This is a genomic window from Pseudomonas sp. ICMP 3272, assembly GCF_001466905.1.
Lineage (GTDB): Bacteria > Pseudomonadota > Gammaproteobacteria > Pseudomonadales > Pseudomonadaceae > Aquipseudomonas > Aquipseudomonas amygdali.
On record NZ_LKEK01000043.1, the window covers coordinates 1 to 56678 of the forward strand.

Sequence of the window (56678 nt, forward strand, 5' to 3'; positions counted from 1 at the left end):
CGCTCCGCGTCGCATGCCGTTCTGGACGCTCTGCGTCCGGTTTTGATTGTGCAGTGAGGGCGGGCAGGAGCTTGAAAATGCGTTGGGGTACTTATTTTGCCGTGCTGGCGTCCGTACTGGGCGTCGGGTTGGCAATGGGCGTCAGCATGCCGCTGGTTTCATTGCGTCTGGCAGGCTGGGGCTACGGCTCGTTTGCCATTGGCATCATGGCGGCGATGCCTGCGGTGGGCGTGCTGGTGGGTGCGGCGCTGGCCAGTCGTCTGGCGGCGCGCTTCGGTACCGCCAACCTGATGCGCCTGTGCCTGTGGGGCGGCGCCGTTTCGGTCGGCGCACTGGCGTTGCTGCCGTATTACGGGGTCTGGCTGGTCTTGCGCCTGGCGCTCGGGGTTATTCTGACCATCGTCTTCGTGTTGGGTGAAAGCTGGATCAACCAACTGGTGATCGAGCGTCTGCGCGGGCGGCTGGTCGCGCTGTATGGTAGCACTTATGCCTTAAGCCAACTGGCTGGCCCGCTGTTACTGGGTGTTATCGGTACTCAGGCCGACTACGGCTTCTGGATTGGCGTGCTGCTACTGGTCGGCTCCCCGTTCCTGCTGCTGGGTCGCACGGGGGCACCATCGACCGAATCCTGCAACGTGACCTTCACTGATCTGGCGGGCTTCTGTCGCGGCATGCCCGCTATCGCCTGGGCGGTGGCGCTATTCGCTGCATTCGAAGCCTTGATCCTCACGCTGCTGCCGCTCTACTGCATACGCCACGGGTTCACCCCGGAAATCGCCCTGATCATGGTCAGTGTGGTGGTGATAGGTGACGCGTTACTGCAGCTGCCGATCGGTATGCTCGCTGATCGCATCTCGCGCCGCGCAATGTTTACCGGATGCGCCGCCTTGTTGCTGGCGTCCAGTCTGCTGGTGCCGTTACTGATCGATACCGTTCTGATCTGGCCGCTCTGGACAGTGTTCGGCGCCAGTGCTGGCGGGCTGTTTACCCTGTCGCTGATCCTGATCGGCGAGCGTTACCGCGATGATTCACTGGTCCGTGCCAATGCGCATGTCGCTCAACTGTGGGGCATCGGGTGCCTGATCGGGCCCCTGATAGCAGGCGCGGGCAGCCAATGGGTCAGCGGTGAGGCCTTGCCGCTGCTGATGGCGGCAGGTGCCTTTGGCCTGCTGATTCTGATCCGGCGACGCGGAGCGTTCGGGGTTGCCCAGGCTGCGCCCGCCTAAAGCATTCTTTCCAGGCCGATGGCACGGCTCATCCACGCGTTGAAACGCCGCCACCAGTCACCGGGTTCGGTATGCAGCGTGTGGATCTGGCCATTGTCTTCGGTCACCCACACCACTTTGCCATCCTCCAGCTTCGCCTGGTAAGTGAGCGAGGGAGCCATACCCTGAAGCGTCAGTTCGCGCAGCTCTTCGGCCAGTTGCGGACTGTCGACCAGCACGCCGACTTCGGTGTTCCACAGCACAGAACGCGGATCGAAATTGAATGAGCCGACAAATACTTTCTGCCGATCGAAGATCATCGCCTTGCTGTGCAGGCTTGATTCCGAACTGGCCAACGAGCTGCTTTTCTTGAACAAATGCGGGCCGCTGCCGCGCATGGTTTCGGTATCGCCAGGCTGGCGGCGCAGTTCGAACAGCTTCACGCCATGCTCCAGCAGCGCCTTGCGGTAAGGCGCATAACCGCCATGCACGGCAGGCACGTCGGTGGCTTCCAGTGAATTGGTCAACAGGCTGACGTTGACGCCGGCATCGGCACGGCCGGTCAGGTACAGCAAACCTTCCTGACCCGGCACAAAGTAAGCCGAAATCAGCATCAGTTCCTTGCGAGTGTTCAGCAGCTCGGGGGCCAGTTGCGTGGTCAGCAGCAGGTGCGGATCCGGATCACCCTGCGCCAGTACCTTGGTCGGCGCGTCCCACAATGCCTGGCTGTGCGCCCAGACCAGCTCGTTGAGCCAGGTCTTCATGCGTGGCTGAGTCTTGTAGGCCATCAATCGCTCATACAGGGCCTTGTGTTGCTGATGCGCCTGCTCCAGCGAATCGTCCAGCCGCTGCCGGGCCTGGGCCAGATCCTCACCGTCGGGCAGGAAGTACATGAACGCATCGATGGGCTTGCTGAGCGTGCTGTTCCAGTATTGATCGAAGCTGTGGCCGAGCTGTTCGGCGACCGGCCCCACGCTGAGCATGTCGATATCGGTGAAGTTCAGGTTCGGTTCGGCGTCGAAGTATTCATCGCCCAGATTGCGCCCGCCAACGATGGCCACACTGCTGTCGGCCAGCCACAGCTTGTTGTGCATGCGCCGGTGCTGACGCGACAGGTTCATCAAGCGCCCAAGGCTGCGCGTGATGCCGGTCTCGCGCCCCAGATTTTGCGGGTTGAACAGGCGAATCTGAATGTTCGGGTGCGCGGCGAGAGTGGCGATGGCCTGATCCAGCCCGTCGCTGGTGGTGTCGTCCAGCAGGATGCGCACCCGCACGCCACGGTCTGCCGCTTTGAGCAGTTCGTCGATCAGAGCGCGCGTGCTCAGGCCGTCATGGACGATGTAATACTGCAGGTCGAGGCTGCTTTTGGCGTTACGGATCAGTTCGGCGCGCGCCTTGAATGCATCACTGCTGTCGGGCAGCAGGCGAAAGCCGGAACGCCCGTCGTGGGGCATCGCCATGGCTTGAATAGAGCGGCCGAAAGCAGAACTCGAGGGCGGCATGGCCTGGCTTGGCTCGCTGGCAATTTGCTGGTGCGCGCAACCGCTGACGCACAGTGCAACCAGCAGGCAAAAGGGCAAGGCCCATGAGTTATTCAAATTGATCTTCCGCGTCTGTACATGGCTCGACTTGGCGTTATGACCCAAAAAACCGGGAAAGATTTGCCTGTGTCAGTCAGTTTGCGCATTCAGTAGTGCAATTGTCTCGCCCACGGTACGCACAGCGTTCTCGATTTCGCGGCTCGGTTTGGACGCGAAGTTCATGCGCATGCAGTTACGGTACTTGCCCGAGGCGGAAAAAATACTGCCCACCGCGATCTGTACACCCTTGCTCAGCAGGGCGCGGTTCAGACGCAACGTGTCGAAGTCTTCGGCCAGTTCCACCCACAGCATGAAACCGCCTTGCGGGCGGCTGGCGCGGGTGCCTTCGGGAAAGTAGCGCATCACCCAGTCGATCATCTGGTCGCGACTGCGCTGGTATTGGGTTCTCATGCGCCGCACATGCGGCTCGTAATGGCCGCCTTCGATGAAGTCGGCGATGGCCAACTGTGGCTGCGGTGCAGTCGAGCCGGTGCCGATGTATTTCATGTGCAGCACCTGCTCCAGATACCGCCCCGGCGCTACCCAGCCAATCCGCAGGCCGGGTGCCAGGGTCTTGGAAAACGAGCTGCACAGCAGGACACGACCGTCTTCATCGAAGGATTTGATGGTGCGCGGGCGAGGGTAGTTGTAAGCAAGATCGCCATACACATCGTCCTCGATGATCGCCACATCGAAACGTTGCGCCAGCGTCAGCAACGCACGTTTGCGGGCTTCGGGCATGACGTAACCCAGCGGGTTGTTGCAATTGGGCGTCAGCTGAATGACCTTGATCGGCCATTGCTCAAGGGCCAGTTCCAACGCCTCGAGGCTGATGCCGGTCAATGGGTCTGTGGGGATTTCCAGGGCTTTCATGCCCACGCCCTTTAGCGTCTGCATGGCACCGAAGAAGCTGGGCGAGTCCACTGCAACGATGTCACCCGGCGAGCAGATGGCCCGGACACTCGCTGACAGCGCTTCATGGCAGCCATTGGTGACGATCAGGTCATTGGCGGTCAGGTTGCAGCCCGAGTCGAGCATCAGTCGGGCGATTTGCTCACGCAGCCTGCGAACGCCGTAGATGTTGTCGTAATACAGCCCCGGCATGTCTTGGTGACGACTCAGCTGACTCAGCGCGCGCATCAACGGTTTCAGGGTAGGGCTGGTGACATCGGGCATGCCGCGCCCCAGTTGCGTGACCGCTTCGAGAGGTGCCACCCGAATCAGGTCCAGCACCTGATCCCATTGAGAGATATCCACAGGCCGCTGGACCGGTCGCCCGACAGCAGGCAGCGCAGGTGCCGCTCGACTGACCGATACGAAATAGCCGGATTTGGGTTTCGGCGCTGCCAGGCCGTTGTCCTCCAGCACCCGATACGCTTGCTGCACGGTGCTCAGGCTGACGCCATGTTCGACACTTAACGCACGCACCGATGGCAGGCGGTCGCCGGGGCGGTAGAAGCCGTTTTCGATCCGCGAGCCGAGCAGTTCGGCGAGGTTGACGTAAAGCGTCATGACGTACTCTCAGGCTGGTGAGCGTGGTATAGCAATACAGATTGGGCAAAAATATAGCATTCAGTGCTGTTTTCGCCTCATCTGTATGGAAAATATAACCTGTTTTTGAATCTGTAATGGTCTGGCCGTTCGTTTCATCATAGACCCACACCCACCCAGGATGAGGGAATCGGAAATGAACGGGTTCAGCGATGTACGCCTTGCGCTTCACAGCCAGGAATTGAATGACTATCGGCCAACTGCGGTCAGAACGGTCCGCTCAAACAAGGTCGATCTGTTGGCGGGCATGGGTCGTTGGGCGCTGTATCGTCACCGCTGGGCCTCTCGCCGCACCTTGCTGGAGCTGACGGACGATCAGTTGCGCGACATCGGGCTGGATTTCCAGCAGGCGCGGGTCGAAGCGATGAAACCGTTCTGGAGGCCCTGAGCCTTTCAGCGCAGCTCTTTGAGCCGGTGCCAGAGCATGCCCAGTGCCAGCAACGGCGAGCGCAAGTGCTTGCCGCCCGGAAAGGTCACGTGTGGCACTTTGGCGAATAACTCGAAGCCATCGCTGTGTTGCCCGGCGATGGCTTCGGCCAGCAAGCGGCCCGCAAGGTGTGTTGCGTTCAGGCCATGGCCGGAGTAGGCCTGAGCATAAAACACGTTGGGGTGCTGCTTGAGCCGGCCAATTTGCGGCAGGCGATTGGCACCGATGCCGATCATTCCGCCCCACTGGTAATCGATGGCCACGCCTTCCAGTTGCGCAAACACATCGAGCATCTTCGGTCGCATGTACGCGGCGATGTCTTGAGGGTCACGCCCCGAGTAATGGCAGGCGCCCCCGAACAGCAAACGGCGATCCGCTGACAGTCGGTAGTAATCCACTGCCACGCGCTGATCACAGACCGCCATGTCCTGAGGCAACACTTCCCGGGCCTGAGCCTCGCTCAAGGGCTCGGTCGCGATGATGTAACTGCCAGCGGGCAATACCTTGCCGCTTATTTCCGGATTCAGGTCGTTGAGGTAAGCGTTGCAGCCCAGTACCAGCGTTTTCGCCAGCACCGTCCCCTGGGCCGTATGCACCTTGACCTGCGGGCCGTAGTCGATTCTCGTCACCGCAGAATGTTCGAACAGCCGAACGCCCAGTGACTGCGCTACGGCAGCTTCTCCCAAAGCCAGATTCAACGGGTGCAGATGCCCGGACCCCATGTCGATCAAACCGCCGACATAACGGTCGGAGCCCACGACACTGCGCATCTGATCGGCTTGCAGCAACTTAAGCTCATGGCGGTAGCCCAGGCTGCGCAATTCATCGGCATCTTCGGCCAGGCTGTGCAAGTCGCGCGGCTTGTTGGCCAGGTCGCAATAACCCCATTTCAGGTCGCAATCGATAGCATGCCGTTCGATGCGCTGACGCACGATCTCGACCGCCTCAATGCCCAGCAGCTTGAGCTGGCGCACACCTTCGCTGCCGATAACATTGGCGAACTGCTCGACGCCGTGACCGACCCCGCGAATCAGCTGGCCGCCATTGCGTCCGCTGGCGCCCCAGCCAATTCGGCGTGCCTCAAGCAGCGCGACACTCAGCCCGCGCTCGGCCAGCTCGATGGCAGTGTTGAGGCCGGAGAATCCGCCGCCCACCACGCACACATCAACCTTCACCTCGCCTTGCAGCGCAGGGTGATCCGGTTGCGGATGGCTGCTGGCGGCGTAGTAGGAGGCAACATGCTGGTCGTCGTGAAGAGTCGGGTGCTGAACGCGGGCGTTCATGAGCGGGTCCTGTTGGTGGCGGTTTGCGTGTGGGGAGGATAAGCCGCTGTCATGAGCCTGCCAACTGGGGCAAACTCAGCGCATTGTGTAGGAATGGTTGATTCAATGAGCTGCAACCGTCAGAAAATAAGTGATCTGCGCCGCCAGATTCCCTCGTTCGAGTGTGTGCCAGGCTGCCACGACTGCTGCGGCCCGGTTACCACGTCGCCCGAAGAAATGTCGCGTCTGCCGCGCAAGACTGCCGCCGAACAGGACGCCGCGCTCAATGAGCTCAATTGCGTGCACCTTGGCCCACAGGGCTGCACCGTGTATGACGAACGCCCGTTGATCTGCCGTCTGTTCGGCACCACCGAAAGCCTGCCATGCCCGAATGGCCGTCGCCCGGTCGAACTGATTCACCCGCGGGTTGAGAAGCAGATACACGAATATATGGCTTCCACCCGACAAGTGCTGGTCTAGCGCAATCAGTCGGCAATCGGCAGGTTCAGGCTCTCTTTCACTTCTTCCATCACGATATAGCTCTTGGACTCGCGCACGTGCGGCAGTTTGAGCAGGATATCGCCCAGCAGTTTGCGGTAGGACGCCATCTCGGAAATGCGCGCCTTGACCAGATAGTCGAAGTCGCCTGATACCAAGTGGCACTCCAGCACATGCGGAAGCTTCAACACGGCACGGCGGAACTCCTCGAAGGTATCGCCGGACTTGTAGTCCAGACTGATTTCCACAAACACCAGCAGGCTGGCCTTCAGGCTTTGCGGGTTCAGACGGGCGTTGTAGCCCATGATGATCCCTTCGCGTTCCAGCCTGCGAACCCGCTCGGTACAGGGAGTGGTCGAGAGGCCGACGCGCTCGCCCAGTTCAGTAAACGAGATACGCCCATCTGCCTGGAGGATGCGCAGGATATTGCGGTCGATCTTGTCCAGTTCACGATTTGACTGGTGTTGAGTGCGCATGGGTTATTTCCCCTCTACCAAAGCGTTTATCACCGGGAATAAACGCCAAATATAGATGTTTATACAGTGAGAAGCACTGCCCATTGCTCAATATACTGCGCACATTCTTGCTTAAAACTTCAAAACGTCAGCGGATATCCGCGATGAGGTCATCTACATGCGCGTTCTGGTCCTTGGAAGTGGTGTAATTGGTACAACCAGTGCTTATTATCTGGCGCGTGCCGGTTTTCAAGTGACCGTGGTAGATCGCCAGCCAGCCGCCGCCATGGAGACCAGCTTTGCCAATGCCGGGCAGGTCTCGCCAGGCTATGCCTCGCCATGGGCCGCGCCGGGTGTTCCGCTGAAGGCGATCAAATGGTTGCTGCAGCGCCACGCACCATTGGCGATCAAGGCCACGGCAGATATCGATCAATACCTGTGGATGGCGCAGATGCTGCGCAACTGCACCGCCAGCCGCTATGCCGTGAACAAAGAGCGCATGGTGCGCCTGTCCGAGTACAGCCGCGATTGCCTTGATGAGCTGCGCCTGGAAACCGGCATTGCCTACGAAGGGCGCAGCCTGGGCACTACCCAGTTGTTCCGCACTCAGGCGCAACTGGACAACGCCGCCAAGGATATTGCCGTGCTCGAGCAGTCCGGTGTTCCGTACGAACTGCTGGATCGCGACGGCATCGCCCGTGTCGAGCCCGCGCTGGCCGGTGTGACCGGTATTCTCAGCGGTGCACTGCGCTTGCCCAATGACCAGACCGGCGATTGCCAGTTGTTCACCACGCGCCTTGCAGAAATGGCCGTCGAGCTGGGTGTCGAGTTCCGCTACGGACAGAACATCGAGCGCCTCGACCACGCTGGCGACCGCATCAATGGTGTGTGGATCGACGGCAAGCTGGAAACAGCCGACCGCTACGTGCTGGCGCTGGGCAGCTATTCTCCGCAACTGCTCAAACCGCTGGGTATCAAGGCTCCGGTTTACCCGCTGAAGGGCTATTCGCTGACGGTGCCGATCACTGACCCGGCCATGGCTCCGACCTCGACCATTCTCGATGAAACCTACAAGGTCGCCATCACCCGCTTCGACAACCGGATCCGGGTCGGCGGCATGGCGGAAATAGCCGGTTTTGACCTGTCGCTCAACCCACGTCGACGCGAAACACTGGAGATGATCGTCGGTGACCTCTATCCTCAGGGTGGCGACCTGACCCAGGCCAGTTTCTGGACCGGGTTGCGTCCGACCACTCCCGATGGCACACCGATTGTGGGTGCAACACCGTTCCGTAACCTGTTCCTCAATACCGGCCATGGCACATTGGGCTGGACGATGGCGTGTGGTTCCGGTCGTTTGCTGGCAGACCTCATTGCCCGCAAGACACCCCGTATCAGTGCCGAAGGCCTCGATATCTCTCGTTACGGCAACACTCAGGAGAATGCACAGCATGTCAATCCAGCGCCAGCTCACCAATGAGCGCATGAGTCAGGTCGTTGTCCACAACGGCACCGTCTATCTGTCGGGCCAGGTCGGCGATGACATGACTGCAGGTGTCGAGCAACAGACCCGCGAGGTCCTGAACAGTATCGAGCGCCTGCTCGACCTGGCCGGCACTGACAAGACTCGCATTCTGTCGGTCACGATCTATCTGAAAGACATCGATGCTCATTTTGCCGGCATGAACAGCGTCTGGGACAAATGGCTGCCCAAGGGTTTCGCGCCTGCGCGTGCAACCGTCGAGGCCAAGCTGTGCGAGCCGGAAATCCTTGTCGAGCTGTCGGTTGTCGCCGCGCTGCCTTGAGTCTGCTGCCTTCATACTGTTGTGCCCGACGCATCTCTGCGTCGGGCTTTTCTGACCCTTTTCACCCTTCAGGCAAGAAACGTCATCATGCGTCCAGCCCGCGCCTTTATTGATCTTCAGGCACTGCGTCACAACTACCAACTGGCTCGTGAAAACAGCGGCGGCAAAGCGCTCGCGGTGATCAAGGCCGATGCCTATGGTCACGGTGCGGTACGTGTTGCCCAGGCACTGGAAGCCCAGGCCGACGGTTTCGCAGTGGCCTGCATCGAAGAAGCGCTCGAGCTACGCGCGGCAGGCATCCGCGCACCTGTTCTGCTGCTTGAAGGTTTTTTCGAAGCCGATGAACTGGCGCTGATTGTCGAGCACAACTTCTGGACGGTCGTGCATTCGACCTGGCAACTGGAGGCCATCGAGCAGGCGCAGCTCGCCAAACCTTTAACGGTCTGGCTCAAGATTGACACCGGCATGCACCGCGTCGGTCTGTACCCGCATGAATATCAGGCCGCCTATCAGCGCCTGCTGGTAACCGGCAAAGTAGCCAGAATCGTCCTGATGAGCCACTTCGCCCGCGCCGATGAACTGAACAGTGGATGCAGTGATGAACAGTTCGCTGTATTCGAGAGCTTTCGCAAAGGCCTGGTTGCAGAAACCAGCCTGAAAAACTCCCCGGCCGTTCTGGGCTGGCCGCATATTCCAAGCGACTGGTCGCGCCCCGGCATCATGCTCTACGGTGCCACGCCGTTTGGTCAGGCGCACCCGCTGGCGGACCGCCTGCAACCGGTCATGACCCTGGAATCGAAGATCATCAGCGTGCGTGAACTGCCTGCCGGTGAAGCTGTGGGCTATGGCGCGACGTTTGTCTGTGACCAGCCATTGCGTATTGGTGTGGTGGCGATGGGGTACGCCGACGGCTACCCGCGTCATGCGCCGACCGGCACGCCTGTGCAGATCGACGGTCAGCCCTCCCGGCTGCTCGGGCGAGTGTCCATGGACATGCTTTGCGTAGACTTGACCGGCGTACCGCAGGCCGGGCTTGGCAGCCGGGTCGAGTTATGGGGCAAGCACGTGCTCGCCAGTGAAGTGGCCACGCGGGCAGAAACGATTCCCTACGAAATCTTCTGCAATCTGCGTCGCGTTCCTCGTATCTATTCCGAAGACTGATCGAGCCCCTGTCCGTCAGGCCGCTGTATGTCTGGTGTCTGTCGAAGTGTTGTAAATATTGAACGCTGTTGCCATGATGGCGTTCATCTCGACTAGACCTGACAAAACCTGGGGGAATATCGCATTGGACGTGGGTGAACGACTGCAATCGATCCGCAAGCTCAAGGGCCTGTCCCAGCGTGAACTCGCCAAGCGCGCAGGCGTGACCAACAGCACCATCTCCATGATCGAGAAAAACAGCGTAAGCCCTTCGATCAGCTCGCTGCGCAAGGTGCTCGGCGGCATTCCCATGTCCATGGTCGAGTTTTTCTCGGAAGAAACCGTTCCGGAAAACGCAGCGCAGGTGGTGTACAAGGCCAGCGAGTTGATTGATATCTCGGACGGTGCCGTGACCATGAAGCTGGTCGGCAAGTCGCACCAGGGCCGTGCCATCGCCTTTCTTACCGAAACCTACCCGCCGGGTGCCGATACCGGTGAAGAAATGCTCGTCCACGACGGTGAAGAAACCGGAATTCTCGTCGAGGGGCGACTGGAGCTGGTGGTGGGTCTCGACACCTACGTGCTGGAGGCCGGTGACAGCTATTATTTTGAAAGCACCCGGCCGCATCGCTTCCGCAACCCGTTCGACGTACCGGCACGATTGATCAGTGCGGCAACGCCAGCCAATTTCTGACCCGCCCTCTTTGCAGTGAGTAACGCGTGAAGCTGACCCGGAAGATTCTGAGCACCGCAGGCGTTCTGACGTTGTGGGCGTTCAATGTGCAAGCCGCCGATACCGCCCGAGCCCCTGACGACATCATCGCCGCCCATTGCGTTGCCTGTCACAGCGTCGGCCTGCTCAATGCGCCGAAAACCGGTGATACGGCCGCGTGGGAAGAGCGTGCCAGACAAAAAGGCGGCCTTGACGGCCTGCTGGCCAGCACCATCAAAGGCCTGGGAATCATGCCGCCGAAAGGCACCTGCGGCGATTGCACAAACGACGAACTCAAGAGCGCCATCCAGAGCATGTCGGGTCTGAAGTAAGCGCTGTCTCGTTACCACGCTGGAGCGTGGGAACGAGAGTTGCGTGGCGAGCATGCAGCAATTTCACATTGCCACCGGTCCAAGCTGCACCAATAACAATTCAGGAGAGCTGGGATGCCGTATTCCTGTTCCATCGAGCACGCTGTCGATCACGTTCTGGCGCAGTTGCCCGAGCATATTCACCTCGGCATGCCGCTCGGGCTGGGCAAGCCCAATCGGTTCGTCAACGCGCTGTACCAGCGCATCAGCCAGTTGCCCGAGCGACGACTGACGATCTACACCGCGCTGACACTCGGGCGGCCAACGCCGGGAGAGGGTTTGCAGGCGCGGTTTCTGGAACCGTTTCTGGAGCGGGTCTTTGGTGACTATCCGGAACTGGATTTTCTGGCCGCGTTGCGCCGCGACAAACTTCCACACAACATTCGCGTGCAGCAATTCTTCATGCAGCCGGGCAGCCTGTTGAACAGCGAGTCAGCCCAGCAAGACTACGTCAGCAGCAATTACAGTCATGCCGCCCGCGATATCAATGCCAACGGCCTGAATCTGGTCGCGCAACTGGTGGCCCGTGACGATCAGCACCCGGGCAAGCTGAGCCTGAGTTGCAACCCGGACGTGACCCTCGACCTGCTGCCCATGATCGCCAAACGCCGCGCCGCCGGAGAAACCATCCTCATGCTGGGCCAGGTCCACGCCGACCTGCCTTACATGCCGGGCGACTCGGAGCTGGATGTCGACGCCTTTGATCTGCTGATTGACGAAGATGAGCGCAGCACGCTGTTTTCCACCCCGAACATGCCGGTGGGTTATCAAGACCATTTGATCGGCCTGCATGCCAGCACACTGGTGCGTGACGGCGGCACGCTACAGATCGGTATCGGCTCGATGGGCGATGCGCTGACCGGCGCACTGCTGGCCAGGCAAGCCGACAACGAAACCTGGCGCAGCCTGCTGGCCGAGTTGAACATGAGTAACTGGCAGACCCTGATCGACCGCGAAGGCGGCGTTCAGCCGTTCGCCAGCGGCCTTTACGGTTGCAGCGAAATGTTCGTCAACGGTCTGCTGGTACTGGCCGATGCCGGCATCGTGCGCCGCAAGGTGTATGCCGACGCAGAGCTGCAGCGGCTGGCCAATCTGGGCACGCTGGATGAAGACGCCCATCCCGATGGCGTGGTGGTGCACGGAGGCTTTTTCCTTGGCCCGAGCAGTTTCTACGAGCGCTTGCGCGAGCTGCCCGCCGAGCGACTGGCGCAGTTCAACATGACTGCCATCAGCTATATCAACGAGCTTTACGGTCAGGAAGAACTCAAACGCCTGCAACGCCGCGATGCGCGCTTCATCAACAGTGCGTTCACCGTCACCCTGATGGGCGCAGCCGTGGCCGATCAGCTGGAAGATGGCCGAGTGCTCAGCGGTGTGGGTGGCCAATACAACTTCGTGGCGCAGGCTCATGCCCTGGAGGGCGCTCGTTCGATCCTGATGCTGCGTAGCTGGCGTGAGTCCGGTGGCGAGGTCAGCTCCAATATCGTCTGGCAGTACGGCCACACCACGATCCCCCGGCACCTGCGCGATATTGTCGTGACCGAATACGGCATTGCCGATCTGCGCGGTCAGACCGACGCCACGGTGATCGAGCGCATCCTCAACATCACTGACTCGCGGTTTCAACCCGGCTTGATCGAGCAGGCGCAAAAGGCCGGGAAGCTGCCCAGGGACTTCCGCCTTGATCCACGCTTCACAGAGAACACCCCGGAACGCCTCAAGGACACGGCATCGCGCTATCCGTCGCTGTTTACTGAATACCCGCTGGGGTGCGATTTTACGGGCGAAGAGCGCGACCTGATGCGTGCGTTGAACTGGCTGAAGAGCAAGCTCAAGCTCACCGAAATCCTCGAGTTGGGCAAGGCCACTCTGGACGCTCCCGACCCCGAAGCCTTCCCGGAGCACTTGCAACGAATGCAACTCGACCAGCCTCAGGGCTTGCGCGAAGAGTTGTATCAGCGGCTGCTGCTGGCCGGGCTGCACAACACCAGCGGGACCAGCGGACTGACGAGCTAAGGCGCGGAGACTGATCGTTAACGGTCGCTAAATCGCAGCCTTGCGGCTATTGCGCCCCACCGGGCCGGAGCGTTCTTCGATGGCGTGTTGCAGCGGTTTGCGCAGGCCCATCAGGAACGCCAGCTCCGCGATCACGAACAGCGGGCCGATGATCAGGCCGGTCACGTCATCGATAAACGCCGGTTTGCGCCCTTCGTAGTAATGGCCGATGAACTGGATTATCCAGCCGATCACAAAGAGCCCGACGCCCGCGCTCAGCCAGACCATGGTTGCCTGTTGCGCAAGGTTGGCCCCGGCCCAGATGCACAGTGCCAGCAGCACTGCCATGACCACGCCCAGTGCGCGATCCAGCCGCAGATAGAAAATCGTCGAACCCAGAGCCAGCAGGGCCGCGGGCGAAACCCACAAGCCGCTTATAGCCCAGCCCGGACGCGACAGAAGTACCGCCACGCCGAGTACAATCAGCGGAATGCCCACGAAGTGCGTCACGATATTGCGTGAATCACGGTGATACGCAGCGTATTGGCTGAGATGATCGACAAGGGTTTTCATTATTATTCCTGCCTGAGACGATGATCGGCTTGAGCCAGGATTGTTGTACAACACGCATGCCTGAAATAAAAGGGAGCAAAAATGACAAATGGAGTGTCGTGGCGGTCACGACTGCTATCCGATTACTGGTTTTATCATTTACCTGCCGGTTTGCAGGATAGCCTGCTGGACGCTGCTCGCCAGCAGCGCAGGACGCCTGGCAGGACGCTGTTCGAGAAAGGCGATCTGCCCTGCGGTCTTTATGTGTTGCTGGAGGGCTGTGTGCGTATCGGCGCTGCCTATGAGCAGCGGCTTTCGGGTGTGGAGCCGATGCGTGCGCCTATGTGGTTTGGCGAAGTCTCGCTGTTCGACGGGTTGCCGCGCCGTTTCGAGGTCTGCTCACTGGAGCAAAGTATCTTTCTGCATGTCCCTCAGCAATTTCTGCTCGAATTGCTCGACAGGCACCCGGAATATTGGCGCTGGTTTGCCGCGTTACTCAGCCAGAAAATCGGTTTGCCGCTGCAGAACCCCGAGAAAATGCGCCGACTGCCTCCCAGAGCGAGGGTCGCATGGCGTCTGTTGATGCTCAGTGAGGGTTATGGCCCGTTGAGCCATGCACGCCGCCTGATTGTGCTGGAGGACATTCAGGCCGTGGAGTGCCTCGCGCTATCCCCGCCGGCCTTGCTGGAAGTGCTTCAGGATCTGCATGAACGCAAGATCGTGCGCCTGGGAGAAGGGCAGCTGGAAGTGTTCGATGTGGACAAGCTGCGCAGGGTTGCGAACTTTTCCAAAGCCAGGACCGTTTGCTGATCAGGCTGTCAGCCAGAAACATCCGGTAACGGCTCCGCTGCCTCTTCGATTGAGATAGCAAATGGGATTCACTACCATTTCGCCTCATTTGCGAACGCGAGATACCCCGATGCAGGCAAGCAAGCGTCTTCTGGCTGCTCTGACACTGACTTTACTGGGCAGTACCGCTCAGGCTGCCGATGAAGTGGTGGTGTATTCGTCCCGGATCGACGAGTTGATCAAGCCGGTGTTCGATGCATATACGGCCAAGACCGGGGTGAAGATAAAGTTCATCACCGACAAGGAAGCGCCATTGATGCAGCGCATCAAGGCCGAGGGCGAGAATGCCACTGCCGACCTGTTGCTGACGGTCGATGCCGGTAACCTCTGGCAAGCCGAACAGATGGGCATTCTGCAGCCATTCACCTCACCGGTGATAGAAGCCAACATTCCGCCGCAATACCGCTCATCCACTCACGGCTGGACCGGCCTGAGCCTTCGCGCACGAACCATCGCCTACTCCACTGACCGGGTGAAACCTGTCGAGCTGACCACGTATGAAGCGCTGGCCGACAAGAACTGGGAAGGGCGCCTGTGCCTGCGCACCGCGAAGAAGGTCTACAACCAGTCGCTGACCGCTACATTGATCGAAACCCATGGCGCCGAAGCGTCCGAGAAAATCCTCAAGGGCTGGGTGAACAACCTGTCCACCGATGTTTTTTCCGACGACATCGCAGTGCTTGAGGCGATCAACGCCGGGCAGTGCGACGTGGGCATCGTCAATTCCTACTATTACGGTCGCCTGCACAAGGAAAAACCTGACCTGGCGGTGAAGCTGTTCTGGCCGAATCAGGCGGACCGGGGTGTACACGTAAACCTGTCGGGTATCGGCCTGACCAAGTACGCACCGCACCCTGAGGCTGCCAAGGCGCTGGTCGAGTGGATGACCGGTCCGGATGCGCAGAAGATCTTCTCCAGCGTCAATCAGGAGTTCCCGGCCAACCCGAAAGTGGCACCCTCGGAAGAAGTGGCGAGCTGGGGCCAGTTCAAGGCCGACACCATTCCGGTCGAAGTGGCAGGCAAGCGTCAGGCAGAAGCGATCCGCATGATGGATCGCGCGGGCTGGAATTGATTTAATACCCAGTGCCTTATCGTTATACATAAGACTCGTGGGAGCGAGCTTGCTCGCGAAGAGGCCGGCACAGCCCCGTAAATGAGGTGTTTGGACTGTTGCTTTCGTGAGCAAGCTCACTCCCACAAAGGTGTATGTCCGGCCTGGTACTACGGTTCATCCCCCCCATTTTCCGGGTGTGTAACGGTGGGCGCTCCAGCGCCGTAGACCAATGACGCAGAGACCTGTCACTCACTCATCCATCCCGATTTCGAGAACACCGTGGCCCATCCTGTCCAACGTCGCTGGTACCCACTGGTCTTCGCCATCGCTGCGCTGGTGTTATTGCCGCTGAGCGTGCTGCTGCTGTCGTGGGAGACCATTGACCAACAGATATGGTCACACCTGCTGGAAACCCAGATGTCCCGTCTGCTGGGCAACACGTTGATTCTGGTGATGGGTGTCGGTGTGGGTGTAACGCTGCTGGGGGTGAGTCTGGCGTGGCTGACCAGCCTGTGTGAATTCCCTGGTCGGCGCTGGCTGGACTGGGCGCTGATGCTGCCTTTCGCTATCCCCGCCTATGTGCTGGCGTTTGTATTTGTCGGGCTGCTGGATTTTTCCGGCCCGGTGCAAACGCTTATGCGTGAATGGTTCGGTTCCGGTCTGCGCCTGCCTCGGGTGCGCTCCACCGGTGGGGTGATCATCGTGCTGGTGCTGGTCTTCTATCCCTACGTCTACCTGCTGGCGCGCACGGCGTTTCTGGCGCAGGGCAAGGGGCTGATGGAAGCTGCGCGAGTGTTGGGCAACACGCCCTTGCAGGCGTTCTGGCGTGTGGCGCTGCCAATGGCGCGTCCAGCCATCGGTGCAGGCGTGGCATTGGCGCTGATGGAAACCCTGGCCGATTTCGGCGCGGTATCGGTGTTCAACTTCGACACGTTCACCACCGCCATCTACAAGACCTGGTACGGCTTCTTCAGCCTGTCCAGCGCTGCGCAACTGGCCAGCCTGCTGCTGTTGGCAGTGCTGGTGCTGCTGTATGGCGAACGTCGCGCCCGCGGTGCAAGCCGACCGACCAATGAACGGCCGCGCGGCGCTGCGCTTTATCCGCTTAGCGGTATCAAGGCCTGGGGAGCCAGCTTTTGGTGCGGGCTGGTGTTTCTCTGTGCCTTCGTCGTGCCGGTGCTGCAATTGATCGTCTGGGTCTGGCAGCGCGGCCGGTTCGACCTCGACGAGCGCTATACCGGCCTGATTCTGCACACGCTTTATCTGGGCGGTATGGCGGCGTTGATCACTGTCAGCGTGGCGCTGATTCTGGCCTTCGCGCGGCGTATGGCACCCAGGCCTGCGATCCGCTCCGGCGTCAGCCTCGCCAACCTGGGTTACGCGCTGCCGGGTTCGGTACTGGCCGTTTCAATCATGCTGGCGTTCAGTTATCTGGACCGTGAGCTGGTCGTTCCGCTTTCCGGCTGGCTGGGCGGTGCAGGCAAACCGTTGTTGCTGGGCAGCCTTTCGGCGCTGCTGCTGGCTTACCTTGTACGTTTCATCGCGGTCGCCTTTGGCCCGCTGGAGCACAGCCTGTCGCGTATCCGTCCCTCATTGCCTGAAGCCGCACGCAGTCTGGGGGTCAGCGGACCAAAGTTGTTTCTCAACGTGTATCTGCCGCTTTTGGTTCCGGGAGCCTTGAGCGCTGCGTTGCTGGTGTTCGTCGATGTACTCAAAGAGATGCCTGCGACCCTGCTGATGCGCCCGTTTGGCTGGGATACGCTGGCGGTACGCGTGTTTGAAATGACCAGCGAGGGGGAGTGGGCACGAGCGGCATTGCCAGCTTTGTCGCTGGTGCTTGTAGGATTATTACCTGTCATCGGGTTGATTCGTCGCTCTGCCCGTCAGATTGGCTAGGTGCGGGTCCTTCACCTTGCGGCTACAATGCGCCGCAATTGGTGCGGTCTGACAGAAAATTCGGCCAGCTGTAAGTGCTGCAAACTCCGGTTTATTGGGGGCTTGCCGATCTTTTCTGCCCGCACCTTCGCCACGCCCGGAAGGAGAAACCCATGGGACAGCGTACCCCCCTGTTCGACCTGCACCTCGCCCTTGGCGCGAAGATGGTCGATTTTGGTGGCTGGGACATGCCGTTGCATTACGGATCGCAGGTCGAGGAACACCATCAGGTGCGTCGCGACTGTGGGGTCTTCGATGTCTCTCACATGAACGTGATTGATGTGGTTGGCCGTCAAGCCAGAACCTGGCTGCGTTACCTGCTGGCCAACGATGTGGACAAGTTGAAGACCCCGGGCCGAGCCTTGTACAGCGCCATGCTGGACGAAAAAGGCGGGGTTATCGATGACATGATCGTCTACCTCACCCCCGAAGGTTATCGGCTGGTTGTCAACGCCGCGACCGGGGTCAAGGATCTTGCCTGGATGCAGTCGCAGCTGAGCGACTTCGATGTACAACTGATCGCGCGCAGCGAAATGGCGATGCTCGCGATTCAGGGGCCAAAGGCCAGAACCCGTATCGCCGAGCTGGTTTCAAGCGCCCGCGCCGAACTGATCCACCAGCTCAAGCCGTTTGAAGGTCTTGATGATGGCGACTGGTTCATCGCGCGCACCGGTTATACCGGTGAAGACGGCCTGGAAATCATGCTGCCTGCCGAAGAGGCCCAGCGTTTTTTCAATGAACTGGTCGGCGCGGGTATCTCCCCGATCGGTCTGGGCGCTCGCGATACGTTGCGTCTGGAGGCAGGCATGAACCTGTATGGTCAGGACATCGGCGAGCATGTTTCACCGCTGGCGTCGAATATGGCCTGGAGCATTGCCTGGGAGCCTGCCGACCGTGATTTTATCGGTCGCAAGGCGTTGGAGAGCGAACGGGCTGAAGGAACCGCCTTCAAACTCGTGGGATTGGTGCTCGAAGAGCGCGGCGTTTTACGGGCGCATCAGGTGGTACGTGTCGCAGAAATTGGCGAAGGAGAGATCACCAGTGGTAGTTTCTCTCCTACGCTGAGCAAATCCATTGCTCTGGCGCGCGTTCCGATGGCAACCGCTGACCGGGCCGAGGTGGAAATCCGCGGCAAGTGGTATCCGGTGCGGGTGGTGCAGCCAGCGTTTGTGCGCCACGGCAAGACCCTGATTTAACCTATGGCGGGTTTTCCGCTGACCCGATGTTGAGGATGACTAAATGAGCAATATTCCCGCCGAGCTGCGTTTCGCCGAAAGTCATGAATGGGCACGTCTTGAAGCAGATGGCACCGTGACCGTCGGCATCTCGGACCATGCACAGGAAGCACTGGGCGATGTGGTCTTCGTCGAGCTGCCGGAAATCGGCAAAGTGTTCGCTGCCTGTGACACCGCCGGTGTCGTCGAGTCGGTAAAGGCTGCTTCGGATATCTACTCGCCGGTTGCTGGCGAGGTGGTCGAGGTCAATGAAGCACTGGGCGATTCGCCCGAGTCGCTCAACAGTGATCCGTACGACGCCTGGATCTTCAAGCTCAAGCCAAGCGACGCCAGCGGCGAGCTGGCCAAGCTGCTGGATGCAGCCGGGTACAAGAGCGCTATCGGCGAATAACCGATTGCCGCTCACAAAAATGCCGCTCATGGAGCGGCATTTTTTATGCGCGAAGCTAATCGGCAAGACTTACTGGTTTTCAGCGACCAGATTCTTATCCAGGATCGCGTTGGCCAGTTCCATGTCGGTGGCTTTCAGGCCTGGATTGTCTTTGCGCACCTGCTCGATGGCCGCTTCCAGAAACGGACCGCGAATGCCACCGTCGCTGGCGACGAAGCTGCCTGCGTCGTCTTGGGCGGCAACGATCAGCTTGTGATCCTTGAAGGTCAGGTAAGTCGAGCCGGTGGTTGCACCGGAAGACAGCACATTACGCCAGAAGGTGTCAGCCATCGCTGAACCCATTGGGATGGAAAGCAAGGCTACGGTGGCGACAGCAAACTTGAGACGCATGATGAGTTACTCCAACTGTGGTTGTTCTGAGGGGTTGGATAGCCAAAGCCACGAACTAGTTCAATCAAGGTGTACCAAGTAGTTCACTTTAGCTGGTTCACCACGATGCACAGCCATCTGGAACAACGCTTTCAACCCTGATCAGCGTTGCTCGCTCTGCGGTGTCACTCGCAGCACTTCCTCAAGTGTAGTCAGCCCTGCCGAGACTTTCTGGGCACCGGACAGACGCAAACTGCGCGTCCCTTCCTTGAAGGCCTGACGACGCATGGCAGTCAGGTCCAGGTCCGCAGAAATCAACGCCTTGATGTTGTCGGACATGACCATGATCTCGTAAACCCCGGCGCGGCCCCGATAGCCGGTATCGCGACATTCCACACAACCGACCGCCTGATGCGCGCCGGGCGGTACGGGGGCCTGCCACGGGCGGGTCAGGGTTTGCCAGTCGGTTTCATTCAGGTTGATCGGAGCCTTGCAGTGCGGACACAGGGTCCGCACCAGACGCTGGGCCATGACGCCAAGGATGGTCGCCTTGAGCAGGTAATGCGGCACACCCAGCTCGAGCATGCGACTGATGGCGCTGGGTGCATCGTTGGTGTGCAGCGTCGACAGCACCAAATGCCCGGTGAGTGCCGCCTGAATGGCCATTTCAGCCGTCTCCAGGTCGCGAATTTCGCCGATCATGATGATATCCGGGTCTTGTCGCATCAAGGCGCGCACGCCAGCGGCAAAGTTCAGATCAATGTTGTGCTGCACCTGCATCTGGTTGAAGGCCGGCTCGACCATCTCGATGGGGTCTTCGATGGTGCACAGGTTGACCTCGGAGGTCGCCAGTTTCTTGAGGGTGGTGTACAGCGTGGTGGTCTTGCCCGAACCGGTCGGGCCAGTGACCAGGATGATGCCGTTGGGCTGACGGGTCATTTCCTGCCAGCGACGCAGATCATCACTGGAAAAGCCCAACTGGTCGAAGTCCTTGAGCAGCACCTCGGGGTCGAAGATCCGCATGACCATCTTTTCGCCGAACGCCGTCGGCAGGGTCGATAGGCGCAGCTCCACTTCGCGATTCTCGGGTGTGGTGGTTTTGACCCGTCCGTCCTGCGGTTTACGTTTTTCAGCGACGTTCATCCGGCCAAGGCTTTTCAGGCGGCTGACAATCGCCATGATCACCTGCGCCGGAAACTGGTAAACGTTATGCAGCACCCCGTCGATGCGAAACCGCACGGTGCCCTGTTCGCGGCGCGGCTCGATATGAATATCGCTGGCGCGCTGCTGAAATGCGTACTGGAACAGCCAGTCGACGATATTGACGATGTGCGCGTCGTTGGCGTCCGGCTCCTGATCACTGGCACCAAGCTTGAGCAACTGTTCGAAGTTGCCCATGTTGCTCATTTTCTGATCGGACGCGCTGGCACCGCTGACCGACTTGGCCAGCCTGAAAAACTCCATCGCCATGCGTTGAATGTCTGTCGGGTTGGCGACCACACGCTTGATCTGCAGCTTGAGCACATGCGCAAGATCGCCTTCCCAGGAGCGCACGTAGGGTTGGGCGCTGGCGATGGTCACCGACTCGCGGTCAACCGCCACGGCCAGAATCTTGTGGCGCTGGGCAAAGGCGTAGGACATCAATGGCGTGACGGCTGCCACATTGATTTTCAGCGGGTCGATGCGCATGTAGGGCTGGCCACAGGCTTTGGCCAGCCAAGCGGTCAGGGTTTCCAGGTCGAGCTTCTTGCCAGGCCGCTTCAAGTCGTCAAACTGCAGCGAAGCGAGAAATTCGAGAGGATGCAGCTGGATGTTCACCGCACTGCGACGCTGGGTGAGTGCCGTTTCTGCGTCGTCCTGGCCGAGATAGCCTTCGGCAACCAGATCTCGCAGCACATCATTCAGATCAAGCCAGCGATCCTGTGAAGAGGGGGCCAGGGCTGCCATGTGCGCTCCTTGAGGCAATTCGTCATTGGGCGATGAACAAGAGTAGACGCCAAGCGTGACAGCGTTACTCGTTCTATGCGACCGGGAATTACCGGAGCGGCTAAATTGATTCAGCCGGTCGCCAGCGCCACATGTGTTTGTGGGCTGTTCTGCACGTCGACCTGTTCGACCTCCACCGAGCAGACATCGATCAGGTTGCGCATTTTTTCGCCGATCACCTGCGCTCTGTGCCAGCTCAGGCTGGCAACTTGCAGGCCGATGAGCAGCGTCTGCTCTTGTCGCGCCACACTGAGCTGGTCGGGAATCAGGTACTGCATTGCAAACAGGTTCAACACCTGACAAAGCAGCGCCGGCTCGGCTGCGGCAACAATTTGGTAGCGCGCACAGCATGCCGCCTTACTGGATGACCAGTTGTCGGGACGCTGCAAAGGGGCGGTAACGGCTTCAAGGTCAGGCATGTGGATACTCCAGAACAGTGGGAGAATCTTTACATGCCAAAAAAGAAATTTCTGGTCCATCATCATCTGGATTAGGCTTGATTGGACTTGTTAATGCGTAAAGAGCCAATGCGGAAAATTAATTATGCAAACCGAGCTGGACGTTTACGACCGCAAGATTCTGGCGCTGCTACAAGAGGACGCGTCGCTCTCCAGCGCGCAGATTGCCGAGCAGGTCGGCCTCTCGCAATCGCCTTGTTGGCGGCGCATTCAGCGGCTCAAGGATGAGGGGGTCATTCGTCGTCAGGTTGCGTTGCTGGATCGCAAGAAAATCGGCCTGAACACACAGATTTTCGCCGAGGTAAAACTTAACGCCCACGGGCGCTCCAACTTCACCGAGTTCACCGACTCGATTCGTGGCTTCCCGGAGGTGTTGGAGTGCTATGTACTGATGGGGGCGGTGGATTTTCTGCTGCGCATCGTGACGCCGGATATCGAGGCATACGAGCGGTTCTTCTTCGAAAAGCTGTCGCTGGTGCCCGGCATTCAGGAAGTGAACTCGACAGTGGCGCTGTCCGAGATCAAATCCACCACCAGCCTGCCGCTGCTGCGCCAGGGTGGCTGAACGTGCGCTTTTGACCATCCCGCATGCTCAAGATCGGACGCAGAGCGTCCAGAACGGCGTCCCCACGCGGAGCGTGGGAACGATAGTTAACCTACGCATCAAGATGACTATCGTGCCAATGCTCCGCGTTGGCATGCAGTTCGTGACGCTCTGCGTCACAAGTTTGCGCCGCACCGAATACTCAAGATCGGACGCAGAGCGTCCAGAACGGCGTCCCCACGCGGAGCGTGGGAACGATAGTTAACCTACGCATCAAGATGACTATCGTGCCAATGCTCCGCGTTGGCATGCAGTTCGTGACGCTCTGCGTCACAAGTTTGCGCCGCACCGAATACTCAAGATCGGACGCAGAGCGTCCAGAACGGCGTCCCCACGCGGAGCGTGGGAACGATAGTTAACCTACGCATCAAGATGACTATCGTGCCAATGCTCCGCGTTGGCATGCAGTTCGTGACGCTCTGCGTCACAAGTTTGCGCCGCACCGAATACTCAAGATCGGACGCAGAGCGTCCAGAACGGCGTCCCCACGCGGAGCGTGGGAACGATAGTTAACCTACGCATCAAGATGACTATCGTGCCAATGCTCCGCGTTGGCATGCAGTTCGTGACGCTCTGCGTCACAAGTTTGCGCCGCACCGAATACTCAAGATCGGACGCAGAGCGTCCAGAACGGCGTCCCCACGCGGAGCGTGGGAACGATAGTTAACCTACGCATCAAGATGACTATCGTGCCAATGCTCCGCGTTGGCATGCAGTTCGTGACGCTCTGCGTCACAAGTTTGCGCCGCACCGAATAATCAAGATCGGACGCAGAGCGTCCAGAACGGCGTCTCCACGCGGAGCGTGGGAACGATAGTTAACCTACGCATCAAGATGACTATCGTGCCAATGCTCCGCGTTGGCATGCAGTTCGTGACGCTCTGCGTCACAAGTTTGCGCCGCACCGAATACTCAAGATCGGACGCAGAGCGTCCAGAACGGCGTCCCCACGCGGAGCGTGGGAACGATAGTTAACTGACGTATCAAGATGACTATCGTGCCAATGCTCCGCGTTGGCATGCAGTTCGTGACGCTCTGCGTCACAAGTTTGCGCCGCACCGAATACTCAAGATCGGACGCAGAGCGTCCAGAACGGCGTCTCCACGCGGAGCGTGGGAACGATAGTTAACCTACGCATCAAGATGACTATCGTGCCAATGCTCCGCGTTGGCATGCAGTTCGTGACGCTCTGCGTCACAAGTTTGCGCCGCGCCGCACACTCAAGATCGGACGCGGAGCGTCCAGAACGGCGTCCCCACGCGGAGCGTGGGGACGATAGTTAACCTAAGGATCAAGATGACTATCGTGCCAATGCTCCGCGTTGGCATGCAGTCCGTGACGCTCTGCGTCACAAGTTTGCGCCGCACCGAATACTCAAGACCGGACGCAGAGCGTCCAGAACGGCGTCCCCACGCGGAGCGTGGGAACGATAGTTAACCTACGCATCAAGATGACTATCGTGCCAATGCTCCGCGTTGGAATGCAGTTCGTGACGTTCTGCGTCACAAGTTTGCGCCGCGCCGCATGCTCAAGATCGGACGCAGAGCGTCCAGAACGGCATTCTCACGCTGGAGCGTGGAACGATAGTTAACCTACGCATCAAGATGACTATCGTGCCAATGCTCCGCGTTGGCATGCAGTTCGTGACGCTCTGCGTCACAAGTTTGCGCCGCACCACATGTTCAAGATCGGACGCGGAGCGTGGGGACGATAATCAACGCCACGAAATCCAGCCCTTACAAGCGCAGCAGGGTTTTCCACGCGCGGCTCTGGAATACGGTGATTGCCTGTTGCACGCGTGCATCAAGGACTTCATCGCTGATGTCCAGATTGGCCAGCTCTTCCAGCTTGCGTAGTTCGCCGTACAGGCGGTCCAGCTCCGGCAGGTCCAGCGCGCCGCGTGCCCAGTGCAGCCAGGCCTGGATGCGCTCGATGCGCGGTAGTTGTTCGGCCAGGTCTTCCGGTTGCTGCTGATAGCGGCTTAGTTGCAGCGAAGTAGCTTCTTCACCCAGCAGGCGCGGCAGCCAGCTGCTCAACAGCGCAGCGCCCTGACGATTGCCGCGGGTGTTGCGCCCTGTGGTCCAGCTGCGCGCCAGCAACCAGCGCGAAGTGTTCAGCGAGAACTCGCCCCAACGGGTGTCCTGCAACTCTTCCAGAAACTGCTCGTGGGCGGCACCGCGTACATCGGCATCTTCCTGCCCGGCCTGAACCAGCGGGCGCCAGTCCTCCAGCAACGCGTCCAGCGAGGTACGCAGTTGCGCGGTCGAGGTACGTGGCGCGGCCTGGCCAAGGCTGCTGGTCAGGGCACGCAACTCGGCGAGCATCTCGACCCAGTCCTGCAGCAAGCGCCAGTGACCGTTGAAACGGTATTGCTCAGCCAGACGCTGGCTGCTGCCCAGCAGGTGCCAGGCCAGCGCCGAGTAGGCCTCGTCGAGCGGAGTTTCAGCGTTCAGGGCGGGCGCGGGCAGACTCAGCGAGTAACTGCTGGCATCAAGCAAGCGATAACCGCGTTCCGCCTTGCTGATGTCACACGGCATCAACGGCAGCGTCGCTGCCAGCTCGGCGGCCAGTTCCAGCAGCGCGGCAGGTTCGCCTTCGCGCAGCTCAAGCTCCAGCTCGCAGATTTCTTCCTTCTGCTTGCCCGCAACCACCTGGCCCAGGTCCAACGCAGCTTCGATCACCACTTTGGCCTTGCCACGACCCCAGGCAATTTCGGCCTTTTCACGGATGAAATCGGTGGTGAACAACGGCTTGATGGTTTTCTTGTCCAGCCCGGCCAATTGCTCGGGCCAGCAATCGCCTTCGAGCTTTTTCAGGTCGAGCTTGGCTTTGCTCAGATCCCAGTTGTATTCATTGCGCTCGGACAGGCCGGCAACACTTTGCCCGCGCGTCTTCATGGTCTGGATGATCTGATCGCCATCGCGACGGATGCGCAGGGCGACTTTGGCCTGTGCCAGCTCGCCCTCGGGGGTATCGAAATACTGGTTCGACAGTTCAAGGCGCTCCCAGCCACTCTTGTTGCGTTTCTTGAGCAACGGGTGTTCGCGCAGTGCAGCGAGGGTCTCGCGGCTGACGCGGAGTTTGATTTCTGTTTCTTTTTGCATGGCCGGGGGAATCCAAACGCTGATACTGATAAACGGGAGCGCAGCCCATGACTGAACGGCTGCTAAGGCCGTCAGTGTACAGGACATGGCCCGAAACGGTTTATTCCTGGGTTGCTATGGCCCTATGATGGGCCGTGTTTCGTCTTGATTACAGGAAGCGTCCATGCCGTTGCCGTCCATGAAAGACCAGTTCGCCGCCTTGATCGCCGCACCCTCGGTGAGCTGCACGCAGCCTTCTCTGGACCAGACCAACCGGCCTGTCATTGACCTGCTCGCCGGATGGCTCGGGGATCTGGGTTTTGCCTGCGACATCCAGCAGGTTTCCCCCGGCAAGTTCAATCTGCTGGCGACCTACGGAACAGGCCCTGGCGGTCTGGTACTGGCGGGCCACAGCGACACCGTACCTTTCGACGAAGCGCTGTGGAAAACCGACCCGTTGAAGCTCACCGAAGTCGATGGCCGCTGGGTCGGGCTGGGCAGCTGCGACATGAAAGGCTTCTTTGCGCTGATCATCGAGGCGGTGCGTGGGCTTATCGATCAGCCGTTCAAACAGCCTCTGCTGATCCTCGCCACCTGCGATGAAGAAAGCTCGATGGCTGGCGCCCGCGCGCTGGCAGAGGCCGGACGTCCGCTGGGCCGCGCAGCAGTTATCGGAGAGCCGACCGGGCTCAAGCCGATTCGCCTGCACAAAGGCGTAATGATGGAACGCATCCACATCCTCGGGCGCAGCGGCCATTCTTCAGACCCGAGCCTTGGCCACAGCGCGCTGGAGGCCATGCACGACGCGATCAGCGAACTCAAGGGTCTGCGCACGCAATGGCAGGCGCAATACCGCAACCCGCAGTTCACGGTGCCGCAACCGACCTTGAACCTGGGCTGCATTCATGGTGGCGACAACCCGAACCGGATTTGTGGCCAGTGCTCGCTGGAATTCGACCTGCGCCCATTGCCGGGCATGGACCCGGAGGTGCTGCGGGCAGCCATTCGCCATAAGCTTGAGCCGCTGGCCGAGCTGCACCAGGTACGGATCGACTATGCGCCGCTGTTCCCCGAGTGTGCGCCCTTCGAACAGGCTGCTGACGCTGAACTTGTGCGCGTTGCTGAACGACTGACCGGTCATACGGCTGCAGCAGTAGCATTCGGCACCGAAGCGCCTTATCTTCAGCGCCTTGGCTGTGAAACGCTGGTGCTCGGCCCGGGCGATATCGCTTGTGCGCATCAGCCGGGGGAATACCTCGAAATGTCACGTCTGGACCCTACAGTGCGTCTGTTACGTCAATTGATCGAACATTATTGCCTGACTCCCCAGTGAGCCCGGTATTACCAACGTTGAATACAAGGAGATTGCGCGTGTTGCCAAGCCTGTCCCGACGATAACCACCACACCGTTGTGCGTGCTTTTTCTCTTCGTCCATTTTCTCTACAGGCTCTTGTTGTCATGCCCGAATACGTCAACTGGCTTCGCCACGCGTCTCCGTACATCAATGCTCACCGTGATTGCACCTTCGTCGTCATGCTGCCCGGCGACGGCGTTGCGCACCCTAACTTCGGCAATATCGTCCACGACCTGGTGCTGCTGCACAGCCTGGGTGTGCGACTGGTGCTGGTGCACGGCTCGCGCCCACAGATCGAAAGCCGTCTGGCCCAGCGCGGCATTACGCCGCGTTACCATCGCGACATGCGCATCACCGATACCGAAACCCTGGAGTGCGTGATCGATGCTGTGGGTCAACTACGCATTTCGATCGAGGCGCGCCTGTCGATGGACATGGCTGCTTCACCGATGCAGGGCTCGCGGCTGCGGGTGACCAGTGGCAACGTGGTAACTGCGCGGCCTATCGGCGTGCTGGAAGGTGTCGATTATCAGCACACCGGCGAAGTGCGTCGGGTTGACCGCAAGGGCATCAATCGCCTGCTGGATGAGCGTCATATCGTGCTGCTGTCGCCGCTGGGTTATTCACCGACCGGCGAGATTTTCAATCTGGCCTGTGAAGACGTCGCCACGCGCGCGGCCATTGATCTGGCTGCCGACAAACTGCTGCTGTTCGGTGCTGAAACCGGGTTGCTGGACGAGCAGGGCCGACTGGTGCGCGAGCTGCGTCCGCAACAGGTGCCTGCGCACTTGCAGCGTCTGGGCGCCAACTATCAGGCTGAATTGCTCGATGCAGCGGCCGAGGCCTGCCGCGGTGGCGTGGCGCGCAGCCATATCGTCAGCTATGCCGAGAATGGCGCACTGCTGACCGAGCTGTTTACCCGCGACGGTGGCGGTACGCTGGTTGCGCAGGAGCAGTTCGAGCTGGTGCGCGAAGCGGCCATTGAGGACGTCGGCGGCTTGATGGACCTGATCACGCCGCTGGAAGAGCAGGGCATTCTGGTACGTCGTTCCCGCGAAGTGCTGGAGCGCGAGATCACTCAGTTCAGCGTGGTCGAGCGGGAAGGACTGATCATTGCCTGCGCGGCGCTGTACCCGATTGCAGACTCGGAGTCAGGCGAACTGGCATGCCTGGCCGTCAATCCGGAATATCGCCACGGTGGGCGCGGGGACGAGTTGCTGGAGCGCATTGAAAACCGCGCCAGAGCGCTGGGTATCAAGACCCTGTTCGTCCTCACCACCCGTACCGCGCACTGGTTCCGTGAGCGTGGCTTCGAGCCCAGCAGCGTCGACCGCCTGCCAAGCGCCCGCGCGTCGCTGTACAACTACCAGCGTAATTCGAAGATCTTCGAAAAGGCGATTTAAGCCTGGGGGCGGACGCAGAGCACTCTTGGCTATATTTTGTGGGAGTGAGCAAGCTCACCCACGCCCTTCGGGCAGAAGCGCAGAGCATTGGGCACGATAGTTGAGATGATCGTTCCTCACGCTCCAGCGTGGGAATGCAGTTCTCGACGCTCTGCGTCGTCAAGAGGACGCGGAGCGTCCAGAAAGGCATGCGACGCAGAGCGCCGCACGATAGTCGCGCCTGCACCGGCACCTTCGAGAGCAAGCTCCCCACAGTAATTGCACGATCAGTTGCTGATCGACAGAATGCTCGCCTGATACGACCCCACGAACGTGTCGAACTCCACCACTTCCTCGGTCGCTTCCAGTTCGGCCTGTTCTTCGATCGAGGTTTTGGCCTGGGCTTCGAAATCTGCCTGTTCCTGAGCGCTCAGCGGGTGAGTGCGGAAGTATTCGGCGTGGGCCTGGCTCTGGCGCAAAGAGAAAGCAGTAAAGCCCTCGTTATGCGCTTTCATGCTGGCCAGCACCTGGGCCGAAGGTGTGAGCGACGCATCGTCGATCTTTGCCTGTTGCACGGCAATCGACTTGATGTGCTCGTCGATGCCCTGGGCCTGATCCAGCAGTCGGGCAATCGGTGTGATTTTTTCCAGCAGCTCGGTTGCCCAGGTCTTGAGATCAACAGGGCTGTTGTTGCGCAGCAGGTTCAGGCCCGGACGGCGACCTTCCTTGACCACTGCCAGGAAGTTCGAGCTTGCATTGGAACACTCATGGCTGGCCAGTTGCTGGCTTTCCTCAAGCGCGCAGTACAGCACGAACGCATCGATGAAGCGTGATTGCTCCAGGCTGATGCCGGTAGGCAGGAACGGGTTGATGTCCAGGCAGCGTACCTCGACGTACTGCACACCACGGGCCACCAGCGCCTGAATAGGGCGCTCGCCGCTATAGGTCACACGCTTGGGGCGAATGTTGGAGTAGTACTCGTTCTCAATCTGCAGCACGTTGGTGTTTAGCTGAATCCACTCGCCGTTCTGGTCATGAGTGCCGACATCGACGTAAGGCTTATAAGGCGTTGCCACGGCCTTGCGCAGGCTGTCCGTGTAGCTGACCAAGTCGTTGTAGCAAGGGGTCAGGTCGGCCTGGGCGTCGCTTTGATAGCCCAGATCGCTCATACGCAGGCTGGTGGCGTACGGCAGATACAGGGTATCGGCGTCGAAATGCTGTTCCAGTTGATGTTGGCGGCCGCGCAGGAAGCCCGCATCCAGCGCTGGCGAAGCACCGAACAGGTACATCAGCAGCCAGCTGTAGCGGCGGAAGTTACGGATCAGCGCGATGTAGGAATGCGATTGGTAGTCGCGCGCGTCGCCAGCGAAGTCTTCGGTCTGCTTGAGCAGCGCCCAGGCGTCTTCCGGCAACGAGAAATTGTAATGAATGCCAGCGATGCACTGCATGGTCTTGCCATAGCGCAGCGCCAGGCCCTTGCGGTACACGTATTTGAGCTTGCCAATGTTCGACGTGCCGTAATAGGCAATCGGTATATGCTCTTCATCGGGCAGCGGGCAGGGCATCGACGGGCTCCAGAGCAACTCGTCGCCCAGCTTGCTGTAGGCGAAGCGATGGATCTTGTCCAGGCTGTCGATGGTCTCGGCCGGATTCTTCAGCGCAGGCGTGATGAACTCCAGCAGCGATTCGGAATAGTCGGTCGTGACCTGACCGTTGGTCAGTGCAGCACCCAGAGCTTGCGGGTGAGGCGTCTGTGCCAGTTCTGCCGTTGCAGTAACGCGCAGGCACTCGCGCTCGATACCGTGCAGGCACTGCTCCAGCAGAGAGAGGTTGTTGCGCTCGCCGAGCAATGCAAGACGACGGTTTAAAAGTTCGCTCAAGGTGTAATCCTTCACGCATCGGTCGCCCCGATATGGGGGTGGACTTGACGGTCTACAAGGGTGAAGAAAGGAACTGGCGTAGTCGCCTGGTTGGTCTGTAGCGCCTGTTCACAATCACTGCTCTATGTCGTACCACCCAAATGGACTCGGCACCACGCTAATGGTGCCGAAATTAACCTAAATGATGTCGATACGGCTAGGTTCTGTTCACAGTGATTGCTTTCATCAGCCTTTAACGCAGTCTAGATGACTGCGAATGTGCCCTGGGCTTTGGCGACGAGTTTGTCGCCCTGAACGACTTCAGCCTCGACCACCAGCGTGCGACGACCCGCGTGCAGCACCTTGGCGATGCACAGGACTTCGCCTTCGGAGACGCCACGCACGTAGTTGATCTTGCACTCGATGGTCACGCTGCGCTGGTCGAAACCATGGGAGCTGGAACAGGCCAGCCCCATGGCGATATCGACCAGACTGAAGATTGCCCCGCCGTGCATCACGTTGCCGCGATTGCGCAGATGCGCCTCCAGCGGCAACGCAACCTCCGCCACGCCTTCGTCCAGACGCCGCAGTTCGCAGCCGAGCATCTTGAAGTAAGCGCTTTGGGTCAGATCTTCAGGAATATCCATCAGCGCTTCTTCAACTGCTTGGCATTGGCAAACAGCGAAGCCATTGCGTTGTTGATGGGCGCGGGTGCAGGGGTTTCCTTGCGCGGGGCGCTGTTCTGCTGGCGAGGCGAAGAACCTGGACGGGCACCGCGTGCGCCGTCGACCTTCTCGCCAGGCGTGTCACTCATGCGCATCGACAGGCCGACGCGTTTGCGCGGAATGTCGACTTCCATGACTTTCACTTTCACCACATCGCCGGCCTTGACCGCTTCACGCGGGTCCTTGATGAACTTCTCGGACAGTGCCGAGATGTGTACCAGACCGTCCTGATGCACGCCGATATCGACGAATGCACCGAAATTGGTGACGTTGGTGACCACGCCTTCGAGAATCATGCCCGGTTGCAGGTCCTTGAGTTCTTCGACACCGTCCTGAAACTCTGCCGTCTTGAACTCCGGACGCGGGTCGCGACCCGGTTTTTCGAGTTCCTGCAGAATGTCGGTCACGGTCGGCAGACCAAAAGTCTCGTCGGTGAATTTCTTCGGGTCCAGGCGTTTGAGAAAGCTCGCATCGCCAATCAGCGAGCGAATATCGCGGTCGGTTTCTGCCGCAATACGCTGTACCAGCGGGTAGGCTTCCGGGTGAACGGCAGAAGAGTCCAGCGGGTTGTCACCGGTCATCACGCGCAGGAAGCCTGCGGCCTGCTCAAAGGTCTTTTCGCCCAGACGACTGACTTTCTTCAGCGCTGCACGCGTCTTGAACGCGCCGTTTTCATCGCGATGCGCAACGATGTTCTGCGCCAGTGTGGTGTTAAGGCCGGAAATCCGCGCCAGCAATGCTACCGAAGCGGTGTTCACGTCCACGCCCACAGCATTCACGCAGTCTTCAACCACCGCGTCCAGGCCGCGCGCCAGTTTGAGCTGCGAGACGTCATGCTGATACTGACCGACACCAATGGACTTCGGATCGATTTTCACCAGCTCGGCGAGCGGGTCCTGCAAGCGACGGGCGATGGAGACTGCGCCACGGATCGATACGTCGAGGTCCGGGAATTCCTTGGCGGCCAGTTCCGACGCGGAATAAACCGATGCGCCTGCTTCGGAAACCATGACCTTGGTCATTTTCAGACCTGGGTATTTTTTGATCAGGTCGGCGGCCAGCTTGTCGGTTTCGCGGCTGGCGGTGCCGTTGCCGATAGCGATCAGGTCGACCGAGTGCTTGGCGCACAGGGCAGCCAGCACGGCAATGGTCTGATCCCACTGGTTCTTCGGCACATGCGGGTAAACGGTCGCGTAGTCGAGCAGCTTGCCGGTTGCGTCCACCACAGCGACCTTGCAGCCGGTGCGCAGGCCCGGGTCCAGGCCCAGTGTGGCGCGTTGACCAGCCGGGGCGGCGAGTAGCAGGTCGTGCAGGTTGTGGGCGAAAACGTTGATGGCTTCGGTTTCCGCGCCGTCGCGCAGCTCGCCCAGCAGGTCGGTTTCCAGGTGGCTGTACAACTTGACCTTCCAGGTCCAGCGCACCACCTCGGCCAGCCATTTGTCTGCAGGGCGGTTCTGGTTCTGGATGCCGAAGCGTTCACCGATCATCAGTTCGCAAGGGTGCATGGCACCCGGCAGTTCTTCACCGACTTTCAGTGCGGAGCTGAGAAAACCTTCGTTGCGGCCGCGGAAAATCGCCAGTGCGCGGTGCGAAGGCATGCTCTTGAGCGGCTCGTCGTGTTCGAAATAATCGCGGAACTTGGCACCTTCCTCTTCCTTGCCCGGCACCACGCGTGCGCTGATTACTGCTTCCTGTTTGAGGAAGCTGCGCAACTTGTCGAGCAACGATGCGTCTTCGGCGAAGCGCTCCATCAGGATGTACTTGGCGCCTTCCAGCGCAGCTTTGACATCGGCCACGCCTTTCTCGGCGTCGACAAAACGGGCTGCTTCGGCGTCCGGGGTCAGGGTCGGGTCGTTGAACAGGCCGTCGGCCAGCTCGCCCAGACCGGCTTCAAGGGCGATCTGGCCCTTGGTGCGACGTTTCTGCTTATAAGGCAGGTACAAATCTTCAAGGCGGGTCTTGGTGTCGGCCAGCTTGATGTCGCGAGCCAGCTCCGGGGTCAGCTTGCCTTGCTCTTCAATGCTGGCAAGAATGCTGACACGCCGGTCATCCAGCTCACGCAGATAGCGCAGGCGTTCTTCCAGATGGCGCAATTGCGTGTCATCAAGACTGCCGGTCACTTCCTTGCGGTAGCGGGAAATGAAGGGCACGGTCGAGCCTTCATCCAGTAGTGCTACGGCCGCTGCGACCTGTTGTGGGCGTACGCCGAGTTCTTCGGCGATGCGGCTGTTGATGCTGTCCATAAAACCACCTGGAGTTGTGAGCAAAAAACTGGGCTATGTACGAATTGCCTTGCCTGAATATCGTCCGCCAGCATTTATTTTCAGCGCTGGCGAACCGCCACAAGGCCAGCATTGCCTGACTTTGAAGGCGGCGCATTATACCCGGCGAAGGCGGATTAGGGGATCGGCCGACAAATGTGGTCTTTTTTCGGCGAAAAAGCCTGCACAAGTGCCGCCTCCAGTAAAATCTGCTAACAATGCACAAGGTGCGCATCACCGCAGCTACGCCATAATGCGCCCCGAGATCAGAGGAGCATCCGATGAGCAGCACCGCACAAAATGCTGAAGGCGAAAAAATCCTTATTGTCGATGACGATCCGGGGCTGAGCAGTCTCCTGGAACGTTTTTTCACCAGCAAGGGCTACCGGGCCCGCGCCGTGGCAAACGTGGAGCAAATGGACCGACTATTGGCCCGCGAGGTGTTCAACCTTGTGGTGCTGGACTTGATGCTGCCCGGAGAGGACGGCCTTTCAGCCTGCCGTCGTCTGCGAGCCGCGAACAATCAGGTACCGATCATCATGCTGACCGCCAAGGGCGATGAGCTGAGCCGCATCAAGGGGCTCGAACTGGGTGCTGACGATTACCTGGCCAAGCCGTTCAACCCGGACGAGTTGATGGCGCGGGTCAAGGCTGTTCTGCGTCGTCAGGCTGCGCCTGTACCCGGCGCGCCCGGCAGTGAAGACGAGTCGGTCAGTTTCGGCGACTACGAGCTGTCCCTGGCAACCCGCGAACTCAAGCGTGGCGACGTGGTGCATATGCTGACCACGGGTGAATTCGCGGTACTCAAGGCTCTGGTCATGCACGCTCGCGAGCCGCTGACCCGCGACAAGCTGATGAACCTGGCCCGCGGCCGGGAGTGGGATGCGCTGGAGCGATCCATCGACGTACAGATTTCCCGTCTGCGTCGCCTGATCGAGCCGGATCCTTCCAAGCCCCGCTATATCCAGACCGTCTGGGGCGTAGGCTATGTATTCGTTCCGGATGGTGCCGGTAATCGCTGATAAGCCGGTTGTCAGCACAGAAGTCCGTCATTCCCGCCAGTTACGTCGATAATCTCTTTCAAGGTTATCGGCGTACTGGTTTTTTGCGTTCGTCCATCGGGTCCGGCCCGCGTTCGGCAAACCTGCGAGCCTCGCTCGCCTTGCAAAGTGTATGGCTGCAGTTATGAAGACTCCGCTCTGGTTTCCGCAAAGCTTTTTCTCTCGCACGCTCTGGCTGGTGCTCATCGTCGTGCTGTTTTCCAAGGCCCTGACGCTGGTTTATCTGTTGATGAACGAAGACGTGCTGGTCGACAGGCAATACAGCCACGGCGTTGCGCTGACGCTGCGAGCGTATTGGGCAGCCGATGAAAATGATCGTGAGGCGATTGCCGAAGCGGCCGGTCTGATTCGAGTCGTGGGCGGTGGCGTGCCGGAAGGTGAGCAGCACTGGCCGTACAGTGAGATCTACCAGCGGCAGATGCAGGCCGAGCTGGGTGCCGATACGGAAGTGCGTTTGCGTGTGCACGCACCGCCCGCGCTCTGGGTCAGGGCGCCGAGCCTTGGGGATGGCTGGCTGAAAGTACCGCTTTATCCGCACCCATTACGCGGCCAGAAAATCTGGAGTGTGCTGGGCTGGTTCCTGGCCATCGGGTTGCTCTCCACAGCGTCGGCTTGGATTTTTGTGCGTCAATTGAATCAGCCGCTCAAGCGTCTGGTCTTTGCGGCTCGACAGCTGGGGCAGGGGCGCAGCGTACGCTTGCCGGTCAGTGACACACCCAGTGAGATGACCGAAGTCTATCGGGCCTTCAATCAGATGGCCGAAGACGTCGAGCAGGCTGGGCAGGAGCGCGAACTGATGCTGGCTGGCGTCTCCCATGACTTGCGTACACCACTGACGCGTCTGCGCCTGTCTCTGGAGCTGATGAACGACAATGAGTTCTCCGAAGGCATGGTGCGGGATATCGAGGACATGGATGCCATTCTTGACCAGTTCCTGGCGTTCATTCGCGATGGGCGTGACGAAGAGATTGAAGAAGTCGATCTGGGGCATCTGGTGCGCGACGTGGTTGCACCCTTCAATAACGATGAAGATAGCATCCGTCTGTGTCTGGAACCGATCCCGCCCTTCCCGCTGAGGCGCGTATCGATGAAGCGCCTGCTGACCAACCTTATCGGCAACGCCAGGCATCATGCCGGTAACGGTATCGAAGTGGCCGCTTATGTATCCGGTGACAGAAATGCGCCGTACGTAGTGTTGAGCGTACTGGACAGAGGCGCAGGTATCGATCCATCCGAGCTTGATACCATCTTCAATCCTTTCATTCGCGGTGATCGCGCACGCAGTGGCAAGGGGACCGGTCTGGGGCTGGCTATCGTCAAGCGCATCGCTGCCATGCACGGCGGCAACGTCGAGTTGAGAAATCGTTCGGGGGGTGGCCTGGAGGCGCGAGTGCGTCTGCCTTTAGGGCTGATGCTGCCGAGGGATGCTATCTAGAAAGAATCGTAAAGGTCATAAAGCGCCGTGCGGGTCATGGAGGATGTTCGACAGGTCGACGCATTCTTGAGGACTTGCACGGCAGCTTGCCTGACCCGGCCCTTGGCGGAGGTACTCCCTGTACCCCTAGGTCACGCCGATCCATTCGATCAACGCATCCCGGCCCCTTGGTCATGCGCGCACCTTCCTCAGGCCGCACAAGCAAGAGAGGTATCGGCTTCTGAAGCCGATACCTTCTTCTGAATCAATACCAGTTCGGGTCTTTGCGCAGCTCTTCATTCAAGAGCTTTTGCATGCCCTCGTCAGGCTTACCCAGGTAGCGGTAAGTTGCGTGACGAGTTGGTGATTTATCCGCAGGCAAGCCCGCAGGTACTTCAACCAACATGGCGTAAGCATCTTCCTTGTCGAGGCTGAAAGCCACGATCAGGCGTTTGCTTTTGCACGTATCGGCAGTTTCGCAAAGCGGCCCGACAAGATACTTGTCACCGTCTTCGGTGGCCGCTGTCATCTGCTGCTCGGAAGCTCCGGACAGGTTAATCACCCAATCCGGCAACCGCTCTTCCTTCTTGACGACCTTCGCCCAGGTTGTGCGGTACTCGGGAGCGGAGCTTAAAAGCTCGTTGACCCGAGACTGTCCATCATTGGCTGCCATGACCATGGCGCTGCCGCCCATCAACAGGGCGGCGGCCAGTGTGCGAAATGACGTGTGCATTATCAGCCTCGACCGCGACGACCGAAGAAGAACGACACAACGAACATCACCAGGAAGACGACGAACAGGATCTTGGCGATACCGGTAGCCGTGCCCGCGATACCACCGAAGCCCAGTACTGCAGCGACAATGGCGATGATCAGAAACGTGATTGCCCAACTCAACATGGTGATACTCCTTTTTGGTGCCGTTTTAATGTGAATGCTGCGATTTTTCAGGTCGGGTCAGAAAACCCATTTTTGCTGCGGTGCGACTTCATCTACAGACACCAGGCCATCGACAGGGCGAAGGCTCGAAGACGCATCCTTGACCGCTGGGGCGCTTACGCCGCGGTAAGAAATGCTGCTGGTCTGGATGAATTGCTGTCTGGCTTGAGTTGCTTCGTTGGCTTGATTCCAACGCTGGAACTGCTGAATGGCGATCAGAGTGACAAGCAGTGCAAGGAGTAGAAAAAGACCTTGCTGAATGTGCAGGGGGGAGATACGCAATTGTGCAATACGCTGGCTGTTCATCTGCAAACTCCCCTGGCCTGAGTGGGCATTCAATCTGATGGGTCGTTGTATATCGACCTTGTTGAATGGGTTATTGCAGACTGCATGCCAGTTTGTTGGTGTAATTTAAATCCTTTAAAATCAATGGCCTGCGGAGTTTTGCAGAGACGTCCTACCAGCAAGCTGCACGATTACACCTTTGTAATCGTGCGTTCTGCACGAAGCGTTCAGCGTTGTGCGCCTGGGTGATCAGCCTGCGCTACGCGCCATGACCTTCAGAGCGTCGCCATTCACTCCCTTGACGCCACGAATGTTGCGCGCGATTTCCACAGCCAGTTCCTTCTCTGCAAAGTTGGCAACCACGCCGTTCAGGCTCACCACACCGGCTTTGGTGTCCACTTTGATGTTGAGTCCGTCCAGCGTCCGGCTGTAGATCAGGCTCGCCTTGACCTTGCTGGTGATCCAGGCGTCGCTCATTTCCTCGGTTGGGGTCAATGCCTGGGGCTGGGTCTTGGCCGCGATCGAGTCGGCTGCGCTCAGGCTGATCAGGTTGTTGACGCTGACCACGCCGTCAGTGTTGCTTGCCAGGCTGCCCGCCAGCTCCTTGGCTTCGGGGCTTTGCGCGCGGCCTTTGAGGGTGATCACGCCATCTTTGCTATCAACATCAATGGTCAGCGCTTCAGTCACGCTGCTCCACAGCAATTTGGATTTCACCGTCGCCACCAGCGTGGCATCTTCGAAACGCTGGGCCATATTGGTTCGCGTACCAGGCTCGCTGGCAACGGCAGGGTCTACCTCCAACTGGTTGTCGACCTTTTCGATGCCTTTGGTATCCAGAGCAACGCGTTCGGCCAGCTCACGATCAACCTCGTTTTCGACCTTGCCCTTCAGCGTCGCAGTGCCTTGGTCGACATCTACATCGATCTTGAACGGGCTCAGATGTTTGTTCAGCGCGAAAGCTGTCCAGATCGAACCTTCCTGACGCGCCTCGGCGAGTTGGGTGGGCAAATCAGGTTGGGCGAGTACCGGGCCGCTGCCAAGCAGCGCAGCGGCGGCGGTGATCAGAGCAATCTTTTTCAGTGAAAACATATGAGCGTTCCTTTTGAGATGGGATTTCGTCTCCGAGTGGACGGCTTTAACGACATAAACGCGGATTAATCAGGCTGTTCGCCATTGGGCGTTCAGAAAGCTACCATGCATGCCGAAGAATCAATCAGAATTGACCATGCAACTTGCCCGATGATTCCGAGACTAACTGAGACAATTCATTAAGGAGCGTAGGAAAAATGGAAGCAGCCACTGAGAATCAGGGCCGTATTCTGCTTGTGGACGATGAGTCCGCCATCCTCCGCACTTTCCGGTACTGTCTGGAAGACGAAGGCTACAGTGTCGCCACTGCCAACAGCGCAGCCCAGGCTGACACGCTCATGCAGCGCCAGGTTTTCGACCTGTGCTTTCTCGATTTGCGTCTGGGTGAAGATAACGGCCTGGATGTACTGGCGCAGATGCGTATTCAGGCGCCGTGGATGCGTGTGGTCATAGTGACTGCACACTCTGCGGTCGATACGGCTGTTGATGCCATTCAGGCGGGTGCAGCCGACTATCTGGTAAAGCCGTGCAGCCCGGATCAGCTGCGTCTTGCGACCGCCAAACAGCTTGAAGTGCGACAACTGTCTGCTCGTCTTGAGGCACTGGAAGGCGAGGTCCGCAAGCCTAAAGACGGACTGGATTCCCACAGTCCTTCAATGATGGCCATTCTGGAAACTGCCCGTCAGGTTGCCGTGACCGATGCCAACATCCTTATTCTGGGTGAGTCGGGGACCGGTAAAGGCGAGCTGGCTCGGGCTATTCACGGCTGGAGCAAGCGTGCAAAGAAGTCCTGCGTCACGATCAACTGCCCATCGCTCACCGCAGAACTGATGGAAAGCGAACTGTTCGGCCACAGTCGCGGGGCCTTCACCGGCGCCAGTGAGAGCACTCTGGGCCGTGTGAATCAGGCGGACGGCGGCACACTGTTCCTCGACGAGATCGGCGATTTCCCGCTGACGCTGCAACCCAAGTTGCTGCGCTTCATTCAGGACAAGGAATACGAGCGTGTGGGTGACCCGGTTACCCGACGTGCCGATGTGCGTATCCTGGCCGCCACCAACCTGAATCTCGAAGACATGGTGCGCAGCGGACGCTTCCGTGAGGATTTGCTGTACCGCCTGAACGTGATCACTCTGCACCTGCCGGCCCTGCGTGAGCGCAGCGAAGACATCCTGACCCTGGCGGACCGGTTTCTGGCGCGCTTCGTCAAGGAATACGCTCGCCCGGCCCGAGGGTTCAGTGAAGAGGCCCGCGCAGCGCTGCTCAACTACCGCTGGCCGGGCAACATTCGTGAGCTGCGCAACGTCATTGAGCGTGCCAGCATCATTTGTCCGCAGGAGCGTGTGGAGATCAGCCACTTGGGTATGGCCGAGCAACCGGCGAACAATGCGCCGCGTGTCGGCGCCGCCTTGAGCCTGGACGAGCTTGAAAAAGCACACATCGGAGCCGTGCTGGCGACCAGTGAAACCCTTGATCAGGCTGCCAAGACGCTGGGTATCGATGCGTCGACGCTTTACCGCAAACGTAAACAGTACAACCTGTGAAAGGCCTCAAATGAAGCTGGCCATGAAACTGCGCACCCGCCTCTTTCTGAGTATCTCGGCACTGATCACCGTTGCTTTGCTCGGACTGCTGCTGGGGCTCGTCAGCGTCATGCAAATGGCCCGGACTCAGGAATCACTGATCCAGCATAACTTCGCCATTCTGGATCTGGGCTTGAAGCTGCGCCAGAACCTGGGTGATCAACTGGTATTGATGACAGGTGCCAAGCGCGATCAGGCTGAGCTGGAAAGAATCCAGAGTCAGTTTGAAGAGCTGCTGGAGGAGGGCTCGGTACAGGATACCCAGCAAAACGTACGCAATGGTTTCGAAAAGACCAAGGGCGATTACCGGCAATTCATCGATACCTGGAAGCAATACGGCAACGATGCGCGAGGCATACGCGGCGTACCGCAGCTGAGTGACAGCTTCGACAACCTGCGTAACGGCTTGCTGGCTGTACATCGCAAGGCGCTGGAGAACATCAGCAGCGCCGAAATCAACTCCCGTGATCGTGCACTATGGATCGCGGGCTTGCTGGGGCTGGTCGGGCTGGCGGTGCTGTGTATCGGCTTTGTGACTGCGCACGGTATCGCCCGGCGTTTCGGTGCGCCGATCGAGGCGCTGGCCAAGGCTGCCGATCGCATCGGAGAAGGGGACTACGAAGTCACGCTGCCCATTTCGTCGGCCGCCGAGATGAACCTGTTGACCCGGCGATTCGGCATCATGGCCGAAGCCCTGCGTCAGCATCAGGCGACCAATATTGATGAGTTACTGGCTGGCCAGCAGCGTCTGCAAGCGGTTCTCGACAGTATCGACGATGGCCTGCTGATGATTGACCGCCAAGGGCATCTGGAGCACTTGAACCCTGTGGCTCAGCGTCAGCTCGGCTGGGACGAGAGTCGCCTCGGGCAGAGCCTTGGAGATGCGTTGGGCCGACCTGAGCTGGATGAGCAATTGCATCTGGTACTGCGTGGCGGGACGCTGGAGCGTGCTCCGGAAGACCTGGCCATCGAAATCGACGGTGAATCGCGCCTGCTGACCTACAGCATGACGCCGGTCAGTCATACTAAAGGCCATATCCTCGGCGCGGTGATGGTGCTGCATGACGTCACCGAACAGCGTGCTTTCGAGAGGGTGCGCAGTGAGTTCGTCCTGCGCGCGTCGCATGAGCTGCGTACGCCTGTCACGGGTATGCACATGGCATTCGGTCTTCTCCAGGAGCGCCTGCATTTCGCCCCCGAAACCCGTGAGGCCGACCTGCTCAATACGGTCACCGAAGAAATGCAGCGCCTTATGCAGCTCATCAATGACCTGCTGAATTTCTCGCGTTACCAGAACGGTCTGCAGAAACTCAAACTGGCACCGTGCTCCATCGAAACCTTGCTCGAAGAAGCCAGAGCGCGATTTGAGGACAAGGCCCTTGAGCAGGACATCGTACTGATGCTGGATATGCAGGAACCCATGCCGCGCCTGCATGCCGATCAGTCCCAGCTGGAGCGGGTGCTGGACAACCTGCTGGACAATGCGCTGCGGCACACGCCGCAGAACGGTCTGATTCGTCTGCAGGCCAGGCGCCATGGCGAGCGGGCGATCATCAGCGTTGAAGACAACGGTGAGGGCATTGCCTACGGGCAGCAGGGACGAATCTTCGAACCCTTCGTGCAGGTCGGTCGCAAAAAAGGCGGTGCCGGACTCGGGCTGGCGCTGTGCAAGGAGATCGTCCAGCTGCACGGCGGGCGCATGGGGGTCTATTCAAGGCCGGGGCAGGGCACGCAGTTCTATATGGCGTTGCCGCTTTGACGGCACGGCCTTGAAGGCGCTGCCTGTATGCCCTTCATAAGAGCATCAAATATCAGGTTGTGCCCTGATTAATTGACGCGGTTAAGCACCTGCAGGATGGCTGCGCTCTGTGCATCGGGTTCGCCGTCGAAGCGCGCGGGGCGGTAGTGCATCTGGAATGCCGCCAGCACCTGACGCGTGGCGGTGTCGAGCTCTCCGGTCTGCGGGGTGCTGTAACCCAGACGTGCCAGTTGTTGCTGGAACCAGCTAATACTTGGCAGGTTGGTTGCCAGCAATGCCTGATGCTGGGCAACGAGACGTTCGTCAGGCCAGATGCCGAGCCCTTCGGCAGCAAGGCGCTTCCAGGGGAACAGCGGGCCAGGGTCCTGTTTGCGCGTCGGCGCTATGTCGCTGTGGCCGATGATGTGTTTTGGATCGATTTTGTTGCGTTTGACAATGTCTTTGAGCAGTACTGTGATCGACTGGATCTGTGCTTCGGTGTAGGGGTACCACAACCGGCCTGCCGGTGTGTCCTTGAAGCCGGGGTTGACGATCTCGATGCCGATCGAGCTGGAATTAAGCCAGGTACGACCTTCCCATTCGCTTTCGCCAGCATGCCAGGCGCGGGCACTTTCATCGACCAGCTTGTAGATCGTGGCCTTGCTGTCATCGCCAATCAGATAGTGGCTGCTGACCTCGCCATGGGTCAGAAGCTGGAGGGATTTCTCCATCGAAGTGGAGGTGTAATGCATGATCACGTACTGAACCCGGCCATCGAAATTCACCGATGGATGGCTGGTGTCCAGCCTGGGGCCACTGGCGCAGGCAGTGAGGATGAGCAGCAGAAAGGCAGAGAAATACAGTTTCATGGGATCGGCAGCGTCAGCGGGAAATGCAATATCATAACAACATGCGTGCAAATAGCTTCGGCATTGACGTGCTCGTTCAGGTCAAAATGTTTCAGTCAGCCTTGTTCGACCCTGTTTCGGCCATTTTCCTTGGCCTTGTACAGCGCCTGATCGGCGCGCTTGATCGCAGTGTCACTGCGTTCAGCCGTTCGAAAAGCCGTCACTCCAATAGATACGGTGATCGTCACGCGCTCGCCCTTGAAGTGAAACGGGCATGACTCCACCGCAGCGCGCAGTTCGTCGAGCAGCGTAAGCCCGGTGCCGAGAGGTGTCGCAGGCAGCAGCATGACAAATTCCTCACCGCCAAACCGGGCAAGAAAATCGTCGCTGCGCAGGCGTTTCCTGAAAACGTTGGCGACGATCTTCAGCACTTTATCGCCCGCCAGGTGGCCATAGCCGTCATTTATGCGCTTGAAGTGGTCCAGGTCCAGAATGCACACCAGCAGGCTGTTTTTCTCGTGTTGCCACCTGGTCATCTCCTGTTCGAGGCGTTCGCCCCAGGCTGCGCGATTGGGCAGGCCGGTGAGCGGGTCGATCAAGGCCTTTTGGCGCTGTTCTTCCAGGTGAGTCCTGAAACCCAGCGCTTCCTGCTCCATGCTCGCAACGCGGGCCGAGAGACCCTGCAGCCGCGAGGCAACTTCCCGCTCGCGCGCGTCACGCTTGAGCTGGTAGTGGTCCATGGTGCTGAGCAAGCCTTCAAAGCGGTTGTCGAGTACCTGCTTGAGACTGGTCAGGTCGGAGGCGTCCTGAACACTGATTTGCAGGCCGCCCACCTGTTCGCGTAACTGTTCGTTCAGGTCGCGGGCTGTGGACTGATCCTCGGCATGATCTTCACTGGCAGCCTGCAAGTGGCTCTGAAACGATTCAAGCCGCTCATTGAGTTGTTTGAGGTAGGTGCTGAATTCCTGTTGGCCGCCGTTGTTGATTGCCAGCATCAGAACTGCCAGATCGTCGAGGATCGGCAGCAATTCGTACCAGTTGAGCCCATGTTTCAAGCGTAACTGCATGTCCTCGACCTGCGGGCGGAAGTGCTCCGACAAGGTCAGGTCATCGAGCAGGCCCAGCAGCGTTTCCTCGATGTGTGCGGCCACCGAGCTGTAGCTGGGTTCTGGCGACGAGGGCAACGAATAACCCTCTTCGCCGTCTACCGTCTCGGTTTCTGATTCGGCATCTTCTTGCGGTTCTTCCAGTGCCTGGATGATTGGCGCAGGCCGTTGCTGGTAGGGCACTGAAGGAACGGGGCCCAGCAGGTCGGTGTAATCGATCGGCTCGACAGGGACAACCGCAGGTTCGGTGACTGTTTCGGCCAAGGTTGGAGCAAGGGCTGCTGCGGCTGGCGATGGCACAGGTGTTTCAGTTGCCGTAACGACAACGGTTTCGGCTTCGGAAACCGGCGGCGGCAGTGTGTATGCGTCCTTTGTCTTCTGGTTGGCGATGTCGGGGACAATGGCAGCTTCGACTTCAGATGCGGCAACCTCTATCGGCGCTTGAGCGTTCTCGGCCTCAGGCTCCGCGTGCGTCTCATGCTTTTCCTGAGCAGAAGGGGCGTTTTCGGGGTGGGCAGCCTCGGGAGAGTGCTCATTGCCATGTTCGTCCCGCGAACCGAACAAGCGCTGCAGAAGCCCTTGGCGTGGGCCCTCTTCGTGCTTTTCGAGCAGGGTCAGGGCCTGGCCCTGCAAACCACTCAACTCGCTGAGCAGCAAAGGCAGCTCGCGCGCCTGCGATGCACGTTCTTCAAGGTCCTTGGCAAAGCGCTTGAGTGGCTTGCGTACCTCTCGCGGCAACGGTAGCGCCTGCAGTTGTGAAACCAGTGCGGTCAGGGCCGAGCCAATTTGCCCGACCCGCACTTCACGGCGATGCTCGGAGTCCAGTACGGCTTTTTCGAGGCGCGGAATCAAGGCTGCCAGACCGGCGTCCATATCGTCCTTGCGGACAATTTCGCGCATTTCCTTCATGCATTCATCGACTGCGCGGTCAGAGCCCTCCGCCGCCAGACTGCTGCGTACCAGACCGCGTCGCAACAAATCGAGCCGCGCATCCCAGCGCTTTTCGAGCTTATCCTGTTGCTCGATTCCCTTGAGGTACTTCTCTTTCCAACGCTCGGCGTCGTCGCTCATGCAAGGCTTCCACCGGAGGGCACAGGCAGTGAGTCCCCACGCAGTGAGTCTGGCAGGCGAATCTCGACAGCAACCGGCAGGTGATCGGAAATGGGCTGCGCCAGTACCTGTACGCGTTCAAGCGTGAGGGTCGGGCTGAGCAGAATGTGGTCAAGGCAGCGTTGTGGTCGCCAGCTTGGAAAGGTCGCTTCGATTTGCGGTGCCAAAAGGCCCAGATCGCGTAGCGGCGAGTGCTCCAGCAGGTCATTGGCGTGGGTATTCATGTCGCCCATCAGCACCTGATGGCGATAACCGCCGATCAGGTCGCGAATGTAAGCCAGTTGCCGGGTTCTGGTACGAGTGCCCAGAGCCAGGTGCATCATGACCACCACCAGCGCATCCTCGCCTTCGCCGAAGCGGACAAGAATTGCCCCGCGTCCGGCCGGACCCGGCAGCGGATGATCCTCGATCTTGGTCGGGCGCAAGCGACTCAGCACACCATTGCTGTGTTGGGCGAGGCGACCGAGATTGCGATTGAGCTGTTGATACCAGTACGGAAAGCCACCCAGTTGAGCAAGGTGCTCGACCTGATTGACGAAGCCGGAGCGCATGCTGCCGCCATCGACTTCCTGCAACGCCACCAGATCGAAATCGTTGATCAGATCGCCGATTTTCTGCAGGTTGCCCGCCCTGCCGCCATGTGGCAGCAGATGCTGCCAACTGCGCGTCAGGTAGTGGTGGTAGCGTTGGGTACTGATACCCACCTGGATATTGAAACTGAGCAAACGCAGCCTGCCGTCTTCCGGCAGGCCGTTTTGCGTCAGATGATGTTCGTTGACCTGCGGGTCATGCAGGCCAACGATACGGGTGCTGCCCTTGCCCCAGCGGCGCATGGCGGGCGCTTACTTGGCGGCTGTAGCAGCCGCTCGCTCTTTGGCAATCAATTGGTCGGCAACTTCCAGGGTCTTTTCCGGACCGCCGGCAGAACCCAGGTCGAAGCGATACTTGCCGTTGACGATCATGGTCGGAACGCCAGTCACCTCATACTTCTTGGCCAGTTCCTTGTACTGGGCGATCTTGCCCTTGACTGCGAAAGAGTCGAACGTTTTCAGGAAGTCTTCCTTGTTCACGCCCTGTGTGGCGACGAAGTCAGCCATGTCATTCTTGTCGGTCAGACGCTTGCCGCCTTTCTGGATGGCTTCGAATACGGCCGCGTGAACCTTGTGCTCGACGCCCATGGTGTCGAGGGTGATGAACAGCTGGCCGTGGGCGTCCCAAGGGCCGCCGAACATGGCCGGGATGCGTACGAACTTGACGTCGGACGGCAGTTTTTCAACCCACGGATTGATGGTTGGCTCGAACGCGTAGCAATGCGGGCAGCCATACCAGAACAGTTCGACGACTTCGATTTTGCCCGGCTCTGCTACAGGCACAGCGCTTTTCAGCTCGACATATTGTTTGCCGGCCTCGATGGGCTCGGCAGCCTGGGCGGACATACCGAACAGACTGGCGGCGACCAGAGCGGCGCTGATGATCAGATTACGCATGCTTTACTCCTGAGCAGATTGAATCGCCTTCAAGCGACGGTGGTTTCGACCGAACGCGAAAGCCTGAGTTCGTTAGTGTAACGCTGAGGTTGTAAAAATGGGCGACCACGGACGGCCTTTTTGCATAAGGAGTGAAGCAGGTCATGTCTGAATGTTCCAGCCGCCAGCCAGAGCGGCCCGATACAGTGCCAGTGTGGGCCGGGGGGCAGGTGTGTCATTATATGCGTACGCATCCAAACGAAACCGACACCTCTTGCCGCTCCCTTTGCAGGCAGGGCCTTCACCGGAAATCACATGCAACTCAAAAACCCCATCCTCGGTCTGTGCCAACAGGCCACGTTCATGCTCAGCGCCGCCAAGGTCGACCAATGTCCCGACGACGAAGGGTTTGAAGTCGCTTTTGCCGGTCGCTCCAATGCGGGCAAATCGAGCGCGCTGAACACCCTGACCCATGCCAGCCTGGCGCGCACCTCCAAGACACCGGGGCGCACTCAGTTGCTGAACTTCTTCGGGCTGGATGAAGATCGACGTCTGGTCGACTTGCCCGGCTACGGCTACGCCAAAGTGCCTATCCCGCTCAAACTGCACTGGCAGCGCCACCTGGAAGCCTATCTGGGAAGTCGCGAAAGCCTGAAAGGTCTGATCCTGATGATGGATATCCGTCATCCAATGACCGACTTCGATCTGTTGATGCTGGACTGGGCCATCGCCAGCAACATGCCGATGCACATTCTGCTGACCAAGGCCGACAAGCTGACCTATGGCGCTGCGAAGAACACGCTGCTCAAGGTTCAGGCCGAAATTCGCAAAGGCTGGGGCGATGCAGTGAGCATCCAGCTGTTCTCGGCTCCCAAGCGCATGGGGCTGGAAGAGGCTTACACCGTGCTGGCCGACTGGATGGAACTGGAAGACAAGGCACCTGCGGAGTAAATCGCAGGCAAAAAAGACCCCGGACTTCGCATGGGGAGGGGGAAGTTCCGGGGCTTAAGGTCCAGATCTTAGGGTGGGATCTGGATAACTGCCAACACTTAACACAACTAGGAGCACGATCGATTTTTCAATCAATCGGGACGTCTGACTCCTGTCCAAACGGTTAAGTTCCAGCAATGAAGAAAAGTTCACATTTCCTACAGGGTTTGACGAACCTGCTGACAGGTTCGCCTTTTCAGACTCAGTGCGCCTCGTCCCAGTTGTTGCCGACCCCGACTTCCACCAGCAGCGGCACTGCCAAGTCTGCTGCGCCACTCATGTGTGGACGGATCTGTTCACTGATCTGATCGACCAGGTCTTCGCGCACCTCCAGCACCAGTTCGTCATGCACCTGCAGAATGACCCGCGCATCCAGACCGGACTCTTCCAGCCAGCCATTCACGGCCACCATGGCTTTCTTGATGATATCCGCTGCGGTGCCCTGCATCGGCGCGTTGATCGCCATGCGCTCGGCACCTTTGCGCAGCGACTGGTTCTTGGCGTTGATGTCCGGCAGGTACAGGCGACGGCCGAAAATGGTCTCGACAAAACCCTGCTCGGCGGCCTGCGCACGTGTGCGCTCCATGTAATCCAGCACGCCGGGGTAGCGGGCGAAATAGCGGTCGACGTAAGCCTGTGACTGTTTGCGGTCCACGCCAATCTGCTTGGCCAGGCCAAACGCGCTCATGCCGTAGATCAGGCCGAAGTTGATCGCTTTGGCGCTGCGGCGCATGTCAGTGGTGACGTTTTCCAGCTCGACGCCGAAGACTTCCGCTGCCGTCGCGCGGTGAACGTCCAGGTCGTTGCGGAAGGCATGCAGCAAGCCTTCGTCCTGTGCCAGATGCGCCATGATGCGCAGTTCGATCTGCGAATAGTCTGCCGCCAGCAGCTTGTAGCCCTTGGGGGCCACGAACGCCTGACGGATGCGTCGGCCTTCAGCAGTACGGATCGGGATGTTCTGCAGGTTCGGATCGCTGGATGACAAGCGCCCGGTCACCGCCACTGCCTGGTGATAGGAGGTGTGAATGCGTCCGGTGCGCGGGTTGATCTGCTCCGGCAGGCGGTCGGTGTAAGTGCTCTTGAGCTTGCTCATCGAGCGGTATTGCATCAGTACCTTGGGCAGCGGGAAGTCCTGCTCGGCGAGTTCGGCCAGCACGGCCTCGGCAGTCGATGCCTGGCCGGTGGCGGTCTTGCTGAGGATCGGCATACCGAGCTTTTCGTAGAGAATCACGCCGAGCTGCTTGGGCGAGCCCAGGTTGAACTCTTCACCGGCAATAGCAAAGGCTTCGCGCTCCAGCGCGGTCATCTTGTCGCCCAGTTCGACGCTCTGGATGCCCAGCAGGTTGGCATCGACCAGTGCGCCCTGGCGTTCGATGCCTGCAAGGACGGGCACCAGCGGCATCTCGATGTCGTTCAAGACCGGCTGCAAGGTTGGAATTGCGGCCAGACGCGCTTCGAATACTTCATGCAGGCGCAGGGTCAGGTCGGCTTCTTCGGCAGCATAATTACCAGCCTGCTCGATGGCGATCTGGTCGAAGGTCAGCTGCTTGGCACCTTTGCCAGCGATCTCCTGGAAGTTGATCGGCGTGTGCGTCAGGTACTTGGCCACCAGGCTGTCACGGTCGTGGCGGGTGGCAGTGGAATCCAGAACGTAGGACTCCAGAATGGTGTCGAACCTGACGCCCTGCAGGTCGATGCCTTGGGTCTGATCGCCGTCGAGCGCGCAGTTGGCAAGCAGGTTGATAGCGAACTTGGCGTGTTGACCGACCTTGGTTTTATCCGGGTCTTCAAGCAGCGGCTTGAGCGCCTTGAGTACTGTGTCGCGGTCCAGTTGCTGCGGCACCCCCATGTAGGAGTGGGTCAGCGGAATGTAGGCGGCTTCATGGGTTTGAATGGCAAAAGACAAACCTACCAGTTGCGCGCGCTGGGCGTCGGTGCCGTTGCTCTGGGTCACAAAGGCGAACAGCGGCGCGGCGTTGAGCTTCTTCAGCCACGCGTCGAACTGGCTCTGCTCGAGAATGACGTCATAGGCGGCTTCTTTTGCCTCGACGGTTGGCTCTTCGACGGCCAGCTCCTGCCCGGCGCGTTTGGCATCACGTTGCAGGTCTTCGATCCAGCTTTTGAATTCCAGCTCGGCGTACAGCTCCATCAATTTGTCGCGGTCCGGCTCGCCGCAATGCAGCTGGTCCAGTTCGATGTCCAGTGGCACGTCGATTTTGATGGTTGCCAGTTCATAGGACAGGAAGGCCATCGCACGATGCTCTTCAAGCTTGGCCGCCAGGGTCTTGGCCCCACGAATAGGCAGGGTCGCGACCGTTTCGAGGCGTTCGTAAAGCTCCTTGATTCCGCCGCCCACGCCAACCAGCAAGCCGACGGCAGTCTTTTCGCCGACGCCGGGGACGCCAGGTATGTTGTCGACCTTATCGCCCATCAGTGCGAGGTAGTCGATGATGTGCTCCGGACCGACGCCGAACTTCTCTTTCACGCCAGCCACGTCCAGCACGCTGCCGGTCATGGTGTTGACCAGGGTGATGTGTCCGTCGACCAGTTGCGCCATGTCCTTGTCACCGGTGGAGATGATCACCGGACGGTCCGCCGCTGCGCTGCTGCGCGCCAGGGTGCCGATCACGTCGTCTGCTTCAACGCCTTCCACGCATAGCAGCGGATAGCCCATGCCCTTGACGCAGGCATGCAGCAGATCGACCTGCACGCGCAGGTCATCCGGCATGCTGGGCCGATTGGCTTTGTAATCGGTATACAGCGCGTCGCGGAAAGTCCCGCCCTTGGCATCGAAGACCACCGCAAACGGGCTGTCCGGGTACTGGCGACGCAGGCTTTTGAGCATGTTGAGCACGCCCTTGACGGCACCCGTCGGCAATCCTTTGGACGTGGTCAGTGGTGGCAGTGCGTGGAAGGCGCGATAGAGGTAAGAGGAACCGTCTATCAGGACGAGCGGCGCTTGGGTCATGAGCAGAATCAACCTTTTCGGCGGGGTCGGCGCTAGAATGCGCGGACCATTGACGACAAAGGGACAAGGTTATCATGAGCAAGGTAAATCGACTGATATTGACCGGCCTGTTGGCACTTTGTCCTTTGCTCGCAGTTTCAGCAGAGGATCCACCTTCGGCGGCCCCGGACGTTACTATCCGCACCGACGGGGACAAAACCATTCAGGAATACCGCCAGAACGGCTTTCTGTATGCTGTAAAGATTACCCCCAAGCACGGCAAGCCCTATTTTCTGGTGCGATCCGATGGTACAAGTCCCAATTTTATCCGTTCGGACCAACCGGACATGCTGATCCCGGAGTGGAAAATATTCGAATGGTAGCCACCTACATTCACTTTAATTGCTGGCAGTTCTGACATGTCCGTTTTTACCCCGTTGGCCCGGCCCGAGCTGGAAGCATTTCTCGCCCCTTACGGGCTCGGCCGTTTGCTTGACTATCAGGGCATTGCCGCCGGTAGCGAAAACACCAACTACTTCATCAGTCTGGAGCAGGGCGAATTCGTTCTGACGCTGGTCGAACGCGGCCCGGTGCAGGAGATGCCATTCTTCATCGAGCTGCTCGACGTGCTGCACGATGCCGATTTGCCGGTGCCGTACGCATTGCGCACCACCGACGGTGAGGCCCTGCGGCAATTGGCGGACAAACCGGCGCTTCTGCAGCCACGTTTGCCGGGCAAGCACATCAGCGAGCCCAATACCCAGCACTGCGTGCAGATTGGCGAGCTGTTGGCCAACCTGCATCTGGCGACCCGTGAGCAGGTGCTGGAGCGCAAGACCGATCGAGGTCTGGACTGGATGCTGAGTGAGGGGCGCAATTTTCTGTCGCATCTGGGCGAAACCCAGCGAGCCTTGCTGGAAAAGAGCCTTCAAGAGATCGAAGACTTCAAGCCACAGATCATGGCGTTGCCGCGCGCCAACCTGCACGCGGACCTGTTTCGTGACAACGTGTTGTTTGAAGGCACGCACCTGACCGGGCTGATCGACTTCTATAACGCCTGTTCCGGTCCGATGCTCTACGACCTGGCGATTGCCCTCAATGACTGGTGCTCGCGTGAAAACGGCCAGCTCGATGCCGTCCGTGCTCGTGCGCTGCTGGGGGCTTATGCAGGTTTGCGACCATTCACTGCGGCGGAGTCGAAGCTCTGGACGACCATGTTGCGCATCGCCTGCGTGCGTTTCTGGCTGTCACGCCTGATCGCTGCCGAAACCTTCGCCGGTCAGGACGTGCTGATTCATGATCCCGCGGAGTTCGAGCGCCGTCTGGCTGAGCGCCAGGAAGCGCACATAGCCTTGCCGTTTGCGCTCTGAGACCAGACCTGCCTCCGCGCGTCTGAACCAGTCGGACGGTTGACTCTCGTTCCCATGCTCCGCGTGGGAATGCAGTGCGTGACGCTCCGCGTCGCAAGAGGACGCGAAGCGTCCAGACCGGCATGCCCACGCGGAGCATGGGCACGAGAGTGTTATCCCTGACGACTATCGTTCCTCACGCTCCAGCGTGGGAATGCAGTTCGTGACGCTCCGCGTCACACAGCAGTGCTGCGATGTGGGCGGTGGCAGTCAAAGACTACTCAGGCAACCTGCCAGGTCATCAGCCAGCTTCTGCAATACCTGCTCGTAACCCTGCGCGGTGGCCGGGGTGTAGCCGCCCAGTCCATCCAGCTCCGCCAGCTTGACCGGCAGGCCTGCGCTCAAGGTTTCAGCCAGACGCGGGCGCAGTGGCGGTTCACTGAATACGCAGGTTTTGCCCGCAGCCTTCAGGCGTTCACGCATGGCGGCGACATGCTGTGCACCGGGCTGGATCTCGGCGGCGATGGCGAATACCCCGGCGTGTTTGAGCCCGTAAGCCTCTTCGAAATAATCGAATGCCTCGTGGAAGACGAAGTAAGGCTTGCCTGCCACTGCACTCACCCGACCCTTGATCCGAGCATCCAGCGCATCAAGGCGTTTGCTGAATGCGGCAGCGTTACTCGCATAACGGGCTGCATTGGCAGGGTCGGCAGCGCTCAGGTCTGTGGCCATCTTCGCAGCAATCACCCGGGCATTGACGGTCGACAGCCACAGGTGTGAATCCAGGCTGCCGGGCCGGTGATCATGATCATGTTCGTCTGAATCGTTGTCGTGATCATGTTCGTGGTCATCATGCGAGGCATTGTCCTGGCCGAAGTGGCGCAGGTGCATGCCGGGCAGCGACTGCACGGCAACCGCAGGCAGTTTGCGGCCCTGAATGACGCGCGGCAGGAAAGCTTCCATGTCCGGGCCGATCCAGTAGAGCAACTCGACTTCCTGCACGCGCCGTACGTCGGATGGGCGCAGCGCGTAGTTATGCGGTGAGGCACCCGGTGGCAACAGCACTTGCGGTGTACCGACGCCATCCTGCACAGCCGCCGCAATCAGCTGCAATGGCTTGATACTGGTCAGCACCCGGACCTCGGCCTGAACAGGGGAAATGACCAGCAGACTGACCCACAAAACAGCAACAAGATTTAAAAGACGGCGCACTCGAATCACTCATATAAGCCAGGAACAGGTAACATAATAACGTCCCTAGCCAATATCGTCGCTGCTCATGCCCAATACTCCCCTGGCCAGTCGCCCCCATGACCACTCTCACTGCGTGCATTCGGCACTCGCCGAAGCGGATGCCCTGTGCGCCAAACAGGGGCTGCGCCTGACCACCTTGCGCCGTCGCGTGTTGGAACTGGTCTGGCAAAGCCACAAACCGCTGGGTGCCTACGACATCCTCGCGGTGCTGAGTGATGAAGACGGTCGCCGCGCCGCGCCGCCAACCGTTTACCGCGCACTGGATTTCCTGCTGGAAAACGGTCTGGTGCACCGCATCGCTTCGCTCAACGCATTCACCGGCTGCAATCACCCCACTCATGCGCACCAGGGCCAGTTTCTGATTTGCCGCCTGTGTCACGCGGCGATCGAGCTGCAGCACCCGGCCATCAGCAATGCCGTCATCGATGCCGCTGCAGGCGTTGGCTTCGCGGTCGAAGGCCAGACGGTCGAGATCGTGGGTGTATGCGCCGGTTGCAAGGCGGCTTGATGACGGATGCATTGATACGTCTGGAACAGGTCGCTGTAACGCTGTCCGGGCAAAGCGTTCTGGACAACATCCAGTTGAGCGTAAAGCCCGGCGAAATCGTTACGTTGATCGGCCCTAACGGTGCTGGCAAGACCACGCTGGTGCGTGCAGTGCTGGGGCTGCTCAAGCCTGACTCCGGAACCGTCTGGCGCAAGCCGAAGCTGCGTGTCGGTTACATGCCGCAAAAACTGCATGTGGATCAGACGCTGCCGCTGTCGGTGCTGCGCTTTCTGCGTCTGGTTCCGGGCGTGGACCGCATGGCTGCAGAGTCGGCCCTGGAAGAAGTCGGGGCCGAGAAGGTCATCGACAGCCCGATTCAAGGCATTTCCGGTGGCGAGATGCAGCGCGTTCTGCTGGCCCGAGCCTTGTTGCGCAAGCCTGAATTGCTGGTGCTCGATGAGCCGGTGCAGGGTGTCGACGTGGCAGGCCAGGCCGAGCTGTACGGCCTCATCACCCGCTTGCGCGACCGCCACCAGTGCGGTGTGCTGATGGTGTCTCATGATCTGCATCTGGTCATGAGCACGACCGACCAGGTGGTCTGTCTGAACCGCCATGTCTGCTGCTCCGGGCATCCCGAGCAGGTCAGCCATGATCCGGCGTTTGTCGAGCTGTTCGGCAAAAACGCGCAAAGCCTGGCGATCTACCACCACCATCACGACCACGCTCATGATCTGCATGGCGCTGTAGTGAATGATGCCCCGGCGACTTCGTCACCTACTCACACTCATGTTCACGGAGACCACTGCAAGCATGGCTGATTTTTTACTGTATGCCTTGCTCGCAGGCGTTGCTCTGGCTGTTGTCGCAGGCCCGCTGGGGTCGTTCGTGGTCTGGCGGCGCATGGCGTACTTCGGCGATACGCTGTCCCATGCGGCATTGCTCGGCGTGGCGCTTGGCTTCCTGCTGGATATCAGCCCGACCATCGCAGTGACGGTCGGCTGCCTGCTGCTGGCGGTGCTGCTGGTCACGCTGCAACAGCGCCAGCCGCTGGCCTCGGACACGCTACTGGGGATCCTCGCACCGAGCACGCTGTCGCTCGGCCTGGTGGTGCTCAGCTTCATGCATGAAGTGCGTATCGACCTGATGGCTTATCTGTTCGGCGACCTGCTGGCCATCAGCCCGGCTGATCTGGCCTGGATTCTGGGCGGTAGCGCGCTGGTGCTGGTATTGATTGTTGCGCTATGGCGCCCGTTGCTGGCAATGACCGTCCATGAAGAACTGGCACGAGTCGAAGGCCTGCCCGTCGCGGCATTGCGCATGGCGCTGATGCTGCTGATCGCCGTGGTGATCGCTGTGGCGATGAAGATTGTCGGCGTTCTGCTGATTACGTCGCTGTTGATCATTCCTGCCGCTGCGGCGCAGCGTCACGCCCGCTCGCCGGAGCAGATGGCGCTGGGTGCAAGCCTGTTAGGCGTGATAGCCGTGTGTGTCGGGCTATCATTGTCATGGTTCAAGGACACCCCGGCAGGACCGTCTATAGTGGTATCCGCTGCAGCGTTGTTTTTGCTCAGCTTTGTTCTACCCAGGCGAGCGGTGTAGACTTGCTCGTTTTTTGCGCAAACTAGAGAATCGCAGGAATGAAGCCGTTCGCCCCACGCTATCTGCTGCTTGTCGCATTTTCCATCCTGCTGGGTGCCTGCCAGAGTGCGCCCACTGCCGAGACGCCTGCCTCCGACGTTCAGCCTGACGCGTTCGCTCAGCTGGAGCAGAACATCGTCAGCAATGAGCTGGCGACGGCCGAGGATCAACTGGCCGCGTTGCAGGCTGCCAATCCTGCGGATATCCGCCTTGAGCCTTTTCAGCGTCGTCTGGCTGAAGCCTATCTGAGCCGCAGCCAGATCAGCCTGCAGAAGGGTGATATGAATGCGGCGGCCAACGCACTGACTCGTGCGCGCGCGCTGATGCCCAAGGCACCGGCGCTGACCAGTGGCGTCAACGGCGCTATCGCGCATGCACGCAAGGCCGAGCTGGAAAAAGCCGAAGCAGATTTGAAGGCGGCGGAAGACAGAAGGGTGGCGAAGCTGGTTGATCCGTCAGCAGAGAAAACCACGATTGATCTTAAAATCGGCGATATGCGCGCACTGCGCCGTCAACTGGACGATATCGCAGCAGATACCGTAGCGTTCAACTGTGAAGTGCTGCTGGTGGTGCCACGCACCGAAGATTACCCGTGGCTGGCTACATTGCTGACCAAGCGGGTGGTCAAAGCCAATCCGGATTTTGAGCTGGAATTGCGCCGCCAGATCGAGCGCAATGAGAAAGCGCACATCGTACTGACGCCTGCGAAGTCCTGAGCCGACCCTTCAAGGCGGACAAAGCGGACGCAGAGCGTCCAGAACTGCATTCCTACGCGCAGCGTGAGGAACGAGAAGTGTTCTGGAGTCTATGCGAAGGGTGAGAGTATTCAGAAAGGCGCTCCCACGCCGGAGCGTGGGAGCGATCTAGCACGTCAGATCAAGCCGGAACAGCCTTGGCTTTCACTTCACGATCCCATACACGGTGCTGAGCAATCGCGTTGAAGAACGCTTTGAACGATTTGCTATCGGATACCTCCAGCAGGCCCGCATCTTCTTCCAGGCGTAGCAGGCTCAACAGCTCTTTGGCTTCCCCGGCTACGGAGATGGCCTTGAGGTGCTTGTAGGCTTCCAGGATGAAGTGCAATGCCACGCCGTCGCCTTTCAGCGCCTCGATCGAAGCCTTGCCGCCCGGCACGAAGACTGCGTCGAACGCTACCGAAGGCAGGCCTTCAGCCGATGCGTCCACTGGCAGGCTCTTGCCGTCAGCTGTCTTGACCGGTGCGGAGGTCGGGCCCAATACCTTGGCGTGTGCGCCTTCGGCAGTCAGTGCGGCTTTCATGGCTTCGACCGCTTTGCCGTCCACGCCGTCTGCCACAAGAATGGCAACCTTGCGCGAAACGATATCGCCAGACAACAGATTGACCTGACTTAGCGCCGGAGACTCTTTTACCGAGGTCTGACGCACCGGTACGGTCCCGGCAGTCGGTGCTGGCAAGCCCAGATTGGCAGCTACGCGACTGGCCAGCTCCAGGTCGATATTGGCCAGAATCTCGTTGACCTGACGGGCACGAATGTACTCGCGCTCGACCTTGCCCAACTCGAAGCTGTAGGCCGCGATGATGTGCTCTTTCTCGTGGTGGCTCATGCTCTGGAAGAACAATGTGGCCTGCGAGAAGTGGTCGCCAAACGATTCGCTACGCTCACGAACCTTGTGCGCTTCAACGCGCTCAGGGTAGGTCTCGAAGCCGCCATCTACCGGGCCGGCAGGGGTTTCTTTCGGCCAGCCGCCATCGATCGAGTTCGGCTCGTAAGAAGCGCGGCCCTTGTCGATAGTGGTGCGATGCTGTGCGTCACGCTGACCGTTGTGGTTCGGCGCAATCGGACGGTTGATCGGGATCTCGTGGAAGTTCGGCCCACCCAGACGGCTGATCTGCGTGTCGGTGTAGGAGAAAAGGCGACCTTGCAGCAGCGGGTCATTGGAGAAGTCGATACCTGGCACGATGTGGCCCGGGCAGAAGGCAACCTGCTCGGTCTCGGCGAAATAGTTGTCCGGGTTACGGTTCAAGACCATCTTGCCCAGCGGAGTGACCGGTACCAGTTCTTCGGGAATGATCTTGGTCGGATCGAGCAGGTCGAAGTCGAACTTGTGCTCGTCTTCCTCGGCAACGATCTGCACGCCCAGTTCCCATTCCGGGTAGTCGCCCATCTCGATGGATTCCCACAGGTCGCGGCGGTGGAAATCGGTGTCCTTACCGGCGAGCTTTTGCGCTTCGTCCCATACCAGCGAGCACACGCCGAACTTTGGCTTCCAGTGAAACTTCACGAAGCTCGACTTA

The 56678-nt window shown here is 59.5% G+C and carries 51 protein-coding genes (1 of these 51 running past the window's edge); 28 read left to right on the forward strand and 23 right to left on the reverse strand.

What is annotated here, in order from left to right; all coding sequences use genetic code 11:
• Positions 1-77 precede the first annotated feature (77 nt).
• The gene (locus AO068_RS09280; protein WP_058402730.1) at positions 78-1226 is read left to right on the forward strand and encodes an MFS transporter; all 1149 of its coding nucleotides are present in this window, start codon (positions 78-80) and stop codon (positions 1224-1226) included.
• Here AO068_RS09280 and AO068_RS09285 read toward each other — a convergent pair.
• Positions 1223-2803, reverse strand: coding sequence for a phospholipase D family protein (locus AO068_RS09285; protein ID WP_058408217.1), 1581 nt, complete (start codon positions 2801-2803; stop codon positions 1223-1225). The two genes, AO068_RS09280 and AO068_RS09285, sit on opposite strands and share 4 nt — an antisense overlap.
• Positions 2804-2875: 72 nt before the next feature.
• Entirely contained in the window at positions 2876-4297 is a 1422-nt protein-coding gene (locus AO068_RS09290) for an aminotransferase-like domain-containing protein (RefSeq protein ID WP_058408218.1), read from the reverse strand.
• A gap of 175 nt (positions 4298-4472) precedes the next feature.
• On the opposite strand from AO068_RS09290, the gene AO068_RS09295 reads away from it, so the two are divergent.
• Positions 4473-4724 carry a DUF1127 domain-containing protein gene (locus tag AO068_RS09295; RefSeq protein WP_058408219.1) on the forward strand — a complete coding sequence of 84 codons (252 nt, stop codon included), beginning with the start codon at positions 4473-4475 and terminating at the stop codon, positions 4722-4724.
• Between the two features lie 5 nt (positions 4725-4729).
• On the opposite strand, the gene AO068_RS09300 is transcribed toward AO068_RS09295, so the two are convergent.
• The gene (locus AO068_RS09300; RefSeq protein WP_058408220.1) at positions 4730-6046 is read right to left on the reverse strand and encodes an NAD(P)/FAD-dependent oxidoreductase; all 1317 of its coding nucleotides are present in this window, start codon (positions 6044-6046) and stop codon (positions 4730-4732) included.
• A 105-nt stretch (positions 6047-6151) separates the two neighbouring features.
• Between AO068_RS09300 and AO068_RS09305 the strand changes: the two genes are divergently transcribed.
• On the forward strand, positions 6152-6505 hold the full coding sequence (locus AO068_RS09305) for a YkgJ family cysteine cluster protein (protein ID WP_058402733.1): 354 nt from the start codon (positions 6152-6154) through the stop codon (positions 6503-6505).
• A gap of 5 nt (positions 6506-6510) precedes the next feature.
• On the opposite strand, the gene AO068_RS09310 is transcribed toward AO068_RS09305, so the two are convergent.
• A complete protein-coding gene (locus AO068_RS09310; RefSeq protein ID WP_004655323.1) occupies positions 6511-6999 on the reverse strand; it encodes an Lrp/AsnC ligand binding domain-containing protein in 489 nt (162 codons plus the stop codon).
• Positions 7000-7156: 157 nt separating this feature from the next.
• Between AO068_RS09310 and dadA the strand changes: the two genes are divergently transcribed.
• From dadA to AO068_RS09340, 6 genes are all read left to right on the forward strand, one after another.
• The gene (gene dadA, locus AO068_RS09315; protein ID WP_005744838.1) at positions 7157-8458 is read left to right on the forward strand and encodes a D-amino acid dehydrogenase; all 1302 of its coding nucleotides are present in this window, start codon (positions 7157-7159) and stop codon (positions 8456-8458) included.
• Complete coding sequence (locus AO068_RS09320; RefSeq protein WP_058402734.1) at positions 8430-8783, forward strand: RidA family protein; 354 nt, start codon at positions 8430-8432, stop codon at positions 8781-8783. The genes dadA and AO068_RS09320 overlap by 29 nt, the downstream gene beginning before the upstream one ends.
• Before the next feature lie 87 nt (positions 8784-8870).
• Positions 8871-9944 (forward strand): alanine racemase, encoded by a 1074-nt coding sequence (alr, locus tag AO068_RS09325; RefSeq protein WP_058402735.1) that lies wholly within the window; start codon positions 8871-8873, stop codon positions 9942-9944.
• 124 nt (positions 9945-10068) lie between these two features.
• The gene (locus AO068_RS09330) at positions 10069-10617 is read left to right on the forward strand and encodes a cupin domain-containing protein (RefSeq protein WP_004655316.1); all 549 of its coding nucleotides are present in this window, start codon (positions 10069-10071) and stop codon (positions 10615-10617) included.
• A 26-nt stretch (positions 10618-10643) separates the two neighbouring features.
• Positions 10644-10967: a c-type cytochrome gene (locus AO068_RS09335; protein WP_058402736.1), complete on the forward strand. Its 324-nt coding sequence runs from the start codon at positions 10644-10646 to the stop codon at positions 10965-10967.
• A gap of 114 nt (positions 10968-11081) precedes the next feature.
• Positions 11082-13022: an acetyl-CoA hydrolase/transferase C-terminal domain-containing protein gene (locus AO068_RS09340; protein WP_058408221.1), complete on the forward strand. Its 1941-nt coding sequence runs from the start codon at positions 11082-11084 to the stop codon at positions 13020-13022.
• Positions 13023-13049: 27 nt separating this feature from the next.
• Here AO068_RS09340 and AO068_RS09345 read toward each other — a convergent pair whose 3' ends face one another.
• Positions 13050-13574 carry an Mpo1 family 2-hydroxy fatty acid dioxygenase gene (locus AO068_RS09345; RefSeq protein WP_058402738.1) on the reverse strand — a complete coding sequence of 175 codons (525 nt, stop codon included), beginning with the start codon at positions 13572-13574 and terminating at the stop codon, positions 13050-13052.
• 81 nt (positions 13575-13655) lie between these two features.
• Here AO068_RS09345 and AO068_RS09350 point away from each other — a divergent pair, with 81 nt between their 5' ends.
• From AO068_RS09350 to gcvH, 5 genes are all read left to right on the forward strand, one after another.
• On the forward strand, positions 13656-14363 hold the full coding sequence (locus AO068_RS09350) for a Crp/Fnr family transcriptional regulator (protein WP_058408222.1): 708 nt from the start codon (positions 13656-13658) through the stop codon (positions 14361-14363).
• 109 nt (positions 14364-14472) lie between these two features.
• A complete protein-coding gene (locus AO068_RS09355; protein ID WP_058402827.1) occupies positions 14473-15474 on the forward strand; it encodes an extracellular solute-binding protein in 1002 nt (333 codons plus the stop codon).
• Positions 15475-15735: 261 nt separating this feature from the next.
• Positions 15736-17352 carry an ABC transporter permease gene (locus AO068_RS09360; RefSeq protein ID WP_058408223.1) on the forward strand — a complete coding sequence of 539 codons (1617 nt, stop codon included), beginning with the start codon at positions 15736-15738 and terminating at the stop codon, positions 17350-17352.
• Between the two features lie 152 nt (positions 17353-17504).
• The gene (gene gcvT / locus AO068_RS09365; protein WP_058402741.1) at positions 17505-18587 is read left to right on the forward strand and encodes a glycine cleavage system aminomethyltransferase GcvT; all 1083 of its coding nucleotides are present in this window, start codon (positions 17505-17507) and stop codon (positions 18585-18587) included.
• Positions 18588-18630: 43 nt separating this feature from the next.
• Positions 18631-19017, forward strand: coding sequence for a glycine cleavage system protein GcvH (gcvH, locus tag AO068_RS09370; protein ID WP_058408224.1), 387 nt, complete (start codon positions 18631-18633; stop codon positions 19015-19017).
• Between the two features lie 69 nt (positions 19018-19086).
• Here gcvH and AO068_RS09375 read toward each other — a convergent pair whose 3' ends face one another.
• The 3 genes from AO068_RS09375 to AO068_RS09385 all read right to left on the reverse strand — a co-directional run bounded on the left by AO068_RS09375 (position 19087) and on the right by AO068_RS09385 (position 21791).
• Positions 19087-19407: a DUF2388 domain-containing protein gene (locus AO068_RS09375; protein ID WP_002551535.1), complete on the reverse strand. Its 321-nt coding sequence runs from the start codon at positions 19405-19407 to the stop codon at positions 19087-19089.
• Between the two features lie 141 nt (positions 19408-19548).
• On the reverse strand, positions 19549-21333 hold the full coding sequence (locus AO068_RS09380) for a GspE/PulE family protein (RefSeq protein WP_058402743.1): 1785 nt from the start codon (positions 21331-21333) through the stop codon (positions 19549-19551).
• A 110-nt stretch (positions 21334-21443) separates the two neighbouring features.
• Positions 21444-21791, reverse strand: coding sequence for a hypothetical protein (locus AO068_RS09385; RefSeq protein WP_058408225.1), 348 nt, complete (start codon positions 21789-21791; stop codon positions 21444-21446).
• Between the two features lie 124 nt (positions 21792-21915).
• Between AO068_RS09385 and AO068_RS09390 the strand changes: the two genes are divergently transcribed.
• Positions 21916-22395, forward strand: a complete 480-nt coding sequence (locus AO068_RS09390; RefSeq protein ID WP_005757592.1) for an Lrp/AsnC family transcriptional regulator — start codon at positions 21916-21918, stop codon at positions 22393-22395.
• A gap of 1775 nt (positions 22396-24170) precedes the next feature.
• On the opposite strand, the gene AO068_RS09395 is transcribed toward AO068_RS09390, so the two are convergent.
• The gene (locus tag AO068_RS09395; RefSeq protein ID WP_058408255.1) at positions 24171-25538 is read right to left on the reverse strand and encodes a CYTH domain-containing protein; all 1368 of its coding nucleotides are present in this window, start codon (positions 25536-25538) and stop codon (positions 24171-24173) included.
• A 163-nt stretch (positions 25539-25701) separates the two neighbouring features.
• On the opposite strand from AO068_RS09395, the gene argE reads away from it, so the two are divergent.
• Both argE and argA read left to right on the forward strand, forming a co-directional pair.
• Positions 25702-26850, forward strand: a complete 1149-nt coding sequence (gene argE, locus AO068_RS09400) for an acetylornithine deacetylase (protein ID WP_058408226.1) — start codon at positions 25702-25704, stop codon at positions 26848-26850.
• Positions 26851-26976: 126 nt separating this feature from the next.
• Positions 26977-28275: an amino-acid N-acetyltransferase gene (argA, locus tag AO068_RS09405; protein WP_002555672.1), complete on the forward strand. Its 1299-nt coding sequence runs from the start codon at positions 26977-26979 to the stop codon at positions 28273-28275.
• Positions 28276-28541: 266 nt separating this feature from the next.
• Here the strand turns inward: argA and gshA are convergent, their stop codons facing one another.
• The 3 genes from gshA to AO068_RS09420 all read right to left on the reverse strand — a co-directional run bounded on the left by gshA (position 28542) and on the right by AO068_RS09420 (position 33081).
• Positions 28542-30134: a glutamate--cysteine ligase gene (gene gshA, locus AO068_RS09410; RefSeq protein WP_058402747.1), complete on the reverse strand. Its 1593-nt coding sequence runs from the start codon at positions 30132-30134 to the stop codon at positions 28542-28544.
• A 242-nt stretch (positions 30135-30376) separates the two neighbouring features.
• The gene (locus AO068_RS09415) at positions 30377-30760 is read right to left on the reverse strand and encodes a PaaI family thioesterase (protein ID WP_005731649.1); all 384 of its coding nucleotides are present in this window, start codon (positions 30758-30760) and stop codon (positions 30377-30379) included.
• Entirely contained in the window at positions 30760-33081 is a 2322-nt protein-coding gene (locus tag AO068_RS09420) for a Tex family protein (RefSeq protein WP_058402748.1), read from the reverse strand. The genes AO068_RS09415 and AO068_RS09420 overlap by 1 nt, the downstream gene beginning before the upstream one ends.
• Positions 33082-33380: 299 nt before the next feature.
• On the opposite strand from AO068_RS09420, the gene ompR reads away from it, so the two are divergent.
• Together ompR and AO068_RS09430 are read left to right on the forward strand one after the other, a co-directional pair.
• Entirely contained in the window at positions 33381-34121 is a 741-nt protein-coding gene (gene ompR / locus AO068_RS09425; RefSeq protein WP_002555676.1) for an osmolarity response regulator transcription factor OmpR, read from the forward strand.
• 163 nt (positions 34122-34284) lie between these two features.
• Complete coding sequence (locus AO068_RS09430; protein ID WP_004655259.1) at positions 34285-35595, forward strand: ATP-binding protein; 1311 nt, start codon at positions 34285-34287, stop codon at positions 35593-35595.
• 244 nt (positions 35596-35839) lie between these two features.
• Here the strand turns inward: AO068_RS09430 and AO068_RS09435 are convergent, their stop codons facing one another.
• The 4 genes from AO068_RS09435 to AO068_RS09445 form a co-directional block, all read right to left on the reverse strand.
• Positions 35840-36307: an inhibitor of vertebrate lysozyme family protein gene (locus AO068_RS09435; protein ID WP_044319611.1), complete on the reverse strand. Its 468-nt coding sequence runs from the start codon at positions 36305-36307 to the stop codon at positions 35840-35842.
• 2 nt (positions 36308-36309) lie between these two features.
• Positions 36310-36474 carry a DUF1328 domain-containing protein gene (locus AO068_RS26150; RefSeq protein ID WP_002555679.1) on the reverse strand — a complete coding sequence of 55 codons (165 nt, stop codon included), beginning with the start codon at positions 36472-36474 and terminating at the stop codon, positions 36310-36312.
• Positions 36475-36531: 57 nt separating this feature from the next.
• A complete protein-coding gene (locus AO068_RS09440; RefSeq protein ID WP_002555680.1) occupies positions 36532-36819 on the reverse strand; it encodes a hypothetical protein in 288 nt (95 codons plus the stop codon).
• Between the two features lie 228 nt (positions 36820-37047).
• Positions 37048-37887 (reverse strand): BON domain-containing protein, encoded by an 840-nt coding sequence (locus tag AO068_RS09445; protein ID WP_058408227.1) that lies wholly within the window; start codon positions 37885-37887, stop codon positions 37048-37050.
• Between the two features lie 197 nt (positions 37888-38084).
• Between AO068_RS09445 and algB the strand changes: the two genes are divergently transcribed.
• On the forward strand, positions 38085-39431 hold the full coding sequence (gene algB / locus AO068_RS09450; protein WP_005744816.1) for a sigma-54-dependent response regulator transcription factor AlgB: 1347 nt from the start codon (positions 38085-38087) through the stop codon (positions 39429-39431).
• 10 nt (positions 39432-39441) lie between these two features.
• Positions 39442-41229 (forward strand): KinB sensor domain-containing domain, encoded by a 1788-nt coding sequence (locus AO068_RS09455; protein WP_005744815.1) that lies wholly within the window; start codon positions 39442-39444, stop codon positions 41227-41229.
• 68 nt (positions 41230-41297) lie between these two features.
• Here the strand turns inward: AO068_RS09455 and AO068_RS09460 are convergent, their stop codons facing one another.
• The 4 genes from AO068_RS09460 to AO068_RS09475 form a co-directional block, all read right to left on the reverse strand.
• On the reverse strand, positions 41298-42077 hold the full coding sequence (locus AO068_RS09460; RefSeq protein WP_004666542.1) for an N-acetylmuramoyl-L-alanine amidase: 780 nt from the start codon (positions 42075-42077) through the stop codon (positions 41298-41300).
• A 95-nt stretch (positions 42078-42172) separates the two neighbouring features.
• Entirely contained in the window at positions 42173-44233 is a 2061-nt protein-coding gene (locus AO068_RS09465; protein WP_058408228.1) for a GGDEF domain-containing protein, read from the reverse strand.
• On the reverse strand, positions 44230-45105 hold the full coding sequence (locus AO068_RS09470) for an endonuclease/exonuclease/phosphatase family protein (RefSeq protein WP_002555686.1): 876 nt from the start codon (positions 45103-45105) through the stop codon (positions 44230-44232). Before AO068_RS09470 ends, AO068_RS09465 begins: the two co-directional genes overlap by 4 nt.
• A gap of 9 nt (positions 45106-45114) precedes the next feature.
• A complete protein-coding gene (locus tag AO068_RS09475; RefSeq protein WP_058408229.1) occupies positions 45115-45759 on the reverse strand; it encodes a thiol:disulfide interchange protein DsbA/DsbL in 645 nt (214 codons plus the stop codon).
• A 294-nt stretch (positions 45760-46053) separates the two neighbouring features.
• On the opposite strand from AO068_RS09475, the gene yihA reads away from it, so the two are divergent.
• Complete coding sequence (yihA, locus tag AO068_RS09480; protein ID WP_005731658.1) at positions 46054-46689, forward strand: ribosome biogenesis GTP-binding protein YihA/YsxC; 636 nt, start codon at positions 46054-46056, stop codon at positions 46687-46689.
• Between the two features lie 241 nt (positions 46690-46930).
• On the opposite strand, the gene polA is transcribed toward yihA, so the two are convergent.
• Positions 46931-49696 carry a DNA polymerase I gene (polA, locus tag AO068_RS09485; protein ID WP_058402754.1) on the reverse strand — a complete coding sequence of 922 codons (2766 nt, stop codon included), beginning with the start codon at positions 49694-49696 and terminating at the stop codon, positions 46931-46933.
• A gap of 74 nt (positions 49697-49770) precedes the next feature.
• Here polA and AO068_RS09490 point away from each other — a divergent pair, with 74 nt between their 5' ends.
• Positions 49771-50058 (forward strand): DUF2782 domain-containing protein, encoded by a 288-nt coding sequence (locus AO068_RS09490; RefSeq protein ID WP_058402755.1) that lies wholly within the window; start codon positions 49771-49773, stop codon positions 50056-50058.
• Between the two features lie 36 nt (positions 50059-50094).
• The gene (locus AO068_RS09495; RefSeq protein ID WP_002555690.1) at positions 50095-51045 is read left to right on the forward strand and encodes a homoserine kinase; all 951 of its coding nucleotides are present in this window, start codon (positions 50095-50097) and stop codon (positions 51043-51045) included.
• A 249-nt stretch (positions 51046-51294) separates the two neighbouring features.
• Here the strand turns inward: AO068_RS09495 and znuA are convergent, their stop codons facing one another.
• Positions 51295-52236: a zinc ABC transporter substrate-binding protein ZnuA gene (gene znuA, locus AO068_RS09500; protein WP_058402756.1), complete on the reverse strand. Its 942-nt coding sequence runs from the start codon at positions 52234-52236 to the stop codon at positions 51295-51297.
• 67 nt (positions 52237-52303) lie between these two features.
• Between znuA and AO068_RS09505 the strand changes: the two genes are divergently transcribed.
• The 4 genes from AO068_RS09505 to AO068_RS09520 are packed head-to-tail and all read left to right on the forward strand — an operon-like array spanning position 52304 to position 55119.
• A complete protein-coding gene (locus AO068_RS09505; RefSeq protein ID WP_002551451.1) occupies positions 52304-52786 on the forward strand; it encodes a Fur family transcriptional regulator in 483 nt (160 codons plus the stop codon).
• Positions 52786-53583, forward strand: coding sequence for a zinc ABC transporter ATP-binding protein ZnuC (znuC, locus tag AO068_RS09510; RefSeq protein WP_002551450.1), 798 nt, complete (start codon positions 52786-52788; stop codon positions 53581-53583). The genes AO068_RS09505 and znuC overlap by 1 nt, the downstream gene beginning before the upstream one ends.
• On the forward strand, positions 53576-54364 hold the full coding sequence (gene znuB, locus AO068_RS09515; protein WP_058402757.1) for a zinc ABC transporter permease subunit ZnuB: 789 nt from the start codon (positions 53576-53578) through the stop codon (positions 54362-54364). Before znuC ends, znuB begins: the two co-directional genes overlap by 8 nt.
• A gap of 38 nt (positions 54365-54402) precedes the next feature.
• Positions 54403-55119, forward strand: coding sequence for a PA5502 family lipoprotein (locus AO068_RS09520; RefSeq protein ID WP_058402758.1), 717 nt, complete (start codon positions 54403-54405; stop codon positions 55117-55119).
• A gap of 160 nt (positions 55120-55279) precedes the next feature.
• On the opposite strand, the gene katE is transcribed toward AO068_RS09520, so the two are convergent.
• Positions 55280-56678, reverse strand: the 3' portion of a protein-coding gene (gene katE, locus AO068_RS09525; RefSeq protein ID WP_058408230.1) for a catalase HPII. 752 nt of this gene lie beyond the right edge of the window; only the last 1399 of its 2151 coding nucleotides appear in the window; its start codon lies beyond the right edge, outside the window — the gene reads right to left on this strand; it ends in the stop codon at positions 55280-55282.

What these genes read in the sequence shown, in the direction of transcription:
- AO068_RS09420 (WP_058402748.1), bottom strand. Translation starts at nt 33,081, where the DNA reads ATGGACAGCATCAACAGCCGCATCGCCGAAGAACTCGGCGTACGCCCA.
- AO068_RS09395 (WP_058408255.1), bottom strand. Translation starts at nt 25,538, where the DNA reads ATGCAAAAAGAAACAGAAATCAAACTCCGCGTCAGCCGCGAGACCCTC.
- AO068_RS09475 (WP_058408229.1), bottom strand. Translation starts at nt 45,759, where the DNA reads ATGCGTAATCTGATCATCAGCGCCGCTCTGGTCGCCGCCAGTCTGTTC.
- AO068_RS09440 (WP_002555680.1), bottom strand. Translation starts at nt 36,819, where the DNA reads ATGAACAGCCAGCGTATTGCACAATTGCGTATCTCCCCCCTGCACATT.
- AO068_RS09495 (WP_002555690.1), top strand. Translation starts at nt 50,095, where the DNA reads ATGTCCGTTTTTACCCCGTTGGCCCGGCCCGAGCTGGAAGCATTTCTC.
- AO068_RS09355 (WP_058402827.1), top strand. Translation starts at nt 14,473, where the DNA reads ATGCAGGCAAGCAAGCGTCTTCTGGCTGCTCTGACACTGACTTTACTG.
- AO068_RS09345 (WP_058402738.1), bottom strand. Translation starts at nt 13,574, where the DNA reads ATGAAAACCCTTGTCGATCATCTCAGCCAATACGCTGCGTATCACCGT.
- AO068_RS09430 (WP_004655259.1), top strand. Translation starts at nt 34,285, where the DNA reads ATGAAGACTCCGCTCTGGTTTCCGCAAAGCTTTTTCTCTCGCACGCTC.
- AO068_RS09470 (WP_002555686.1), bottom strand. Translation starts at nt 45,105, where the DNA reads ATGCGCCGCTGGGGCAAGGGCAGCACCCGTATCGTTGGCCTGCATGAC.
- AO068_RS09340 (WP_058408221.1), top strand. Translation starts at nt 11,082, where the DNA reads ATGCCGTATTCCTGTTCCATCGAGCACGCTGTCGATCACGTTCTGGCG.
- argA (WP_002555672.1), top strand. Translation starts at nt 26,977, where the DNA reads ATGCCCGAATACGTCAACTGGCTTCGCCACGCGTCTCCGTACATCAAT.
- dadA (WP_005744838.1), top strand. Translation starts at nt 7,157, where the DNA reads ATGCGCGTTCTGGTCCTTGGAAGTGGTGTAATTGGTACAACCAGTGCT.
- AO068_RS09520 (WP_058402758.1), top strand. Translation starts at nt 54,403, where the DNA reads ATGAAGCCGTTCGCCCCACGCTATCTGCTGCTTGTCGCATTTTCCATC.
- AO068_RS09465 (WP_058408228.1), bottom strand. Translation starts at nt 44,233, where the DNA reads ATGAGCGACGACGCCGAGCGTTGGAAAGAGAAGTACCTCAAGGGAATC.
- AO068_RS09295 (WP_058408219.1), top strand. Translation starts at nt 4,473, where the DNA reads ATGAACGGGTTCAGCGATGTACGCCTTGCGCTTCACAGCCAGGAATTG.
- AO068_RS09490 (WP_058402755.1), top strand. Translation starts at nt 49,771, where the DNA reads ATGAGCAAGGTAAATCGACTGATATTGACCGGCCTGTTGGCACTTTGT.
- AO068_RS09290 (WP_058408218.1), bottom strand. Translation starts at nt 4,297, where the DNA reads ATGACGCTTTACGTCAACCTCGCCGAACTGCTCGGCTCGCGGATCGAA.
- AO068_RS09455 (WP_005744815.1), top strand. Translation starts at nt 39,442, where the DNA reads ATGAAGCTGGCCATGAAACTGCGCACCCGCCTCTTTCTGAGTATCTCG.
- AO068_RS09350 (WP_058408222.1), top strand. Translation starts at nt 13,656, where the DNA reads ATGACAAATGGAGTGTCGTGGCGGTCACGACTGCTATCCGATTACTGG.
- argE (WP_058408226.1), top strand. Translation starts at nt 25,702, where the DNA reads ATGCCGTTGCCGTCCATGAAAGACCAGTTCGCCGCCTTGATCGCCGCA.
- AO068_RS09385 (WP_058408225.1), bottom strand. Translation starts at nt 21,791, where the DNA reads ATGCCTGACCTTGAAGCCGTTACCGCCCCTTTGCAGCGTCCCGACAAC.
- gcvT (WP_058402741.1), top strand. Translation starts at nt 17,505, where the DNA reads ATGGGACAGCGTACCCCCCTGTTCGACCTGCACCTCGCCCTTGGCGCG.
- polA (WP_058402754.1), bottom strand. Translation starts at nt 49,696, where the DNA reads ATGACCCAAGCGCCGCTCGTCCTGATAGACGGTTCCTCTTACCTCTAT.
- AO068_RS09305 (WP_058402733.1), top strand. Translation starts at nt 6,152, where the DNA reads ATGAGCTGCAACCGTCAGAAAATAAGTGATCTGCGCCGCCAGATTCCC.
- AO068_RS09415 (WP_005731649.1), bottom strand. Translation starts at nt 30,760, where the DNA reads ATGGATATTCCTGAAGATCTGACCCAAAGCGCTTACTTCAAGATGCTC.
- AO068_RS26150 (WP_002555679.1), bottom strand. Translation starts at nt 36,474, where the DNA reads ATGTTGAGTTGGGCAATCACGTTTCTGATCATCGCCATTGTCGCTGCA.
- AO068_RS09320 (WP_058402734.1), top strand. Translation starts at nt 8,430, where the DNA reads ATGTCAATCCAGCGCCAGCTCACCAATGAGCGCATGAGTCAGGTCGTT.
- AO068_RS09280 (WP_058402730.1), top strand. Translation starts at nt 78, where the DNA reads ATGCGTTGGGGTACTTATTTTGCCGTGCTGGCGTCCGTACTGGGCGTC.
- ompR (WP_002555676.1), top strand. Translation starts at nt 33,381, where the DNA reads ATGAGCAGCACCGCACAAAATGCTGAAGGCGAAAAAATCCTTATTGTC.
- AO068_RS09380 (WP_058402743.1), bottom strand. Translation starts at nt 21,333, where the DNA reads ATGGCAGCCCTGGCCCCCTCTTCACAGGATCGCTGGCTTGATCTGAAT.
- algB (WP_005744816.1), top strand. Translation starts at nt 38,085, where the DNA reads ATGGAAGCAGCCACTGAGAATCAGGGCCGTATTCTGCTTGTGGACGAT.
- AO068_RS09390 (WP_005757592.1), top strand. Translation starts at nt 21,916, where the DNA reads ATGCAAACCGAGCTGGACGTTTACGACCGCAAGATTCTGGCGCTGCTA.
- AO068_RS09435 (WP_044319611.1), bottom strand. Translation starts at nt 36,307, where the DNA reads ATGCACACGTCATTTCGCACACTGGCCGCCGCCCTGTTGATGGGCGGC.
- AO068_RS09460 (WP_004666542.1), bottom strand. Translation starts at nt 42,077, where the DNA reads ATGAAACTGTATTTCTCTGCCTTTCTGCTGCTCATCCTCACTGCCTGC.
- yihA (WP_005731658.1), top strand. Translation starts at nt 46,054, where the DNA reads ATGCAACTCAAAAACCCCATCCTCGGTCTGTGCCAACAGGCCACGTTC.
- AO068_RS09375 (WP_002551535.1), bottom strand. Translation starts at nt 19,407, where the DNA reads ATGCGTCTCAAGTTTGCTGTCGCCACCGTAGCCTTGCTTTCCATCCCA.
- AO068_RS09445 (WP_058408227.1), bottom strand. Translation starts at nt 37,887, where the DNA reads ATGTTTTCACTGAAAAAGATTGCTCTGATCACCGCCGCCGCTGCGCTG.
- AO068_RS09300 (WP_058408220.1), bottom strand. Translation starts at nt 6,046, where the DNA reads ATGAACGCCCGCGTTCAGCACCCGACTCTTCACGACGACCAGCATGTT.
- AO068_RS09505 (WP_002551451.1), top strand. Translation starts at nt 52,304, where the DNA reads ATGCCCAATACTCCCCTGGCCAGTCGCCCCCATGACCACTCTCACTGC.
- znuB (WP_058402757.1), top strand. Translation starts at nt 53,576, where the DNA reads ATGGCTGATTTTTTACTGTATGCCTTGCTCGCAGGCGTTGCTCTGGCT.
- alr (WP_058402735.1), top strand. Translation starts at nt 8,871, where the DNA reads ATGCGTCCAGCCCGCGCCTTTATTGATCTTCAGGCACTGCGTCACAAC.
- znuC (WP_002551450.1), top strand. Translation starts at nt 52,786, where the DNA reads ATGACGGATGCATTGATACGTCTGGAACAGGTCGCTGTAACGCTGTCC.
- gcvH (WP_058408224.1), top strand. Translation starts at nt 18,631, where the DNA reads ATGAGCAATATTCCCGCCGAGCTGCGTTTCGCCGAAAGTCATGAATGG.
- AO068_RS09310 (WP_004655323.1), bottom strand. Translation starts at nt 6,999, where the DNA reads ATGCGCACTCAACACCAGTCAAATCGTGAACTGGACAAGATCGACCGC.